This is a genomic window from Psychrobacter sp. 1Y4 (assembly GCF_051847555.1).
Genome location: NZ_JBPYDE010000006.1, coordinates 1 through 57,671, shown reverse-complemented (window position 1 = coordinate 57,671; position 57,671 = coordinate 1). Strand labels below are relative to the sequence as shown.

The 57,671-nt window shown below is 42.3% G+C and carries 50 protein-coding genes (1 of these 50 running past the window's edge); 28 read left to right on the top strand and 22 right to left on the bottom strand.

The genetic code is table 11. The features are described 5' to 3' along the window. Positions 1-1,161, top strand: the 3' portion of a protein-coding gene (locus ACS8FC_RS06685; RefSeq protein ID WP_439296245.1) for an iron-containing alcohol dehydrogenase. It extends 156 nt beyond the left edge of the window; 1,161 of the gene's 1,317 nt are visible here — the last part of the coding sequence; its start codon lies beyond the left edge, outside the window; the stop codon is at positions 1,159-1,161. Between the two features lie 177 nt (positions 1,162-1,338). Further along, the gene (gene msrB, locus ACS8FC_RS06680; protein WP_439296244.1) at positions 1,339-2,568 is read left to right on the top strand and encodes a peptide-methionine (R)-S-oxide reductase MsrB; all 1,230 of its coding nucleotides are present in this window, start codon (positions 1,339-1,341) and stop codon (positions 2,566-2,568) included. A gap of 238 nt (positions 2,569-2,806) precedes the next feature. Here msrB and folE read toward each other — a convergent pair whose 3' ends face one another. Further along, on the bottom strand, positions 2,807-3,403 hold the full coding sequence (gene folE / locus ACS8FC_RS06675; protein ID WP_439296243.1) for a GTP cyclohydrolase I FolE: 597 nt from the start codon (positions 3,401-3,403) through the stop codon (positions 2,807-2,809). A gap of 343 nt (positions 3,404-3,746) precedes the next feature. Here folE and ACS8FC_RS06670 point away from each other — a divergent pair, with 343 nt between their 5' ends. Both ACS8FC_RS06670 and ACS8FC_RS06665 read left to right on the top strand, forming a co-directional pair. Continuing rightward, complete coding sequence (locus ACS8FC_RS06670) at positions 3,747-4,556, top strand: enoyl-ACP reductase FabI (protein ID WP_299220323.1); 810 nt, start codon at positions 3,747-3,749, stop codon at positions 4,554-4,556. Positions 4,557-4,666: 110 nt separating this feature from the next. Beyond that, positions 4,667-5,368 carry a YoaK family protein gene (locus tag ACS8FC_RS06665; RefSeq protein ID WP_439296242.1) on the top strand — a complete coding sequence of 234 codons (702 nt, stop codon included), beginning with the start codon at positions 4,667-4,669 and terminating at the stop codon, positions 5,366-5,368. A gap of 60 nt (positions 5,369-5,428) precedes the next feature. Here ACS8FC_RS06665 and ACS8FC_RS06660 read toward each other — a convergent pair whose 3' ends face one another. Continuing rightward, a complete protein-coding gene (locus tag ACS8FC_RS06660) occupies positions 5,429-5,593 on the bottom strand; it encodes a hypothetical protein (RefSeq protein WP_299220329.1) in 165 nt (54 codons plus the stop codon). Between the two features lie 398 nt (positions 5,594-5,991). Between ACS8FC_RS06660 and ACS8FC_RS06655 the strand changes: the two genes are divergently transcribed. Then, a complete protein-coding gene (locus ACS8FC_RS06655; protein WP_439261488.1) occupies positions 5,992-7,413 on the top strand; it encodes an SLC13 family permease in 1,422 nt (473 codons plus the stop codon). Positions 7,414-7,519: 106 nt separating this feature from the next. Here the strand turns inward: ACS8FC_RS06655 and ACS8FC_RS06650 are convergent, their stop codons facing one another. Beyond that, a complete protein-coding gene (locus ACS8FC_RS06650; RefSeq protein ID WP_439296241.1) occupies positions 7,520-8,692 on the bottom strand; it encodes a JmjC domain-containing protein in 1,173 nt (390 codons plus the stop codon). Between the two features lie 182 nt (positions 8,693-8,874). On the opposite strand from ACS8FC_RS06650, the gene ACS8FC_RS06645 reads away from it, so the two are divergent. Next, positions 8,875-9,066 carry an NF038104 family lipoprotein gene (locus ACS8FC_RS06645; RefSeq protein WP_439261486.1) on the top strand — a complete coding sequence of 64 codons (192 nt, stop codon included), beginning with the start codon at positions 8,875-8,877 and terminating at the stop codon, positions 9,064-9,066. A gap of 165 nt (positions 9,067-9,231) precedes the next feature. Here the strand turns inward: ACS8FC_RS06645 and purB are convergent, their stop codons facing one another. The 3 genes from purB to mnmA all read right to left on the bottom strand — a co-directional run bounded on the left by purB (position 9,232) and on the right by mnmA (position 13,822). Continuing rightward, positions 9,232-10,623 carry an adenylosuccinate lyase gene (purB, locus tag ACS8FC_RS06640; protein ID WP_439261485.1) on the bottom strand — a complete coding sequence of 464 codons (1,392 nt, stop codon included), beginning with the start codon at positions 10,621-10,623 and terminating at the stop codon, positions 9,232-9,234. 144 nt (positions 10,624-10,767) lie between these two features. Then, the gene (locus ACS8FC_RS06635) at positions 10,768-12,642 is read right to left on the bottom strand and encodes a hypothetical protein (protein ID WP_439296240.1); all 1,875 of its coding nucleotides are present in this window, start codon (positions 12,640-12,642) and stop codon (positions 10,768-10,770) included. A 67-nt stretch (positions 12,643-12,709) separates the two neighbouring features. Continuing rightward, entirely contained in the window at positions 12,710-13,822 is a 1,113-nt protein-coding gene (gene mnmA, locus ACS8FC_RS06630; protein WP_439296334.1) for a tRNA 2-thiouridine(34) synthase MnmA, read from the bottom strand. Between the two features lie 332 nt (positions 13,823-14,154). On the opposite strand from mnmA, the gene ispF reads away from it, so the two are divergent. The 7 genes from ispF to ACS8FC_RS06595 all read left to right on the top strand — a co-directional run bounded on the left by ispF (position 14,155) and on the right by ACS8FC_RS06595 (position 20,777). Further along, the gene (ispF, locus tag ACS8FC_RS06625; RefSeq protein ID WP_439296239.1) at positions 14,155-14,658 is read left to right on the top strand and encodes a 2-C-methyl-D-erythritol 2,4-cyclodiphosphate synthase; all 504 of its coding nucleotides are present in this window, start codon (positions 14,155-14,157) and stop codon (positions 14,656-14,658) included. A 145-nt stretch (positions 14,659-14,803) separates the two neighbouring features. After that, complete coding sequence (grxD, locus tag ACS8FC_RS06620) at positions 14,804-15,154, top strand: Grx4 family monothiol glutaredoxin (RefSeq protein WP_299220350.1); 351 nt, start codon at positions 14,804-14,806, stop codon at positions 15,152-15,154. A gap of 201 nt (positions 15,155-15,355) precedes the next feature. Continuing rightward, on the top strand, positions 15,356-15,898 hold the full coding sequence (locus tag ACS8FC_RS06615; protein ID WP_439261482.1) for a hypothetical protein: 543 nt from the start codon (positions 15,356-15,358) through the stop codon (positions 15,896-15,898). A gap of 302 nt (positions 15,899-16,200) precedes the next feature. Continuing rightward, a complete protein-coding gene (mnmG, locus tag ACS8FC_RS06610; RefSeq protein WP_439296238.1) occupies positions 16,201-18,096 on the top strand; it encodes a tRNA uridine-5-carboxymethylaminomethyl(34) synthesis enzyme MnmG in 1,896 nt (631 codons plus the stop codon). A 199-nt stretch (positions 18,097-18,295) separates the two neighbouring features. After that, on the top strand, positions 18,296-18,505 hold the full coding sequence (locus tag ACS8FC_RS06605) for a ChaB family protein (RefSeq protein ID WP_345832169.1): 210 nt from the start codon (positions 18,296-18,298) through the stop codon (positions 18,503-18,505). Between the two features lie 117 nt (positions 18,506-18,622). Continuing rightward, complete coding sequence (locus ACS8FC_RS06600; RefSeq protein ID WP_299220361.1) at positions 18,623-19,582, top strand: AEC family transporter; 960 nt, start codon at positions 18,623-18,625, stop codon at positions 19,580-19,582. A gap of 166 nt (positions 19,583-19,748) precedes the next feature. After that, complete coding sequence (locus ACS8FC_RS06595; RefSeq protein ID WP_439296237.1) at positions 19,749-20,777, top strand: ornithine cyclodeaminase family protein; 1,029 nt, start codon at positions 19,749-19,751, stop codon at positions 20,775-20,777. Between the two features lie 285 nt (positions 20,778-21,062). Here ACS8FC_RS06595 and ACS8FC_RS06590 read toward each other — a convergent pair whose 3' ends face one another. The 3 genes from ACS8FC_RS06590 to ACS8FC_RS06580 all read right to left on the bottom strand — a co-directional run bounded on the left by ACS8FC_RS06590 (position 21,063) and on the right by ACS8FC_RS06580 (position 26,054). Beyond that, positions 21,063-22,082: an LLM class flavin-dependent oxidoreductase gene (locus ACS8FC_RS06590; RefSeq protein ID WP_439296236.1), complete on the bottom strand. Its 1,020-nt coding sequence runs from the start codon at positions 22,080-22,082 to the stop codon at positions 21,063-21,065. A gap of 326 nt (positions 22,083-22,408) precedes the next feature. Further along, positions 22,409-24,931, bottom strand: coding sequence for a membrane-bound PQQ-dependent dehydrogenase, glucose/quinate/shikimate family (locus ACS8FC_RS06585; RefSeq protein WP_439296235.1), 2,523 nt, complete (start codon positions 24,929-24,931; stop codon positions 22,409-22,411). A 193-nt stretch (positions 24,932-25,124) separates the two neighbouring features. Further along, positions 25,125-26,054, bottom strand: a complete 930-nt coding sequence (locus ACS8FC_RS06580; RefSeq protein WP_299220373.1) for a LysR substrate-binding domain-containing protein — start codon at positions 26,052-26,054, stop codon at positions 25,125-25,127. Between the two features lie 586 nt (positions 26,055-26,640). Here ACS8FC_RS06580 and ACS8FC_RS06575 point away from each other — a divergent pair. The 5 genes from ACS8FC_RS06575 (at position 26,641) to ACS8FC_RS06555 (ending at position 32,914) form a co-directional block, all read left to right on the top strand. Next, complete coding sequence (locus tag ACS8FC_RS06575; protein WP_439296234.1) at positions 26,641-28,299, top strand: AmpG family muropeptide MFS transporter; 1,659 nt, start codon at positions 26,641-26,643, stop codon at positions 28,297-28,299. 59 nt (positions 28,300-28,358) lie between these two features. Next, positions 28,359-29,252 (top strand): peptide chain release factor N(5)-glutamine methyltransferase, encoded by an 894-nt coding sequence (gene prmC / locus ACS8FC_RS06570; protein ID WP_439296233.1) that lies wholly within the window; start codon positions 28,359-28,361, stop codon positions 29,250-29,252. A 56-nt stretch (positions 29,253-29,308) separates the two neighbouring features. Beyond that, the gene (locus ACS8FC_RS06565) at positions 29,309-30,100 is read left to right on the top strand and encodes a HesA/MoeB/ThiF family protein (RefSeq protein ID WP_439296232.1); all 792 of its coding nucleotides are present in this window, start codon (positions 29,309-29,311) and stop codon (positions 30,098-30,100) included. An 87-nt stretch (positions 30,101-30,187) separates the two neighbouring features. Next, positions 30,188-31,540 (top strand): ABC1 kinase family protein, encoded by a 1,353-nt coding sequence (locus tag ACS8FC_RS06560; protein WP_439261473.1) that lies wholly within the window; start codon positions 30,188-30,190, stop codon positions 31,538-31,540. Between the two features lie 87 nt (positions 31,541-31,627). Then, a complete protein-coding gene (locus tag ACS8FC_RS06555; protein WP_439296231.1) occupies positions 31,628-32,914 on the top strand; it encodes a YbfB/YjiJ family MFS transporter in 1,287 nt (428 codons plus the stop codon). A gap of 15 nt (positions 32,915-32,929) precedes the next feature. Here ACS8FC_RS06555 and ACS8FC_RS06550 read toward each other — a convergent pair whose 3' ends face one another. Beyond that, on the bottom strand, positions 32,930-33,418 hold the full coding sequence (locus ACS8FC_RS06550; protein WP_439261471.1) for an Lrp/AsnC family transcriptional regulator: 489 nt from the start codon (positions 33,416-33,418) through the stop codon (positions 32,930-32,932). Positions 33,419-33,622: 204 nt separating this feature from the next. Between ACS8FC_RS06550 and leuA the strand changes: the two genes are divergently transcribed. Together leuA and ACS8FC_RS06540 are read left to right on the top strand one after the other, a co-directional pair. Further along, positions 33,623-35,407 carry a 2-isopropylmalate synthase gene (gene leuA / locus ACS8FC_RS06545; RefSeq protein ID WP_439261470.1) on the top strand — a complete coding sequence of 595 codons (1,785 nt, stop codon included), beginning with the start codon at positions 33,623-33,625 and terminating at the stop codon, positions 35,405-35,407. Between the two features lie 190 nt (positions 35,408-35,597). Next, positions 35,598-36,227, top strand: a complete 630-nt coding sequence (locus ACS8FC_RS06540; RefSeq protein WP_439261469.1) for a hypothetical protein — start codon at positions 35,598-35,600, stop codon at positions 36,225-36,227. A gap of 88 nt (positions 36,228-36,315) precedes the next feature. Here ACS8FC_RS06540 and accC read toward each other — a convergent pair whose 3' ends face one another. The 5 genes from accC to ACS8FC_RS06515 all read right to left on the bottom strand — a co-directional run bounded on the left by accC (position 36,316) and on the right by ACS8FC_RS06515 (position 41,756). Then, positions 36,316-37,677, bottom strand: coding sequence for an acetyl-CoA carboxylase biotin carboxylase subunit (gene accC / locus ACS8FC_RS06535; RefSeq protein ID WP_299220398.1), 1,362 nt, complete (start codon positions 37,675-37,677; stop codon positions 36,316-36,318). 112 nt (positions 37,678-37,789) lie between these two features. Further along, the gene (accB, locus tag ACS8FC_RS06530) at positions 37,790-38,221 is read right to left on the bottom strand and encodes an acetyl-CoA carboxylase biotin carboxyl carrier protein (protein ID WP_299220400.1); all 432 of its coding nucleotides are present in this window, start codon (positions 38,219-38,221) and stop codon (positions 37,790-37,792) included. A 202-nt stretch (positions 38,222-38,423) separates the two neighbouring features. After that, the gene (locus tag ACS8FC_RS06525) at positions 38,424-39,791 is read right to left on the bottom strand and encodes an MATE family efflux transporter (RefSeq protein ID WP_439296230.1); all 1,368 of its coding nucleotides are present in this window, start codon (positions 39,789-39,791) and stop codon (positions 38,424-38,426) included. Positions 39,792-40,126: 335 nt separating this feature from the next. Beyond that, positions 40,127-41,167: a hypothetical protein gene (locus ACS8FC_RS06520; protein WP_439296229.1), complete on the bottom strand. Its 1,041-nt coding sequence runs from the start codon at positions 41,165-41,167 to the stop codon at positions 40,127-40,129. A 115-nt stretch (positions 41,168-41,282) separates the two neighbouring features. Then, entirely contained in the window at positions 41,283-41,756 is a 474-nt protein-coding gene (locus ACS8FC_RS06515) for an EVE domain-containing protein (RefSeq protein ID WP_439296228.1), read from the bottom strand. A gap of 265 nt (positions 41,757-42,021) precedes the next feature. Here ACS8FC_RS06515 and hemW point away from each other — a divergent pair, with 265 nt between their 5' ends. Next, positions 42,022-43,254, top strand: a complete 1,233-nt coding sequence (gene hemW, locus ACS8FC_RS06510; RefSeq protein ID WP_439296333.1) for a radical SAM family heme chaperone HemW — start codon at positions 42,022-42,024, stop codon at positions 43,252-43,254. A gap of 129 nt (positions 43,255-43,383) precedes the next feature. Here the strand turns inward: hemW and ACS8FC_RS06505 are convergent, their stop codons facing one another. Continuing rightward, positions 43,384-43,524, bottom strand: coding sequence for an entericidin A/B family lipoprotein (locus ACS8FC_RS06505; RefSeq protein WP_290162464.1), 141 nt, complete (start codon positions 43,522-43,524; stop codon positions 43,384-43,386). Between the two features lie 351 nt (positions 43,525-43,875). Here ACS8FC_RS06505 and ACS8FC_RS06500 point away from each other — a divergent pair, with 351 nt between their 5' ends. Further along, on the top strand, positions 43,876-44,439 hold the full coding sequence (locus tag ACS8FC_RS06500) for a tRNA (cytidine(34)-2'-O)-methyltransferase (RefSeq protein WP_439261465.1): 564 nt from the start codon (positions 43,876-43,878) through the stop codon (positions 44,437-44,439). Positions 44,440-44,460: 21 nt separating this feature from the next. Here the strand turns inward: ACS8FC_RS06500 and ACS8FC_RS06495 are convergent, their stop codons facing one another. The 5 genes from ACS8FC_RS06495 to ACS8FC_RS06475 all read right to left on the bottom strand — a co-directional run bounded on the left by ACS8FC_RS06495 (position 44,461) and on the right by ACS8FC_RS06475 (position 47,598). After that, positions 44,461-44,799: a TusE/DsrC/DsvC family sulfur relay protein gene (locus ACS8FC_RS06495; protein WP_439261464.1), complete on the bottom strand. Its 339-nt coding sequence runs from the start codon at positions 44,797-44,799 to the stop codon at positions 44,461-44,463. Then, the gene (locus ACS8FC_RS06490; protein WP_439261463.1) at positions 44,796-45,125 is read right to left on the bottom strand and encodes a hypothetical protein; all 330 of its coding nucleotides are present in this window, start codon (positions 45,123-45,125) and stop codon (positions 44,796-44,798) included. The genes ACS8FC_RS06495 and ACS8FC_RS06490 overlap by 4 nt, the downstream gene beginning before the upstream one ends. Before the next feature lie 54 nt (positions 45,126-45,179). Next, on the bottom strand, positions 45,180-45,503 hold the full coding sequence (locus ACS8FC_RS06485; protein ID WP_299220417.1) for a hypothetical protein: 324 nt from the start codon (positions 45,501-45,503) through the stop codon (positions 45,180-45,182). Between the two features lie 47 nt (positions 45,504-45,550). Continuing rightward, positions 45,551-46,000 carry a sulfurtransferase complex subunit TusD gene (tusD, locus tag ACS8FC_RS06480; protein WP_439296227.1) on the bottom strand — a complete coding sequence of 150 codons (450 nt, stop codon included), beginning with the start codon at positions 45,998-46,000 and terminating at the stop codon, positions 45,551-45,553. Between the two features lie 314 nt (positions 46,001-46,314). Further along, a complete protein-coding gene (locus ACS8FC_RS06475) occupies positions 46,315-47,598 on the bottom strand; it encodes an amidohydrolase (RefSeq protein ID WP_439296226.1) in 1,284 nt (427 codons plus the stop codon). A gap of 283 nt (positions 47,599-47,881) precedes the next feature. Between ACS8FC_RS06475 and glnE the strand changes: the two genes are divergently transcribed. The 6 genes from glnE (at position 47,882) to murB (ending at position 56,283) form a co-directional block, all read left to right on the top strand. Further along, positions 47,882-50,749 (top strand): bifunctional [glutamate--ammonia ligase]-adenylyl-L-tyrosine phosphorylase/[glutamate--ammonia-ligase] adenylyltransferase, encoded by a 2,868-nt coding sequence (gene glnE / locus ACS8FC_RS06470; protein ID WP_439296225.1) that lies wholly within the window; start codon positions 47,882-47,884, stop codon positions 50,747-50,749. Positions 50,750-50,941: 192 nt separating this feature from the next. Beyond that, a complete protein-coding gene (locus tag ACS8FC_RS06465) occupies positions 50,942-51,871 on the top strand; it encodes a branched-chain amino acid transaminase (protein ID WP_439296224.1) in 930 nt (309 codons plus the stop codon). Positions 51,872-51,978: 107 nt separating this feature from the next. Further along, a complete protein-coding gene (locus ACS8FC_RS06460; protein ID WP_439296223.1) occupies positions 51,979-52,815 on the top strand; it encodes a glycosyl transferase in 837 nt (278 codons plus the stop codon). A gap of 58 nt (positions 52,816-52,873) precedes the next feature. Then, complete coding sequence (locus ACS8FC_RS06455) at positions 52,874-53,968, top strand: glycosyltransferase (protein WP_439296222.1); 1,095 nt, start codon at positions 52,874-52,876, stop codon at positions 53,966-53,968. Between the two features lie 104 nt (positions 53,969-54,072). Continuing rightward, the gene (locus ACS8FC_RS06450) at positions 54,073-55,335 is read left to right on the top strand and encodes a UDP-N-acetylglucosamine 1-carboxyvinyltransferase (RefSeq protein WP_439296221.1); all 1,263 of its coding nucleotides are present in this window, start codon (positions 54,073-54,075) and stop codon (positions 55,333-55,335) included. Between the two features lie 6 nt (positions 55,336-55,341). Next, positions 55,342-56,283: a UDP-N-acetylmuramate dehydrogenase gene (gene murB, locus ACS8FC_RS06445; RefSeq protein WP_439296220.1), complete on the top strand. Its 942-nt coding sequence runs from the start codon at positions 55,342-55,344 to the stop codon at positions 56,281-56,283. 73 nt (positions 56,284-56,356) lie between these two features. On the opposite strand, the gene ACS8FC_RS06440 is transcribed toward murB, so the two are convergent. Beyond that, positions 56,357-57,671: glycosyltransferase family protein (locus ACS8FC_RS06440; protein ID WP_439296219.1), on the bottom strand; the 1,315-nt coding region annotated here is incomplete at its 5' end.

Here is a 57,671-nt window from a genome sequence, read left to right as displayed (position 1 = left end):
ACCTCTTGTGAGGAGCTGTGCGACATGCTCATCAATGAAGGGAGTACTAACGTATTTATCGTTACTGATGCAGTGCTCAATGAGCTTAGTATCCCTGCCAAAGTCACTGACTACTTAGAAAGTAAGCATATCAGCTATCATGTCTACGATGGGATTACGCCAGATCCTACTTTTGAAGTCGTTGAAGAAGGATTGCAAAAGTCTATCGATACTAAATGCGATGCAATCATTGCTATCGGTGGGGGCTCAGTCATTGATGCGGCTAAAATGATTGCCATGTCACAAGGCAATAACTGCAAACCGCAGCAGCTTATCGGTCTTTTTAAAGCAAAAAAACCTTCTATGCCGCTGTACTGTGTGCCGACGACAGCTGGTACGGGTTCAGAAGCGACGTTGGGAGCAGTCGTATCCGATGATAAAACCCATCAAAAAGCCTTGTCTATCGACCCAAAGATGGTGCCATTAGCAGCGGCTATTGATCCAACTATTATGCAAGGTATGCCAGCACATATTACTGCCGATACCGGTATCGATGTGTTGACACATGCGCTAGAGTCTTGGATGAGTGCCAATGCCAGCGTCGAGACCGACTATTATGCCGCCTCTGCCGTTAAGTCTGTCATGCACAATCTACCAGTGGTGTATGAAGACGGTAGCAATCTAAAAGCCCGTGAACAGATGGGCGTAGCAGCGCATTATGGCGGTATCGCCTTTAATAAAGCAGGACTTGGCTATGTTCATGCCATCGCTCACCAGTTAGGAGCATATTATGGTATTCCTCATGGTCGTGCCAATGCCATCGTCCTACCTTATGTACTCGACGTCAATCGTAAGGCGTGCCAAAAAAGACTGGCAGAGCTGGCCAAAAAAACAGGCATGGTGAAGGACGGGCAAACTGCCAATAGCGATGCTAAAATTGCAGAACATCTTATTGCGGAAGTACGAAAATTGATTGCTACCTTAAACATCAATCCAATAGTTAAAGGCATGCAAAGTAGTGACTTTGAGAGTATTGCGAAAGCTGCGGCCAAAGAAGTCAGGGACACCTATGCAGTACCTATTTATCTATCAAAGTCTGAGATCAAAGACCTGTTAACAAAGATTAAGCAGGCAAGTGAGGATTGTACAAACAAGGATAAAAGTAATGATAAAGCTGCATAGTTAATTCGTTCTGAGTAGGACAAGGCATTGCCAGTTTTGTATATGGGATATTTTTAATTGGTTGAAAAATCATTAAAAGTTCTCCATATACAACGATAAGGAAATCTTTTGGTATTGCCTATTTTGGGTGTTTTTTAAAGGTTTTACTGTTTTATCACCTTACTACTAGGAATTCTTATGAATCGTAAATTAAAAGCCAGCGCTGCGATGATGGCTATTGCAGCAAGCAGTACTCTTTATGCCGGCTGTGCTTCTACCGAGAATCCTGCCACCGTAAAAAGTACGCCTGTTGATAACCCTTATGCACCTATTGATTCAAATTTGGCAGTGGCTACTGTAGCTGGCGGCTGTTTTTGGTGTGTGGAAGCAGGCTATGAAAAGATACCAGGTGTGGTCGAGGTGGTGTCTGGTTATGCAGGTGGTCAGTCTACTAATCCAACTTACAGTACAGTGTCAGCAGGCGGTACAGGCCATACCGAAGCGGCGCAAGTGTACTATGATCCAACGAAAATTACTTACAACGGTATCGTAAATGCCCTTTGGCGAATCGCTGATCCTACTGATAGTAAAGGTCAATTCGTCGATCGCGGTACTCAGTATCGTCCAGCTATTTTTTACCAAAATGAGCAAGAAAAACAGATAGCCGAGTCGGCTAAGCAGTCGCTACAAGCTTCAGGTGTCTATGACAAACCTGTCGTGATTGAAATCGTTCCTGCCAGCGAATTTTATCCAGCAGAAGAGTATCATCAAGATTACTATAAAAAGAATCCGTTACGTTACAAAGCCTATACTTTTAACTCAGGTCGCTATCAGTTTATCGAAAGTGTATATGGCAAAGACTATGAACTGGACTTTAGTCAGTTTAAGCCCACTTCTACTAGTGCAGAATCAGGAGTAGTAGCTCAAGAGTCGACAGCGAACGCTTTGGCAGAGACAACAAGCTTGGGTTTTAATCCGAATAATTTTGTTAAACCTGCACAAGATGAGCTAAAAAAATCGCTGAGTAACATTCAATATAAAGTCACGCAAAAAGATGATACAGAGCGCGCTTTTGATAATGCTTATTGGGACAATAAAGAGCCTGGATTGTATGTAGATGTGGTGTCTGGCGAGCCATTGTACTCTTCACGTGATAAATACAAATCTGGTACAGGCTGGCCAAGCTTTACTCGACCGCTTGATACAAGCCTTGTCGTAGAAAAAGCAGATCGAGGTATATTTGGCACTCGTACCGAAATTCGTAGTCGCTATGCTGACTCGCATGTGGGTCACGTCTTTGATGATGGCCCAGCACCTACTGGCAAACGCTATTGCATGAACTCAGCGGCGTTGCGTTTTATTCCATTAGCGCAAATGGAAAAAGAAGGCTATAGCCAATGGACTGATGACGTCAAACCTGTTAGTTAACCCTATTTTATTAGAATTTAAAATCGCTCACTACTGTTTAAATAACATAGTGGGCGATTTTTTTGTTTACTATAATTATATTAAGGATAGGAAAATATTAATCACCAAGCATGAAATGTCGCGGTGTTTGATTATATGAGTTATTAGGAAAGAAAAAGTACGCTATGTTAGAGCAGCTACAAATAAAAAAGACGCATAAGCGCCCTTTTTATTTATCTTAACCATAGTGATTAGAAAACTAGAATGCAGGTTGACGTTTAGGCACTGCCCCTAAGAACTCATTACGGGCTTGATTATCGTGTACATATTCACCAAGCATCGCTGTGCTACGGGTGGTGGAATGCTGCTTATTAACACCACGCATCATCATACACATGTGTGATGCATCCATCACTACTGCCACACCGCGACAACCAGTTACATCCATAATGGTTTGTGCCACTTGCTCACTTAAGTTTTCTTGGATTTGCAAGCGACGTGCAAACATATCGACAATACGGGCAAATTTTGACAATCCTAAAACATATCCATTGGGCAAATATCCAATGTGAGCGATACCATGAAAAGGCAACATATGATGCTCACATAGCGAATAAAATTCAATGTTTTGTACCAATACTAGCTCACGATTGGTCGATGGAAATACGGCATCATTGACGACTTCATCTAAGCTTTGATGATAGCCTTGGGTTAAATGAGCAAAAGCTTTTGCCGCACGTTCAGGAGTATCCTCAAGGCCAGGGCGAGACAAATCCTCGCCTGTTGAGCCAATCAACTGACGATAAGATTCGATACTTTCTTGATATTTTGAAGTTATTGTTGGGGTGTTACTCATAGGTTTGGCAGCCATCCAAAATGTAGGTGTAGCTTAACGCTAAATCCTTGGTCATAAACAACCGTTATAAAGGATTTTTATAAAAATGTGCAAGCTGGGAAGGGCTACGATTATACTTGAAATCGGTGCAACTTCATACCGCTATAGACGATGCTAAACCGCCTGATATATGAGAGTAAATATAAATCGATATTAGTTTACGACTGTTTACTTAATTTGAATCGTGTATAATAAGCTATCTTTTTATGATGACATTTGCTACTTTTCTTATTGTAGCGTCATTGATCAGTTGAATCACTTTACCTCAACTTTCATTACTTTAATGTATTCACAAGGAAATATTATGCTACTGCAAGGACAACGTTTCGTCGTAACTGGGATTGCAAGCAAGTTATCTATCGCATGGGCTATTGCAGAAGCGTTACATCGTGAGGGCGCATCATTGATCCTCACTTATCCAAACGATAAGATTAAAAAGCGTGTCGACATGGCAGCTGAGAAGTTTGAAGCTGACTTAGTGTTAGAGTGCGATGTGGCTTCAGATGACTCTATTGCAGCTTGTTTTGAACAAGTCAGTAATCATTGGGGTGATGGTATAAATGGCGTGGTCCATGCGATCGGTTTTGCACCAATGGACCAGCTAGATGGTGATTTTGTTAGCGCCACTACTCGTGAAGGCAGTCATATCGCTCATGATATCTCAAGCTATAGCTTTGTGGCATTGGCTAAAGCTGCTCGCGAATTACTGGCTATGCGTCATGGTTCTATGCTGACGTTGACTTACGAAGGTAGTATTTCAGTACTTCCAAATTACAATGTCATGGGCATGGCTAAGGCCAGCTTAGAGGCCAGTGTGCGTTATTTAGCGACTTCGATGGGCGGTGAGGGTATTCGTGTCAACGCCATCTCAGCAGGACCTATTCGTACTCTTGCAGCCAGTGGTATCAAATCTTTTCGTAAAATGCTTGATATTAGTGAAAAAATAGCACCACTACAGCGCAATATCAATCAGATGGAAGTCGGTAATGCGGCGTTATTTTTACTTTCGCCATGGGCATCTGGTATTACTGGTGAAATCATGTTTGTTGATGCAGGATTCAATACGGTCGCTATTAGTGAGCAATTGATGATGCTTGATGAAGAGCCAAAATAATAGTGTTTATGTATAGATTCTATCTTTTTTAATATATCAAAGGCAGCCAATTGGCTGTCTTTTTTGATTATACTATTACCTTTTTTATGACAAGCCTTTAAGCGATAGAGATGATAACCAAACTACCAAAGTGGATATTATGGGGCGGGGCAGTACTAGCGTTTAGCGCTGGTTGTGTCAATACTGCAGCACTTATGGGCTTTGCTAGATTATCTGTGTCACACGTCACAGGCAACGTGAGTTTGTTTGCAGCAGCAATCGCCTATCTAGACCTACGTAGTATCTTATATATCGGGGCTCTATTATTGTCTTTTTTAGCAGGCGCGATAATGAGCGGCTTTGTCATTGGACAAACCTCTTTAAAATTAGGGAGACGTTATGGGCGTGCGCTGTATATTGAAGCAGCTTTACTATTGCTTAGTTACTGGCTTTATCAACAGCACGATTATCTAGGACAGTTGACTGCGGCAATGGCCTGTGGATTACAGAATGCGATGGTAGCGACTTATAGCGGCGCGGTAATTCGTACCACACATTTGACAGGCTTGACATCAGATATGGGGGCAGCGATTGGTAATTGGCTGGCAGGACGACCAATCAGTAAGCCAACGCTTGGCTTTCAGGCCATTATTTGGTATTGCTTTTGTGGCGGCAGCGTTGTAGGAGCATTCTTATACGCTAGCGTCGGATATGGCGCACTCTTATTGCCAGTAAGTATTGTCTTGATAGCTGCAATTGTCTATAACCGTGCTTCGGATCGTTTGCCAGAAACGAGAGATCCGATACGACAAGGGCGTCTACCGAAACGATAGACGCTCTTATTTATATTGATAAATCAAACAAGACCTGTATGTAAGCTATAGATACAGCTTTTACTTTTCCTTGTCTTCTTCATGATCTTCATGCTCATGCAAACCTTGCATCATATCAAGCACGCAATCATCAGTACGCTGTTGATCTTCTTTATCAAGACCATCTTGATTAATATCTTTCGGTGCCATTTTAGTGGTTGCGTCGGCTTTTTCACGATTAGCCATGGGATACTCCTTTTTATCTTAATGTCTTATAGCACAGCTACAACATTCTATAAAAGTTACTCATATCACTGAATTAATATTATTCATATGAGTCATATTAATCTACTCAGTTAGTATGAGTAATCTTTGAGTGCTTGTATAGCGTTGGACTGAACCAATTTGGTGACGATGTGTAACGCTGAATAAGTAGAGAATACAAGGAGTATTAGTAGTCAAAAAATAATTAATGTATTTTAAAAACAACGCTTTTTGTAATTATAACAAAAATACTGTCAGACCAAACTCTGTTATTATAGCCACGTATTTTTAACAGTGCTACAAAAGTATAACTAGTTATCAAAGTACGTTTTCATTTTTATGACTTTCAATAATGTCTCTGGGCGCAATAAGGATACTTTATGTCAGAGCAAAAACTAGATAGCCATCTTCCTGATGATGGCAATGAGTATTTATTTACCGATACCTTTCCAAAAGGTACGGGTAAAGGGCTGATAGTGGTCGCCGTTGCTGCGATTATTAGTATGGTTATATACAACGTATTATCGTTTGATATAAATGCTAATAAAGGCCTCGCTATGCTGTTTTTTATCGGCGTATTATGGCTAACTGAAGCGGTACACGTAACGATTACTGCTCTTTTAGTAGTGGTGGTAGGCGCACTAATCGGTATACCTGAATTTGATGCAAAAATAGGGTTACAAAGCTTTGCAAGTCCGATTATCTATCTGTTTTTTGGTGGTTTTGCCTTGGCGGCAGCTCTACATGTCCAGCAGTTGGACAAAAAAATTGCCCTCAAGATACTATCGATGTCTGGTGGTAATCTTGGCACAGCGGTCTTTTTAATATTCGGCGTGACCGCATTTTTATCAATGTGGATATCGAATACAGCGACTGCTGCAATGATGTTGCCATTGGCCCTTGGTATTTTAACGCAGGTCGATCGTGAAAAAGATCGTGGTACCTTTGTGTTTGTATTATTAGGTATCGCTTATTCTGCCAGCCTGGGTGGTCTGGGTACTATCGTCGGCTCACCGCCTAACGCTATCGCTGCAAAAGCCTTGGACATTGCTTTTGTCGATTGGATGAAGTTTGGCGTGCCGATGATGTTGGTGCTATTGCCATTATTGTTAGGTGCTATGTACTTTGTGCTCAAACCCAATCTAAACCGTAAAGTTACGGTTGCACAAGAAGCACCTATCAAATGGAACAAACCACGTGTATTGACTATTATTGTCTTTATCATAACAGCACTTAGCTGGATATTTTCCAAAAAAATTGGTGCCGCACTCGATATTGCCGACACTGATGCTATTATTGCCTTGTCCGCAGCGGCAGCGGTGGTTAGCTTGGGCTTGGTATCTTGGAAACAAGTATCAGATAATACTGACTGGGGCGTACTCATGCTATTCGGTGGCGGTATTGCGTTATCGACAGTGTTAAAAGTCTCTGGTGCATCGTTAGTGCTTGGTGAAACAGTCGCTAACGCTTTATCCTCGGCGCCTATTATTTTGGTGATGATTGCAATTTCAGCATTTATTATCTTTTTAACAGAGTTTGCATCTAATACAGCATCCGCAGCGCTATTGGTGCCAGTATTCGCTGCTATCGCTGAACAGATGGGCTTGCCACATGAGGTGCTAGTGTTGGTCATCGGTATTGGTGCATCGTGCGCCTTTATGCTACCGGTAGCGACGCCGCCGAACGCAATTGTCTTCGGTACTGGTCTGATAAAACAGTCAGAGATGATTCGTACAGGTGTGGTATTGAATATTATTGCCACCTTTATAATCGGTCTTTGGGCGTACTTTTTTCTGATTTAACCATATGTTAGATAACAAAAAACCGATATCTGAAGGCTCAGTTATCGGTTTTTTTATATAATGCTGATTTCGTATCAGTCAGCTGTTTGTACAGCCTCATTAAAGGCTACTCAGAATAATCCAGCCACACCCAGCCATTCTCAAGCCATTCGCTTAACTCGTCTGGATCGACATCTGCAACATCTTGATAACGCAGATGCTCGCCATTTGCCAATCGTATTAGTATGGCCGCTGTTGCCTTATCGATACCATCAAGGCGTTGACCATTGGCATATAGCGTGATGTCATTGTCATTTTGGCTATAGAGTAGGCGATTACTATAATCTGCCTGCAGTGTTGCCCCATCAGATAACGCTTGCATCAGCTCGTCAGTCTCCAATGTCTCCTCTGGAACCAGCGCATCGTATTGACGTTTGCTCACCACTTCAGACACGGCTTGACGAATGATGTCGTCACCGCGCTCAGACTGCAGCATTTGTAATAGCTGTTTTTTAATCGCACCAATGCTATCTGCTTGTAGTTCACCTGATGCTTGTAGCGCTTGCGGCAGTAGCATTGGGACAAATAAATCGCTGTCGTTGGTCGCGATATCGGCCATGCTGTCGATGATTTGCATAAGGTTTGGACGACGACAGCCAAATGAAAACGTCAGGCAGTCGTCTTGTGCTACCCCAAAATGCGAGAGTTTTGGTGGTACATAAAGTACGTCACCCGCTTCTAATATCTCATCAAAGATAATCTCGCCCATATCATCAAAAAGTCGAATCGGCTCATCTGCGACAAACTCAGTGTCTTTGTCACAAAACTTACCGAGCTGCCAACGGCGCGGCCCAAACCCTTGTGCCAAAAACACATCATAATCATCATAGTGCTTGCCGACTGAGCCGCCTGCAGGCGCGTACGAGACCATAATATCGTCGCGTTGCCACTGCGGAATAAAGTCAAATGCTTGCCAAAGCTTTCCAAGCTCAGGAGACCACTGTTCCATATTCTGTACTAACACGGTCCACTGTTTTGGCAAATTAGCAAAATCTGTTTCGATTAGCGGACTCTTTTTGAGTTGCCATTGCGCTTCGCCTTCTTGCTTAGTCGTAGCTTGAGTCAATAGGCGCGCTGAAGCATCTTCTTCCAAAGCAAGATCGAGCATATCTTCTTGCTCAAACATATCGATCAGTTGCGGTAAACCTTGCTTAATAAGTAACGGTTTTTTTTGCCAATACTCGTTCAAGAACTGCTCGGGAGTAATAGAGTCGGGTAAACAAAGAGGAATTGTGGTCATTGGTAAATCCATATTTAAAAATGGGTATAAGATTAATAGTAAGGAGTGCTTTATAGGACGGTTTTAATAGTTTATGATTATCGCCTATCTGATACAGAGTATGACAGTCGCTAGTATTACAGTACTAGTGACTACTAACAAAACATCCCATATCAGAACATCCCATTAATCGTAGGACATTTATGAAAAAATTACAATTTATCGTCATTATCGCAAGCGTATTCTTCCTTCAAGCTTGTGTACATAAGATAGTAACGGTACCTGCTAAAGTTGCCTATAAAACCACCAAAGGCGTGGTCAAAGGTACGGTTGCGGTCGGCAAAGCCATCATACCAGGTGACAGTGACGACGATGATAAAAAGGATAAAAAGTAAAACCTTACTTATCGACTATGGAGTTTGAATTAAAATCAATCATAGTTTTCAAAGTAAGGTTATCACTTATTAAGATAAAAACTTAGTAAGACAGTACTATTATCGAAATAGGAGCGTGTAAATCATTTTGCACGCTCCTATTTTTTAGTATTAGCTTAACTGCTACTAAAGCTTGGCAATCCAGTCTTTAATAGCGCGTGCTTGCTCAGCGGCATTACCAGTATAGGTCGCTGGTGTGAGCTCACGTAGACGTGCTTTATCAGCATCGCTAACGGCTGCCAACTCGTCACTGTCAACGAACGTTAGCATCGCTTCGCGAGTCATGGCATTGCCACGAGTTAGGGCTTTGAGTTTCTCATAAGGGTTCTCAACGCGGTAGCGACGCATGACCGTTTGAATCGGCTCTGCCAATACTTCTTGTGCTTGGTCAAGGTCATCATTCAAACGCTGCGCATTTAATTCAAGTTTGCCTACGCCTTTTAGGCAAGCATCAAATGCAATCATGCTTTGCGCCAGACCAACACCGATATTACGTAGTACGGTCGAGTCTGATAGATCGCGCTGCATACGTGAGATCGGCAGTTTTTCGCCCAAATGTGCGAGCATGGCATTGGCCACGCCCAAGTTGCCTTCTGAATTTTCAAAATCAATGGGATTAACTTTATGCGGCATGGTAGATGAGCCAACTTCACCGTCCTTTAGACGCTGCTTAAAATAGCCTAAGCTAATATATTGCCAAATATCACGGTTAAAATCGATCAATACCGTATTAAAACGCTTTACAGCATCAAACAACTCGGCGATATAGTCATGTGGCTCGATTTGCGTCGTATAAGGGTTAAAGGTCAGCTCAAGGCGCTCATTAATAAATTGCTCTGCATGCATAGCCCAGTCTACATCAGGATAGGCTGATAAATGCGCGTTATAGTTACCGACTGCGCCATTGATTTTACCAAGTAGCTCAACCTGACCAATTTGCTTGATTTGGCGGGCGAGGCGATAAGCCACGTTTGCCATCTCTTTACCTAGTGTCGTTGGGCTGGCAGTTTGACCGTGAGTACGTGAGAGCATTGGCTGATCGGCGTGCGCAATGGCTAGGTCGGCGATACTGTCGGTCACTTGCTGCATTTTTGCAACCACAAGCTCGCGGCTATCTTTTAGCATCAATGCGTACGATAAGTTGTTAATGTCCTCACTAGTACAGGCAAAGTGAATGAACTCAAGTGAGTCAATTAAGGCATCCTGACCACGAAATTTGTCTTTGATAAAGTACTCAACCGCTTTTACATCGTGATTGGTCGTTGCTTCGATGTCTTTGATTGCTTGTGCATCCGCTTCACTAAAGTCATCAACAATGCTATTTAAAAAGGCATTGGTATCTGTATCAAATGCTGATAATTCACCGATTGCGCTATTATCCGCCAATGACTGTAACCAGCGAATCTCAACGGTGACGCGTGCTTTGATCAAGCCAAATTCAGACAAATAAGGACGTAAGCTGTCGGCTTTGGATGCGTAACGACCGTCGATTGGGGAGAGTGCGGTAAGTGGAGTCATAGTGATGCCTCGATAGTTATGAGATAAAAAATTGCAAAGGTGTAGCTACTAAAAATTGCTATATAAGCACGGGGTAAAAATAGTTGCGCGTAATATAGCAGAAATGTGAATGTAAAAAACCCGTCTATTCATATAACTTTATATTTAAGGTGTATTGACAGTATCTGATTGCGTTGTCCCATACTGAGTATTAAAGTAAAAACTACGATGAGTTTTGGCACTTAAGTTTAAAGGTACTGTTTTCACTGTTCCGTTTTCTCCGATTGGCACACTATCGTTCGCATAATCGCTTGCCTGATAACTAGGATCAGCGAGTTTCGACGTTACTGCGGCGTTGTTGTCGCCTTTTTTTTGCAGAATGTCGTGCATGATGAAATTGTTAATATCGATATTGGCACGGTTGGTCGCAGTAATCTTATAAGCAATGCAATTCCCAGGCTTAATATCTGCGCCTGCGCCAGTCTCTGAGCTAGAAAGGGGGTCTTTGCTATAAGTGAGACTGGTAATATCAGTCACTTTGCAGTCATTAGCAGCCTGTTCTTTTTCTAGCACTAAAGCTACGTTTTGATCAATAACTCTACCAAAGTTATTGTTTTGATACTCATATTTCGCATTCTCTAACGTAATAGCCTTTTTATTAGTCGTCGTACGAATAGGATAAATAGTGTCGCTTCTTTCTTCTAAAAGGCAAACATTACCTTGGCCATTTAAGTTAGTAATAGGTATTTTAATTTGATATTTGCCAATAGCGTTGCCGGACTTTTCTACAGATTGTGTGGCGTAAGTTATGGTTGGGTTATCACAGTTATTGACTATTTTGACTATGCTACCAGCAATACCAGATTCAGAAGCGCTGTTAAATAGACCATTGAAATAATTAGGTTTGTTGCTGTAGGCACCGCTTGTTATGTTTGCGTTACTAGCATCTGCCTCTGCAGCAGTAATACCGCCATTGTCACCAAATACTATACCAGAAAAAACATAGTAATATGGTTCGCTCTCTACTCCAAAGCTAATCCACTCATTATAACTTTCACCAACTACATCGGCCTCAATAGCACTATTGCCTTTCATGATACCTTCGTACGTTAAAGTTACAGACTCTGCATTCCTAACTGCGACTACATAATTGCTTTTTGAGTTTTCAATCCCATAGCTGACGTAGCTACCGTTATTAGGGATAACGGTGCTGGTATTGAGAGAAGCATACGTGTTTTGGTTATTGGGGTTGGTAGAGGTTTCTTTTAGAATATTGGTAAAGGTAGGCGTAGGGGGCAAGGTACCTCTTTTTTGACCAGATGCAAAAGATACTTGTCCATTAGCATTGGTAGTAGGCGTAAACGAGCTGCTATTGCCGCTACCGTTAAGTGCAGTGATTCCATAATAATACAAACCACTATCCCCACCATTTGAGCTATCAACACGCAATTGTGGTCGACTTATCGTATTATTGGAACTAAAACTATTTCCTGCCAGTTTTTTGCCCATAAAGTAATCACCCATGGCACCAAAAAAGTAGCCAACATCGGGATTTTCTCTAACCGTCGCTTGTACAGGCAGGTTGATCTGAGTGTTTTCAGTAAAACTTAGTGTTTGGCGGGCAATCTCAGAGTTACCACCTGTGGTATAGCTGGTTTGACCAATTTTTATGGTATGTAAAGAAGTGATGTCATCAGGCGTAATAGTTATCGTATAGGTAAATTTATCTCTGTCGCTACCAGCGTTGGACTCATTTTTAATTTCAACACCGTTGTCTCCAACTGTAACACTAGAGCCGTTATAACCGTTTGACGGTCCTGCAGTAACCTTAAACTTACCAGTAGCATTTGCTGCTGTTCTGTAAGTACCTGAAGCAATACTACCTGCGATCGTATTTGTGTCGCGAGTAAATTTTCCAAAACCTGTAGGGTTAGCTTGCGCCATTAAAGGTGTGGTAATAACGACAAAAGCAATGACATGTTTTTTCCATGTTGAATAAGGTTTTACAATGTTAAAAACAGGAATGAAACGGCCAGTCATGAAATATCCCACAAACATATCTAGAAAATATTAATTGATAACGAGCACTGATAAATAATGATTAGTCTTAAAACCCACAAGGCGCATCAATAGATGCAATCACGCCGCCACCTAAACAAACCTCGTCAATATAGAAGACTGCTGATTGACCTGGAGTGACTGCACGTTGCGGTTCATCAAACACGACGCGGACTTCAGTGCCGTCAGCATTTACTGCAAATACATGGCAGGCTTGATCTGGTTGACGATAGCGCGATTTTGCCATGCAACGTAAACCTTCAGCTCTAAATATATCCGTAGGTGGCAGACCATCAATCCAGTCGAGCTTATAAGCTTGCAGCTCATTACTCATGAGCATCGGATGCGCGTGGCCTTGACCAACGATCAAACGGTTTTTGTCCAAGTCTTTTGCTAGTACAAACCATGGTTCTTCTGGACGATCTTTAACACCGCCGATACCGATACCGCCACGCTGACCTAACGTGTAATACATCAACCCATCATGAGTGCCAATCACTTTATTATCGTCAGTGATAATATCGCCTTTTTGGGCAGGCAAGTACTGCTGCAAGAAGTCTTTAAAACGACGCTCACCAATAAAGCAAATGCCCGTCGAGTCTTTCTTTTTAGCGGTAGCTAGATCATGTTCTTCAGCAATTTGACGTACGACTGGTTTTTCAAGCTCACCAACTGGAAACAAGGTCTTGGCAATTTTGTCACCGCCAACCGCATGTAAAAAGTAGCTTTGGTCTTTATTGTTATCGAGTCCGCGCAGTAGCTGTGCAACGAGCGTACCATCGGCATTGGTATAATTGACACTACGGCGTGTATAGTGACCGGTGGCAATATAATCAGCACCAAGGGTTAGGGCATAATCTAAGAACGCCTTAAATTTGATCTCTTTATTACATAAGATGTCAGGATTAGGCGTGCGGCCAGCTTTGTATTCCGCTAAAAAATGCTCAAATACGCGATCCCAGTATTCCATGGCAAAGTTGGCTGTATGCAATTTAATACCGATTTTGTCACACACTGCTTGCGCGTCGGCTAAGTCGTCCATAGCTGTACAGTATTCGGTGCCATCATCCTCTTCCCAGTTTTTCATAAACAGCCCTTCCACCTTAAAGCCTGCTTGCTGGAGTAGGACGGCTGATACAGAAGAATCGACACCACCTGACATGCCAACGATCACATGCTTGGTGCTTGGATTGTCGATATCAGCGAGCGTCAGAGGGCGCTGGGCGCTGAAAGAAACAGAAACGGGTATGCTTGATGTATTTGGCATGACTGACATAGAACGGCTCAACTTTTTATACTTTATTCAACGTTTAAGATGACGCAACGTCATTTTATCTTTTGGATTCAGTTTATTTTTAGAGTAGATATGATGATAAAATAAGGGCTATATTATACCAGCTAATTGAAACTGATGGCGACCTATGGCATCTTACTGCTTGTAAAATTCAGATAGTAGTTTTAAATTATTTTAATCACGCTTATTTTGGAATAGTAATGATAAAAATTGGTCAGGGTATTGATGTCCACGCGTTTCATAACAATGGTCAGCAACAACAATATGTCATACTAGCGGGCGTGCCTATTGAGCACAGTCATAGCTTACTGGCACATTCAGATGGTGATGTGGTGCTACATGCACTTGCAGACGCGCTATTAGGTGCATTAGCGCTTGGCGATATTGGTCAGCACTTTCCAGATACGGATGCAGCCCATGCAGGTTTGGATTCAAGGGTGTTACTACGCTATGTCTATAGTAAAGTTCAAGAAGCAGGTTACATGTTAGGTAATGCCGATATTACGGTGATGTGTGAGCGCCCAAAACTTGCTCCTCATAGCCTGGCTATGCGCGAAAATATCGCCAGTGATTTGCAAACGGTCATTAGCAATGTCAGCATTAAAGCCACGACGACAGAAAAACTTGGCTTTACCGGTCGACAAGAAGGGATTATGGCCAGCGCCGTGGTATTATTGGTTCCCACTGTTGTCGAACCCAGTTAATTTTATTCGTACAAAAATTGGCCAAACTGAAAAGTACGTGACTTGCAATACTGTAATGGTTGCCCCATGTATGAAGCAACTCTTCATCCAATTATTTTGTATTGATGTCTATTTTAATGAACCGCTTTAATCAATAGGAGCTTTTATGAGTGAACAAACCCCGAATACCGCTGCAAACGATGTTGAACAATTGATTCGTGATCAAATTAAAGACAATAAAGTTATCTTATATATGAAAGGCACACCGCAATTTCCGCAGTGTGGTTTTTCAGCACGTTCTATTGAAGTGTTGACCCAAATTGGTCGTCCATTCGCGTTTGTTAACATTTTGGAAAATCCAGAAATCCGTGCGACGTTACCGAAAGTTGGTAACTGGCCAACGTTTCCACAGTTATGGATTGATGGTGAGTTGATGGGCGGATCAGATATCATTCTTGAGATGTATCAATCAGGTGAGCTTAAGCCGTTGGTTGAAGCAAACAGCCCTGCTGCTTAATGATCTACATTTTTTTGGACCACTTTGTTGTCCAAAACTACTTTATTGTTTAAATAAGTGATTTGTATTTTTTGGCATTGCAAACCCGAGTAACTGATATAGTTGCTCGGGTTTTTGTTGTCTATGTACTTTGTTGTTTTTATCGGTTTTAGCCCCATATAGTGGTTAAGATACATACAATTTAGATAATAAGAGATACTTATGAATGACCAATCAAAACAAGATGCCTCAGCTAAGCAGCAAGAAGCGACAGAACAAACTGCCATTGAGAAGCGCCGTGAACATCTAAAAGCTGAGTCTCTACGCCTTATTGAGATGGCAGGCAATGAGCCAAACTCTGCACTTAGATGTATTCATCAACTGAGTGTGGCAGGCGGTGCTACAGAAGCGACTTATGTTGCCATTGAGCAGCGAGTGGTAGCTGATCAAGACACAGCGGGCGCTTATCATTTGGCATTGCTGGCGCAAAATACGCCAGATTTACCCATTGATGCGCGCCAGCTTATTGAGCTGGTCGTCAATAAAGGCGACAACGATCAGCGTTTGGCCCTACTCAAAAACTTACCATTACCACCTGTTGATATGATAAAAGAGTATATTTTAGCCAGTAACGATGGTGATGCTATTGGCCAGATGAATGCTTATTTGCAGATCAATCCAGAAGGCTATGGCAGCCATCATATGCTAGCTAGCAATCAAGCAGATCGTATTGTACCGTTAAGTCCTGGCAACAATGCAAACTAAAATGATGAGGGTCACTAATCGTTAACTGGTTGGTAAGTAACTGGCTCTTATAGCCTAAATTTTACAACGATAAGTTAATTTTAATCGTTTTTGACGCAACGTTTTTTAAGTGCGCAAAAATTGTTATAATTAGCAGCTGTTTTTTAGTATCTTTATTTAGATAACTGTTTTTAAAGATACCAGTTTTTAACAATACTCCCATCTGTTCTTAAAATACGATTGACGACCATTCATTGCGCGATAAATAATTGTTGAAATCAGTTATTTATCGTCAAAAACTTTGTCATTCAAGCGAGGCTTACATGCAATACCCAAAACATTACGACGTGATAGTGATCGGTGGCGGTCATGCTGGTACAGAAGCTGCTTTAGCATCTGCACGTATGGGCGCGCAGACCCTGCTGTTGACGCATAATATTGAGACGTTGGGTCAAATGAGCTGTAATCCAGCGATTGGCGGTATCGGGAAGTCGCATTTGGTGCGTGAGATTGACGCGCTCGGCGGTGCTATGGCACTAGCGACAGACAAGGCAGGTATCCAGTTTCGCGTGTTAAATAGCCGCAAAGGCGCTGCCGTGCGCGCCACCCGTGCCCAAGCGGATCGTATTTTGTATAAAGCTGCCGTACGCGCGACGCTTGAAAATCAGCCCAATCTTGATTTATTTCAACAAGGTGCTGATGATATTTTGGTAGAAAACGGCCGTGCGACTGCGGTTGTCACCTCTACTGGTATTGTTTTTAAGACTGAAACCGTCGTTTTGACCTCGGGAACGTTTTTAGGCGGGGTTATTCATATAGGTCTTGAGAACTCTAAAGGCGGACGTGCAGGGGATCAGCCTTCTATTAAGTTGGCAGATCGTTTGCGTGAGCTAAAGCTGCCAGTAGGGCGCCTAAAGACAGGTACACCTGCACGTATTGATGCGCGTAGCGTAGACTTTAGTGTAATGACGGTGCAGCCAGGTGATACGCCACTACCAGTGATGAGCTATATGGGTGATGTCTCTATGCACCCTGAGCAAGTTAATTGTTATATTACGCATACTAATGCACGCACCCATGACATCATCCGTGAAAACCTCGAGCGCTCACCGATGTTCTCTGGCAAAATTGAAGGTGTAGGCCCGCGCTATTGTCCATCCATTGAAGATAAGATTCACCGCTTTGCTGACAAAGACAGTCATCAGATTTTTATTGAGCCCGAAGGTTTGACCACGCATGAGTTGTATCCAAATGGTATCTCAACCAGCTTGCCATTTGATGTGCAGCTTGAATTTATTCATAGTATGAAAGGGCTTGAGAATGCCCATATTACCCGTCCCGGTTATGCGATTGAGTATGATTATTTTGATCCACAAAATCTAAAACCAACCCTTGAGACCAAATCTATTGATCGCTTATATTTTGCAGGTCAAATCAATGGTACGACGGGTTATGAAGAAGCTGGCGTGCAAGGTTTGCTTGCAGGCACCAATGCGGCATTAGTTACTACTAATAATAGCGAGTTTGAGACATGGACACCGCGCCGTGATGAGGCCTACCTTGGCGTGCTAGTCGATGACTTGATTACGCACGGTACTACCGAGCCGTATCGCATGTTTACTAGCCGTGCTGAGTATCGTTTGCTACTGCGTGAAGACAATGCGGATCAGCGTCTGACGGAGACTGGTCGTAAACTTGGCTTGGTTGATGATGAGCGCTGGCAAGCGTATCAAGAAAAGATGGAAGCCATTGCGACAGAATCCTCACGCTTAAAGGATATGTGGGCAACCCCTGCTAATGCTTTGGGACAAAAAGTTACTGAGCAAACAGGCGAGGTACTTAGCAAAGAGGCGACCGCTTTTGACTTGATGAAACGTCCACAAATCCACTTTGCTGATATCGCTGCTATTACTGATTCACAAGTCGATGCGCAAGTAGGTGAGCAGATTGAGATTTCTGTCAAATACGCAGGCTACATTGATCGTCAGTCTGATGAGATTGAACAAATGAAGCGCTTAGAGAATACTAAATTGCCTGAGGATTTTGACTATAGTATTGTGTCAGGGTTATCAAATGAGATCGTGCAAAAGCTTACACAAGTGCGTCCTTCGACCTTAGCTCAAGCTGGGCGCGTAAGCGGTGTGACTCCTGCTGCCGTTCAACTGTTGGCGATGACTGTCAAAAAGCAGAAAAAAGCAAAAGCGGCATTAGGTTCTTAATAATAGTACATGACTGATAATAGTGCGTTAACACTTAGATAGCGCATCAACATTTGCAGTCTGTAGAAAAACCCACAATAATCTTTTATTGTGGGTTTTTTTCTGTTTATATGTTTAACAATTTAAAAACAGCTTGGTACTGTTATACTTTGGTTTAGTAAGAAATAATACTAGTCAAATATAAATAAGGAGTAACGTTATGCCTTATGATAATTTATCAGACTTACCAGATGCGGTAAAAGACAATTTACCCAAACATGCACAAGAAATTTTTCGTGCAGCCTTCAATAGTGCAAGTGAGCAGTACGATGATGAGTCTCGCTGGTTTGCGACGGCATGGGCAGCCGTCGAAAATGTCTACGAAAAAAATGCTGATGGTAAGTGGGTAAAAAAACCAGATCATAAATAAAGATGTAGTACACTCTATAATATTTTACTCCACTATTATTTAATCTGACCTATAATAAGTATGTGCTCATGCCTTCAATGACATCGCTTTGAGCACATGACTAATCTGAGCTTATCTATGATCGAAGCTATTGTTTTTGCGATTACTATTGTACTGCCCAACCTTGCCTTAATGTGGTTGGGTTTTTTTATGCAAAGACGCGGCGAGGCGAGTCAGGCTTTTATTGATCAATCCTCAAACTTTGTCTTTAATTACTGTTTGCCCTGTTTGCTATTTTTTAGCGTGGTCGATAGTGAGGTTGATTATGGCAAACAAATCACGCTGATAGTCGCGGGTATTTTGGTGACCTTTATCTTGTTTATTGGTGCAGAGGTTTATGCCAAGCGTTTTGTGAGTCGTCCAGCGGATCAAGGGGTGTTTGTACAAGGTATATTTCGTAGTAATATGGCGATTATCGGGTTGGCGACAGTTGCCAACGCCTACGGAGAGCGCGGTTTAAGTATTGGTGCGGTCTATATGGGCGTGGTGACGATATTGTTTAATATTTTAGCTGTCATCACCCTTAGCCGTGTGTCCAAAAGCGTCGATGATACATGGATCAGCCGCAGCACCATGATTGTCAAAAAACTATTTACCAATCCATTAATCATCGCTTTATTGGCCGCTTTTGCTTATAAGGCTCTTATGCTGCCGCCACTTACTGGCGTTATCCATACGACTGGCGATTTATTAGCAGCGGTGGCATTGCCATTGGCCTTAATTTGCGCTGGGGCCAGTATTGATTTAAAGTCGATGCTGCATCCTTCAGGATTATCCATGCAAGCCAGTATCGGTCGTATTGTTATTGCACCAATAGTCGCTATCGCGGTAGGATTAGGCTTTGGACTGACGGGTGTACATATGGGTGTGTTGTTTTTGATGGCTGCATCACCGACCGCCGCTGCCAGTTATGTAATGGCAAAGGCAATGGGAGGCAATGATGTGCTCGCCGCCAATATTCTTGCTTTTACCACGGTAGTAGGAATGCTTGGGATGGCGATTGGCGCGGCGATGTTACGGGCGTTAGGATTGATATAGCAGTCATGTTTTATGACAAGATAGAGAAAATACGTTCACTCAAGCAAGTAACTAAGTATTCAAGCAAGTAATTAAGTAACTGAGTAACTAAGTATCCAATAAATGAAAGTAGCAACAACGCCATAATAAATACGATTATAAATTTAACCAGCAAGGAGTGCTCATAGTGCAATTATTAAATCAAGCGGTAGTGACCGAACATCTCAATATGCAAGCAGCTATTGATGCCATCGAAGAGCTATTACATCAGCAAGCGGCGCATCCTAATTGGGTAAAGGCGCCTGAACGTTTAGTCATTGAGACTTTTGGCGAAGATAAAGAGCATAGCTCAGGCTCGCACTTATCAATGCCAGCAACTATCTATGATGGTGAAAAAGAGTATACCGCCGTAAAGCTTGTCACCATTTGCCCTGATAATCCTAGCCGTGATATGCCAACGACCACTGCCATTATTACTGTATCAAATAATGATACTGGTGAGATATTGGCCATTATGGATGGCATTTATATCACTCAAGTGCGCACCGCTGCATTATCAGGTATCGCTACTAAGTATATGACAAAGCCTGATTGTCAAAGTGTCGCTGTCGTCGGTTGTGGCGGTATGGCTTATGAACAACTAAATGCTGTGTTGACAGTACGCCCTGACATTAAAACAGTATATCTATGGAACAGAAACCATGAGGGTGCAGCGCAATTTAAAACCCGTTTTGCCCGTGATTATGCTCAATGGGATGTTGAAATCAGCGTCTGCGAAGAGGTAGGTGATGCGATCCGTGATGCTGATATTATTAATGTTGCCACCCGTGCGACGGAAGGTTTATTTAGTATTGATCAAATTAAAACAGATGCACATATCAATGCAGTAGGGGCTTATCAAGCGACAATGAAAGAGATCGGTAACGATGTCGTTGCAAATAGTAGCATGGTCGTCGTTGATGATTTGGCCGGTAGCCGTCACGAAGCAGGTGATTTGATTCAAGCACATGATAATTCTGATTGTACCTGGACATGGGATGATCTCAGTGGTGATCTACAAGCGTTGGTAACTGGAGCGCTAAAAAAAGAGGTGACTAAGTCTGCTGGGGTAACACTATTTAAGTCTGTGGGTGCAGCCAGTTTTGATGCAGCAGTTGCTTTATATGTTGCAAAGCAAGCAGAACAAAATAGTCTCGGATCGTCAATTGATTGGTAATACTGTGTTTGTTTTATAGTGGAACGACTATATGACAGCCATTAAAAAAGCCGTTTTCTCGTATAAGAGAAAACGGCTTTTTTGGTATAAAATTGGGCTACATCAATTTAAGTTGTCTCTATCTCGCTTGTCTTTACGATGCTGCTTTCTTTTTGCACTTGTATGATACGTCAGATAACCTCCAACGGCCATTACTGCAAGAAATGCAACGATATATAGAAATATTGATGAACCAATAAAAGCAGATGATTCCATGACCGTTATCTCATTAAAGTTCATCTTTGATTATGCAAGCGTCTCCTCTTGTTGTAAAGTAAACAAGTTTAGCTCAGGTGTAAGTTCAAGTGAACGCAGGCGTGTGGCCTGATCATAAACGTTTGCTGTCACGATTAATTCATCTGGCTGATACGTGGCTAAAAACGCAGTAAGTTTTGGCTTGACCGTCTCAACAGAGCCAATAAAGGATACCGATAAAGCGTTGTCTACCATCATTTTCTCGCTTGAGCTCCAGATGCTGTCCATATCGTGAGTGGGTTTTGGCATTTGGCCTGTTTCCCCGCGGCGCAAGCGTACAAAGCTTTGCTGTGCTGAGGTGAAGTGATAATGCGCGGTGGCGTCATCATCAGCGAGTAACAGGTTCGCCGCTATCATGACGTAAGGTTTGTCAAGATAGGCGGACGGCTTGAATTGCTCGCGATAGGTCGTGATGGCCTGCTCAAGCATCGCGGGGGCAAAGTGAGAGGCAAACACATAAGGCAAGCCCAGATGCGCCGCTAGGGTAGCCCCAAATAGTGATGAACCTAAGATCCAAATAGGCACGTTTGATTGGGCACCAGGAAACGCCTGTACAGGGCTGTTATCTGTACCATTACCCAAAAAATACATCAGCTCCTGCACATCTTGCGGAAAGCGCTCAGCATCTTTCATTTGCCGGCGTAGTGCCTGGAAGGTCGCACCATCCGTACCAGGAGCACGCCCCAAGCCCAAATCAATACGGTCACCATACAGTGCTTGTAATGTCCCGAACTGCTCAGCGATGACCAAGGGGGCGTGGTTTGGCAGCATGACACCGCCAGCACCGATACGAATACGCTTGGTTTGACTGCCGATATGTGACAGCAGCACAGAGGTGGCCGCGCTTGCGATACCCGGCATATTGTGGTGCTCTGCCATCCAGTAACGATTGAGGCCGACTTCTTCTGCGCGCTGAGCGGTCTCAACCGTCTGTGCAATGCCTTTAGCGATGGTGCTACCTTCAGGGACGGGCGCTAGGTCTAAAAAAGATAAAGGGATTTGTGTGCTCATAAATTATCCAGTCGTTTGTCAGTTATTTGCTATTGATATGCTTATAGTTGGGGCTGGTTTCAAGTGCCCCCAGTCACTGTTAATAAATCCTAACAAAGACGGTTAATGCTGTTTTTAAGCTCGCTTAACCGTTATCCAGACACGGTGATGATCACGGTGATAATGGTCGTTAGGTCTTATAACTAAGTCAGAAGTAGGGAGATAATGGCTTATTTTGGCATTATGTGAGGGCACTAAAAAAGCAGGCAACCTAAGTCACCTGCTTCTTCATAGGCTCATTATAAAAAGACAATAAATCGAATTATCAGTGTCCTAATGAGCAGATATTACTTATCTTGGCCACCAAGCTTATAGGCTAAGACATAGTCTCCAATGGTTGTACCCACTGAACCATGACCACCAGCGACCAAAAGTACCATCTGCTCGCCTTTAGAGTTTAAGTAAGTCATGGGTGTCGCTTGACCCCCTGCTGGAATACGAACATTCCACAGCACGTCGCCATTTTTTAGATCATACGCTCGAAAGTTGTTTTCTGTCGCGGCTGACAAAAACGCTACGCCGCCTTTAGTGATGATAGGTCCACCAATACCAGGCACGCCCAATTCCAACTTTATAGGAATAGGAGATAGGTCTTGTACCGTACCGTTTTTACGTTGATACGCGATATCACCTGTGGCCAAATCCGCACCAGCGACCGTGCCCCAAGGTGGCTGCTGGCAGGGTACACCTAGCGGTGATAAAAAGGGCCCCATTTCTACTGCATAATCTGCCCCTTTGTTTTCATTGACCCCTTGCTCGCCTTTATTGGTCTCTGCATCACCCAACGTGTCTCTAGGGATAAGCTTAGATGTAAATGCCAAATATGTGGGCATACCGAACATCACGCCATTTTCAGGATCGACTGCAATACCGCCCCAATTGAAGGTACCAAAGTTACCAGGATAGATCAGACTACCCTTGGTTGATGGTGGGGTATAACGGCCATCGTAATTAAGCTTGTTGAACTCAATACGGCACATCATTTGATCCACGAGGCTTGCACCCCACATGTCTTTTTCAGTGAGTGGTTCAGGCTCAAAGCTCAAGCCAGAATAAGGCTGAGTCGGTGCAGCGTGCTCGCCTGCCACAAGATAGCCTTGCGGTGCAGGGCGCTCTTTGATCGGTACAATAGGCTCGCCCGTCGCTCGGTTTAGCACATACACATCACCTTGTTTGGTTGGCACCACCAACGCAGGCTGTACGCCATCAGCGGTATCTAGATCAAGTAAGGTTGGCTGCGCAGGGGTATCCATATCCCAAAGATCATGATGGACAAATTGCTGAACCCAGCGTGCTTTACCCGTCTCGATATCTAGTGCGACCACAGACGTTGCGTATTTTTCTTCAGCAGCGTTGCGATAGCTACCAAGCTGGTCAGGCGTACGATTGCCCATTGGAAAATACGCCAATCCAAGCTCTTCATCAGCGCTAGCAATCGCCCATGAATTGGGCGAGCTGGTTTTGTAAGTTTGGGATGGGTCGTTGACATCAAAAGGCGCGGTGTTTTCAGGGTCACCTGAATCCCAGTTCCAAAGAAGCTCACCGGTATTGACGTCATAAGCACGTATCACACCAGAAGGCGAATTTACATCATAGTTGTCGTTGACCGCGCCCGCTACGATGATGGTATCACCCGCGACTACTGGTGGCGACGTCGAATAATAATACCCTGCTTGATTAAACGGCATGTTATGCATCAAATCTAGCGCGCCATCATCACCAAAGTCTTGGCAGCGCTGCCCAGTATTTGGGTCAAGGGCGTATAACTTTGCATCAGAGGTGGGGATAAATATCTTGGCATCGCACTGCTTGGAGGCGTTTTTAAAGGTGTTGCCAGCAATTTTTTGCACTTGCACAGTGCTGGTTGTCTCGTCACTAGCAAGGGCAGGCGCCGGATCAGAGCCCGCTTGACCCGCGTAATAGGACACGCCGCGACATGTCTGGTGCTGACGTTGTAGGTTTTTTCCTACTTTTGGATCAAACGTCCACAGCGTTTCACCAGAGTCAGCATCTAATGCCATGACCCAGTTGTGAGGCGTACATAGGTATAGTGCATTGCCAATTTTTAGGGGCGTTGCTTGATAAGTGGTCTCACCAACATCGTTAGGACCTTTAACGTCACCCGTTTGGATTTGCCATGCCAGCTCAAGGTCTTTGACGTTGCTGGTATTGATTTTATCTAAAGGTGAATAGCGTTGGCCGTAGTCGGTACGACCATAAGCGCTCCACTCGCCATCTGGTGTGTGTTCACCGTTTGATAACGGGTCACCAAGATTGGCTGACGTCTCATCTGAGCTGTCATTTTGCTTGCTTTTATCTGTAGCAGATAAATCAAGCTCGCCCAGTTTATCAGTAGCGTTATTTGCCAGACTACCAAAAGAGAGCAGGGCACCTACGCCCACGCTTGCAAGCAGACCCCAATAGTACACAGGGCTTTTTTTTGTGGAGTCTGTGGTTAGTGTGCTGTTTGTGGCGTTTGGCGTGACTTCAGGTTTGGGTCCTCGCATTTTGCTTGAGACCCATGGTAGGAGCATCAACAAACCAAATATGAGTGGAAAGCCAACGCGCGGGGCCAGCGCCCACCAATCAAAGCCAGACTCCCAAAGTGCCCATACCATGGTCGCTACTATAAAGATGGCGTAGAGCCCGTAAGCACTCCAATGTTTTTTGAACAATAAAAAAGCGGTCGTTAGTATGATAACGCCAGCGAAGAGATAGTAAGGACTACCGCCTAAAGATAGCAGATAAGCGCCGCCAATCAGTAAAGGGGTGGCAAAAAGTGCCATAATGAGCGCTACGAATTTTTCCATGAGCGGTATCACCTGATTATAGAAGAACAAATGGACATGCAATGATCGATACCCAGACATTATTAAATATCTAGGTATCCAGCAATGCATGCAGAGATAAAATGAATCAAACGTTGAGTAACGTTTTAGCCCTCATTTTATCATCCATAAGCAAATCTAGTAAGTTTGAGATACTTTATTTAACAACTGCTCATTAATTGGCAAACTGCTGTTGGCACAGTTCCATAAAGGCGCGACCATATTGGCGAATCTCAGCGTCATCGCGTACCGCCATCCAACTGGTAAAGCGGCCAAAATGATCGACAGGAATGGCCGTTAGGTTTTGATAGTGACTGGGCTCAAACGCCATCTCAGCGATGATGCCGATTCCTAAACCCAGACCGACATAGGTGCTTATCACATCAGCATCAAGCGCTGCCAGCACAATATCCGGCTCAAGGCCTGCCTCGCTAAAGGTTTTGTCAATGGCACCGCGTCCGGTAAAACCACCGTGATAGGTGACAACCGGATAGCTGGCGAGAGTAGGTAGGTCAATGGATTCTTGTCCAGCCAATTCATGGTCGCTTGGTACGATGACGCGATGTGTCCAGTCATAATAACGAAAGCAGCGTAGATAGTCGTTATGGAGTAACGATTCGGTGGCAATGCCGATATCAGCTTGCCCGCGAATTACCATCTGTGCGATGGTCTCAGGGTCAGCCTGTTGCAAAATTAGATTAACTTTGGGGAAGCGCTCTTTGAACTCTTTAACCACGTGCGGCAAAACATATCGCGCTTGTGTGTGCGTGGTAGCGATCGTCAATGTGCCAATATTGGGATTATTAAAATCGAGACTGAGGTTCTCAATCGTACGAATTTCAGCAAAGATAGACTCAATATGCGGCATAAGCGCTGTACCCATGGTCGTAAGACCCGTTAAGCGCTTGCCTTGTCGGACGAACACTTCGGTTTTGAGTTGGTTTTCAAGCGCTGCTATATGCTTTGATAAGCTTGATTGACTGGTATGTAATACTGTCGCTGCTTGACTTAGGTTGTAGCCATTGATTACCGTATGCCATACCGTCTCTAGCTGTTTGAGCTGGATTTGTAGATGCCGCTGATTGACCACTACGTCGATTGCCATTAGTTAATCCTATTGTATAAATACACAAACGCTGTCTGTATATAAAAATAAAAGTGTACAGATATGCAGTAGGTAACCAGTGTAAATCAAATCTATTATTCTTGTATATAAGAAATAGCTATCAGTTTATGATAATTAGGAATATAAAAAACTGCTAAGTCTGAAAGGTACGGCAGATATAGTCACTCTTAGTTTTTAGTAGCTTTCGTCTTATTTTTATTACCACACTTGAATGTGATAAAGATGATTCTAGGCAGTAAATACGTGAGTAATAAGTGTGTAAACGATACTATATAGACAACACATGTGTGTTAATAATTCTGTGAGCTGATAATACATAAGTTTACTGCAATAAGGTATTCAGGGTTATTAAGCTAAGTTATCAAACTTTAATGCAGAAATTTCGATAGAATGTCTAGTCAATATAAACGTTCTGAAGTACCATAATTCAATTTTGCTATAAGTATGGCTTTCTTTGTACAAATTTAATCAGCTTTTATCAATTTTTGATGCAAATAATTGATACTAACGACTGATAAGAATTGTACGTGGTTGTGTTTTTTGTTTTAATTTTTGGTGAATAGTTATGTCTGCTGTCCAACCTGTGCCTCCAAACCCCCCAGTTGCCAAAAAGTCATGGGGAGAGGCGGCAAAAGCCTATCTCGATCGACGCGCCATTATCATGTTGTTTTTGGGGTTTGTCGCTGGCATTCCCATCTTGCTTATTTTTTCAAGCCTGTCACTGTGGCTGCGTGAGGCTGGTATTGATCGCAGTGTGGTAACGATGTTTAGTTGGGCGGCGCTTGGGTATTCGTTCAAGTTTATTTGGGCGCCATTGGTTGATGCCGTGCCACTTCCTATATTGACTAGACTATTGGGCCGTCGTCGTAGCTGGATATTGATTGCTCAATTGATGATTATTGTGGCGATTTGTCTGATGGCAAGTGTCAATCCAACCAATGAAGGTAGCCTTATTTATATGGCAGTTGGGGCGGTTTTACTTGGTTTTTCTTCCGCTACTCAAGATATTGTCATCGATGCTTATCGCATTGAGCTTGCTCCCCCAAGTCTACAGTCGGTATTGTCTGCCATGTATACTGCAGGCTACCGTTTGGGTATGATTGTCGCTGGGGCAGGCGCGCTATATTTGGCGGATTATTTTGGTTCAACTGAAGCGTTTTATAGTTATGAAGCGTGGCGCAATACTTACTGGGTTATGGCAGGGGTCATGGGAATTGGGGTCGCGACCACTTTGATTATTCATGAGCCAGTCAGCAATCAGGTACGCGTTGAACGTAAAACATCAGACTATTCACGTCTAGTCTTGGTATTTGCGTTATCAGTCATAGGTTTTGTGTTCATATTCGCAAATTTAGGATCATTATTACCTGCGACAGAAAGTGCGCTTTTAGGGTTTTTGTATGAATTGGTGCGTATGGCATTGAGTCTGACAGTAGCTTTGGCTATCGGTTATGGGTTGGTAAAAGCGAACCTTGTAGAAGCAGAAGTTGCCAAGACAACATGGGTTGAGCCTATCGCTGATTTCTTTCGTCGTTATGGCAAAAAAGCATTGTTGCTTCTAGCACTTATTGGTTTATATCGTATTTCAGATATTGTGGCTGGGGTAATATCCAATGTTTTTTATCAAGATATGGGCTTTACCAAGACTGATATTGCCAATGCAGTAAAATTAGTCGGTGTCATTATGGTGATCGCTGGAGGGTTCTTAGGTGGGTTATTGGCGCAAAAGCTGCGTATGATGCAAGCCATGATGGTTGGGGCAATATTGGCTTGTGCGACTAACTTGCTGTTTGTATTGCTGACATATCATCCTGGTAGTTTGCCGTATATGTACCTGGCCGTCATTTTTGATAACCTTGCTGCAGGTCTTGCAAGTGCGGTATTTATTGCCTTTTTATCTGCTCTGACTTCTATTCGTTTTACCGCAGTACAATATGCGATATTCTCATCGCTTATGACGTTGCTACCCAAAGTATTGGGTGGTTATTCAGGTACTATTGTCGATAATACCAGTTATCCGTTCTTTTTCATTTTTACCTTTGCGATCGGTATACCCATTTTGGCACTGATTTATCTTGTCGATAAACATATTATTATCGGTGACAATGATGATATTTATAGTGACAACGATGATAATAGTAGCGGCGGTAATACTGCGACTGGTTTAACTAAGACCAACCCAAACCTAACCGATACTAAAGAGCCGCCACGCGCTACAGACTAGCGACAACGATTAGCTGTGTTTTGTCCTAAATTGTTAGACAGTATTTTTATGAGTAATCTATGACAGCGTTCACCATTTATCAAATAAAGCAGCAAATTCAGCAACTAACAAATGGTGATACAGGAGGGACGCTGCCATCATTCTGGCTAACGGATTGGTTGCTATATATCATCGATAAGCCAAGCTCATTTTTAATCACTGATGAGAACTACGAGCTATCTGATAGTGAGCTTGAGAGATATAATAATGGCATTGCCAAAATGCAGACTGGCACACCGCTCGCGTATTTAACGGGACAGCAAGAATTTTGGTCGCTTAATTTTACTGTCAATGAGCACACTTTAATCCCTCGACCTGATACTGAAGTGTTGGTTGAACAAGTATTAAAGTGGATACAGTCTCAGCCAAAGAGCTTAGATAATATTAATAAGCCAAAGCGGCTGTTAGACTTAGGAACAGGCTCAGGCTGTATCGCTATCAGTTTGGCGCATGAGTTAAAATATCAATTAAAAGATGATAGTTGGCAAACGGTAGCGGTTGATTTATCAGCAGAGGCATTGAAAGTTGCTAGACACAATGCCGCTGTTAATGATGTTACTGATATCGAGTTTGTACAAAGCAGCTGGTATGACGAGCTGTCTACTCAAGACGAGCACTTATTCGATGTGATTGTCTCCAACCCTCCTTATATTGACGAGTCTGACGAGCATTTAACACGCTTAATAGCTGAACCGATTAGTGCGTTAAGTGCACCTAATCATGGACTTGCCGATATAGAGCGTATTGTGCAGCGAGCGCCGCTATATTTACGTACAGGTGGGCTGTTAGCGCTTGAGCATGGTTTTGATCAGGGCGCAACTGTCCGGCAAATATTTGCAGGTAATGGCTTTACCACTGTACAAACGGTGCAGGACTTTGGTGGTAATGATCGGGTGACGCTCGGAGAGATTTAGTCGTTGGTTTATTCTTATCGACTATTGTTTATAGTAATAATTTGTTGGTGACAAATATGGTGCAGTCGTTAGAATCAAAACAGTTATCAGATGATGAGCTGATGCGTTATGCACGGCAGGTGTTGCTTGACGGTTGGGATGTCGATGCGCAGCTACGCTTGAAATCGTCTCGTGTGGTAATGATAGGCGCGGGCGGTTTAGGTTGTCCAGCTTCTGAGACTTTGGTACGTGCAGGACTTGGGCAAATTCATCTGATTGATGATGATGAGATTGAGGCAAGTAACTTACAGCGGCAAACGCTATTTTTACCTGAAGATATCGGTCGGCCTAAAGCGTTGACCGCTGCCGAAATGCTTGAAAAGATTAATCCCTTGATATCTGCTCGCGGTACGGTTGCACGCTTGAATGAAGACAATGCTTATGATTTGCTTGATATGACAGCAGGTAAGCCCAGTCTTTTACTAGATTGTACCGACAACTTTGCCACACGTGACATCATTAATCGCATTAGTGTGCGCTTTCAGATACCATTATTGACTGCATCAGCAATTGGCATGCAAGGTCAATTGGCATTGTTTGAGCCGCAGTTAAATACTGGTTGTTACTACTGCGTCTTTGGCTCAGTCACGCATAATGCAGAAATTGATGAACGTACCTGTGCCAATTCTGGAGTGCTTGCCAGTACCACGGCTATTATGGGTAACCTGCAAGCCAATGCTGCTTTACAGTATCTAGGATTAACCAAAAATCCACTGATTAATAAGCTGCTTTTGTGGGATGGTAGCCGGATGCAGCAGCGACTGATGGGCTATCGGCAAGACAAACATTGTCCTGTGTGCGCTGCTTAGTTATTTTACTATTTATTTAGTGTCACATATTAAATGACACAATATATTTTATTATCCAATTTTGTTTCTTAATTATAGTTGTCTTCTATGAAAATTCATCGTCCTCATTTACTCAAGCATTCGTTCAATGTGGTCAATCGTATGCGTCAGACGGTCAGTGTCGCGGGCTTATCTGCCTTTAGAGTTGCAAAAGGCGAGAAGCCTGATGCAAGACTATTAAAAGATACTTTTGAGCAGCTTGGCACGACTTATATCAAAATTGGTCAGTTTATAGCCAGTACACCTTCGTTGTTTCCGCGTGAATATGTAGAAGCCTTTCAAGACTGTTTGGATCAAACAACGCCATTATCTTATACCTACATCGAGCAGGTACTGACAGCTGAGCTGGCAGTCGATGGGCAAACACTGGCGGATAAGTTTGCGTTCATTAACGAAAAACCATTAGCATCCGCCTCTATCGCTCAAGTACATGCCGCGCGTTTGCATAATGGCGACGAAGTGGTATTAAAGGTACAAAAGCCTGAAGTCGAAACCATTATGCAAACGGATTTGGGCGTGTTGCACGGCGTGACTAAAATTGTTGAGCTGCTTATGCCATCAATGAGGTTTGCCAGTATTGCACCGATTATCGATGAGATTCGTCTGCGCATGTTGGCTGAAACTGACTTTATTAGCGAGGCACAAAATATTCGCGATTTTCAGCAGTTTTTGAGCGTATCGGGGAACACAAAAGTAGTAGCGCCAGAGGTCTATGATGATTTGACGACCAAACGCGTCCTGACTATGAGCCAATTACACGGCGTTTCTATGATTGATGAGACGGCTATGCGTCAGTATTGTGACGATCCAGCGCAAGTGATGGCAGATACGTTAAATACGTGGTTTGCAAGCCTTATGTTTTGTAATAGTTTCCACGCTGACTTGCATGCTGGCAACTTGATGCTGTTAACCGATGGTCGAATTGGGTTTTTGGATTTTGGCATTGTGGGTAAGTTAAAGGCTGAAAGCTGGCGTGCTTGTATGGGGATGATGCAGGCATTGCAAGATAATAACTATCAAGCGATGGCGCAGCATATGATCGATATGGAGATGACCCATGGCCGCAGTAATGTCGATGCCCAGAGCTTAGCAAATGATCTAGAGCGCATGATGAAAACCATCATGGCAGAAGACATTACGTTTACAAGTGGGGTGCCTTTTAATAGTAAAGAGCAGGCCGATGAGCTTAACCAGATGATGCTCGAAATTGTCGAAGTCGGCAAACGTCATGGTATTCATTTCCCCCGTGATTTTGCTTTATTGACTAAGCAGTTGTTGTATTTTGATCGGTTCATGCGTACGCTTGCCCCTGATATGGATATGTTTAGCGACCAACGAGTACAGATACTGGGGCAGACTGATACTAGCCAGCATTCAGCGCCTGCACTTAATATGTCATAGTTTTAAGCTTCATCGCTGCTTTTAAGCGCTATCTATAGGTTTTTAACACAAAGGATTGTGTGCTGATAACCACAAATTGGCTGCGTCATGATGACTACCTCCAAAAGCCGTATTGTCCCTATTATTACTCATGAAACCACTATCGCTTGGATTGGACTTTACTGTCTGGCGGTAGTGATGGGTTATGGGCGCTTTTTATTTACAGCGACCTTACCTGATATTATGGTTCAAATGTCGCTGTCGACCGCTACTGCTGGATGGCTCGCCTCAATTAACTATATTGGCTATTTTATTGGCGCGCTCATTGCCATATTTGTGACACAGCGACACACGTGGCAAATGCTGATGCTATGGACGATGGTTAGTGTTATTACGACGATGATGCTTGTCGTACCAAAAATGTCATTAAGTCTATGGTACTTTATCCGTTTACTAGCAGGTGTCGCAAGCGGAGTGGCGATGATTTTAAGCTCGTCATTAGTGATTCAAAGCTTCAGCGATGAGCGTCGCTCTATACTTTCTACGCTGCACTATGCTGGGATAGGAGTGGGTATTAGCCTGTCAGCCGTATTGACTTGGTGGTTGTTATTGCTCGGCTATCATTTTGATATTATTTGGCTGGTAGCGGGCGTGAGTAGTTTGCCGTTACTCTGGCTACTTTACGGTCTACGTCCGACAAATAGCGATGCTGCCGTATCTAGCGAGTCAACGATAGCAGATGCGCCGACCAGTCTTACTCATCGATCTATACGCCAAACCTATATTAATTTTAAACGCTCATTATATAACGCTGTTATCGGTCATACCAAAGCCATAGTGTTGTTATCAGCAAGCTATGTATTAGCAGGATTTGGTTATATTACTTCAGCGACTTTTTTACCAGTTATGGCAGCACAGCGGCTTACTATCCAGAGCTATGCTGGGCTACTTATCTGGTTGCTGGTTGGTATTTTTGCGATGCTGTCGAATCCTCTGTGGGGTGCGCTTGCGAAGCGTATTGGTGAGACCAAAACCTTAATGGGTTTAACTCTATTACAAGCGCTAGGGATGCTTTTACCTTTGTGGTTTAAAGGAGCGTTTGGCTTATATGCGAATGCCGTTATTTTAGGACTAACCTTTGTCGGTATGGTGTCAATGACCTTAAATATCATCAAAAATATCAATCCCGCTTACTCTAATTTGCTTATAGGATTGGCAACTTTAGCCTATGCGCTTGGGCAGTTTATCGGACCATTGGTAACGGTTGCTTTGGCTGGACAAAGCGATAATTTTAATGCAGGTCTATTGGTTGCAGCTATCGGTTTACTCGTTGGACTGGCTTTAATAGTGCTATTTTATCGGCTGCATAACAACCCACTCAAGCGAGTATTGTAAAGATGCCATAATGCCTTAAACGATGCTGCGGCTAAAGACCTCTCGTAACTCAAAGCTAGTATGGACTTGTGCAACGCCCTCGATACGATTTAGCCGATGTAATAAAAACTCTTCATAATGTGCCATATCGCGTACCCGTACTTTGATCAAGTAGTCCTCAGAGCGGCCTGTCACGATGCTACAACTGATCACTTCGTCGAAGCTTTGCACCTTTTTTTCAAACTGCTCAAAACGCTCAGCTGTGTGGCGATCCATACTAATGGCGATAAATATAGCAAGTGGGTAGCCAAGCTTTTCTGCATCTGTTTGAGTATGATAACCTGTGATAATACCTGTATCTTCTAGGCGCTTAACCCGGCGTGCGCAAGGAGTCGCTGACAAATTGACGTTTTCAGCCAACTCGGTAATACTCATACGGGCATCTGTCTGTAATAGACGTAAAATACGCTTATCAGTATCATCAAGAGAGTGTGTGGTTTGAGAGGCTGGTTGGCTATCAGTCATATCTTTTGTTCATCGTTAGTGATTTGTGCCGATAATATATATGATATTAGTGATAAACACTACTTACATGTGACAATTTATTTAATAAAGCTGTTTTTCACTTTAAAAACTTTGCTATTATAATGTTGTAACCACCATCTCTTGTGATAAAGCGATTTAGTTAGATACGTATTTAGCTCATTATATCGTCTAAAAGGATTCATTATGTCTAACCAAGACCCACGCAATGCGACCACACATACGGCAAAGATTACCCCTAAAAATGCCGCTTTTGATTTTCGTAAATATCGTCCATTTGCGTTTGCACCTTCACTACCGGATCGCACATGGCCAAGTAAAACTATTGAGGCATCGCCAATATGGGCGAGTGTCGATCTACGTGACGGTAATCAAGCTCTCATTGATCCAATGACTATCGAACAAAAAATGCGCTTTTTTAAAACTTTGGTGGATGTGGGTTTTAAAGACATTGAGATTGGGTTTCCATCGGCGGCGCAAGTTGAGTTTGATTTTGCTCGCAAACTTATCGAAGAAAACCATGTACCAGATGATGTGACCTTGCAAGTATTGGTGCAAGCACGTGAGCATCTGATTGCTCGAACCTTTGAATCTTTAAAGGGGGCCAAACGAGCCATTGTTCATGTTTACAACTCAACTTGCCGCGTACAGCGTGAAAAGGTTTATGGCAAAGATAAGTCTGAAATTAAAGAAATTGCAATCACTGGTGCCAAGCTATTGCAGCAGTATGCTGCCAAATATCCAGAGACAGAATGGGTATTCCAGTACTCACCTGAGAGCTTTAGCCAAACTGAAACTGAATACGCTGTGGAAGTCTGCAACGCCGTCTGCGACGTATGGCAACCGCAACAAGGACAAGAGGTTATTCTTAACTTACCAGCAACCGTTGAAGCCTCAATGCCTAATATTTTTGCCGATCAGGTTGAATATTTCTGCCGCAATCTTGCCCAGCGTGAGCATGTGATTATTAGTCTTCATACTCATAATGATAGAGGTTGTGCAGTTGCCGCGGCTGAGCTTGGTGTGCTTGCTGGTGCCGATCGTATCGAGGGTACGTTGCTTGGGAACGGAGAGCGTACTGGTAATATGGATATCATGGTGATGGCGATGAACTTATTCAGCCAAGGTATCGATCCTGAGCTTGATTTTAGTAATATGAGTGAAATCGTGCAAGTGGTGAGCGAGTGTAACAATCTACCGCTGCATCCACGTCATCCATATGTGGGCGAGCTCGTCTTTACTGCCTTTAGCGGCTCACACCAAGACGCCATCAAAAAGTCTCTTGATTATAATGAAAAGCATCAGGATGAGACTGACACTGTGTGGGACGTGGCTTATTTGCCGATCGATCCGGCGCATATCGGTCGTAGCTACCAAGACGTGGTTCGTATCAATAGTCAATCTGGAAAAGGCGGCGTTGCTTACATCTTGCAGCGCAACTATGGGTTTAATTTGCCACGCTGGATGCAAATTGACTTTAGCGGTGTGGTGCAAAAGCAGGCTGAGACAGCGGCACGCGAGCTACAAAATGATGAGATATTACAGACCTTTGAAGACACATATTTGCAAAAAGGCAATTTAGAGCTATTAGATTATAGTGTTAATAATAAGGGCGGAGCCGTTTATTTTAATGGTCAAGTACAAATGAATGACGATACTATTACGATTGACGGTACGGGTAATGGCCCATTATCATCATTTATTGATGGACTTGCACAGCACACTGGTAAATCCATCCATGTTATTAATTACGCTGAGCATGCTATCAATCCGCAGCACAATAGTGGTGATGGTATCGACGACGGCAACAACAGCGATAATAAGACCAATGCCAATGCGGCCGCTTATATTCAGCTTAACGTCGATGGCGAGGTTTATTCTGGTATTGGTACTTGTAGCAGTACGGTATCGGCGATGCTAAAAGGGGCACTCTCTGCATTTGCTCAAGCGCCAAGTACGGTAGCCGCTTAGTTTTAGTCACAGTTAAGCAGCATAAAACTAAAAACCGCCATATCTTTTATAGAGTATGGCGGTTTTTTTTATAGAATATAAGCTCTGCTAAATGCACATCTGTTCATCTATAGCATAAAGTTACTTGTGTGTTCGACAGCGAGGACTTACACTAAGACAGACAATCTATATTATAAGTATAAGGTTAATTATGGAACCAATCTCGTTTGCGTCATTTACGTTAGCTGCTGTTCTAGCTTCACTACCTGGTAATAGCGAACCTGTTAGTCAGTCAGTGATTACAACGCATATTAGTCCTGCTATTGCTGGGCAATGGGAAATAGATTTGGATAGTGGCATCACTATGACCAAAGAGGCTATAGCGAAGCAAATGGTAACAGGTAGTGCTCATGATATAGAGACCAATGAACCTGAGATAACTGTTAAAGCAGATGGTGTGTTGAATCAAAGCGAACGCCGTGTTTTTAAAGTCATACCCAATATAGCGCCTAGTACAATAACTGATGATAATATAAAGACGAAAAGTGCTACGCAGTGCCGAGAGTTATACAATTTTGGTGCAGATAACGAGATGTGGGCAGTAAGCGGCAAAGAATGGACTTATGGACGTTATTTGGTCACGCACCGTGAAGAAGGTTTGCCTATTATCGCCATCAAAACTATTTATGATAACAATGAAGTAGACTGTTCAGGCAATCAGATTGACCAGACTGACGAGGCGCTGATTGCTTATTTAAATCATGATGGCAATGAGATGCAGTGGTGTGCTGATCCTGAAGGCAAACAGTGCTTTATGAATTTTCATAGAGTCCTACCATAAGCAATAGGCTTTAGTGTCTTAATCATAACAATCAAAAAACCGCTCCTTTATAAGAGAGCGGTTTTTATTTAAAGCATCAATATTCTCATTATTTTGCAGTTTTAGTCTTTTGTGATTTAAGCATTTCTTCTTCAAGATAATGGATATTCTGAGCTTCATTAACGAAGTTTTCATCTGCCAAAATGACATCACGATGCATAGGAATGTTGGTTTTTATACCTTCGATAATAAGCTCATCAAGCGCATGTACTGTTTTTGCAATAGCTTGCTGGCGAGTCTGGCCATGACAAATGAGCTTACCAATCAATGAGTCATAATAGCTAGGGATCTCATAGCCGGGATATAAATGCGAATCAAAACGTACGCCAGCTCCACTAGGTGCGTATAGCTGTGTAATTTTGCCAGGCGAGGGCATAAAAGTTACTGGGTCTTCAGCATTAATACGACATTCAATTGCATGACCTTGAATTTCAATCTCATCTTGACGATAAGATAAGCCGTAACCTGCAGCGATTTTGAGTTGTTCAACCACCACGTCGATACCAGTGATCATTTCAGTCACAGGGTGCTCAACCTGTACCCGCGTATTCATCTCAATAAAGAAAAATTCGTTATTTTCAAACAAAAACTCAAACGTACCAGCGCCGCGATATTCAACCAGCTCACATGCTTTAACACAAGCTTGTAGTATTGGTTCACGGACATCATCCGGAATATCAGGAGCAGGTGCTTCTTCTAACACCTTTTGGTGACGACGTTGTAGTGAGCAGTCACGATCATAAAGATGAATGGCATTACCATTACCATCGCCCAGTACTTGGATCTCAACGTGGCGCGGGTTTTGTAAGTAACGCTCCATATAGACAGTATCATCGCCAAACCACAGCTCAGCTTCTTGTCTCGCCGCTTGTACTTGACCAACCAGCTCATCAAAGCGTTCAACGACACGCATACCACGACCACCACCACCAGAAGCGGCTTTAATGATCAACGGGAAGCCAATATTACGAGCTTGTTCTTCCGCATTGTGCATCGTTACAGCGCCGACTGAGCCAGGAACAGTTGGTACGCCAGCTTTTTTCATGGCATTAATGGCAGATACCTTATTACCCATAAGTCGAATATGATCAGCATTGGGGCCTACAAAAGTTAAACCAGCTTCTTCGATACGTTCAGCGAATTCAGCGTTTTCGGCCAAAAAACCATAACCAGGATGAATGGCATCAGCACCAGAGATCTCAGCAGCTGTTAAAATAGTACTGATATTCAAATAACTTTCACTGGCATTTGGTTTACCGATACAGATAGCTTCATCAACGAAGCGTAGATGCATGAGGTTTTCATCAGCAGTGGAGTAAATACCGACAGTCTCTATACCAAGTGCTTTACACGCACGTACGATACGTAGAGCAATCTCACCTCGGTTGGCGATGAGCAGTTTTTTTATCATAGGGTCATCCTCGTCAAAGCGGCGTTGATCAATCCAATCGTTACACATCACTCATATAATATGAGTATGAACGAGGTATTGAACGTAACAAAGTAAGGTGTAGCGAGTACAATTAGGCTTTATAACGTATAACAGGCTGGCCAAACTGTACAACCTCAGAGTTGTCCACTAAGATTTCGTCAATGACACCACTTTGAGTTGCTTCAAGTGGATTCATGATTTTCATCGCTTCAATAATACCAAGTGTGTCGCCAGCCTGTACGGTTTGACCAACTTTTACAAACGGTGGGTCATTAGGACTAGGAGCAGCATAGAACACACCAACCATCGGTGAGGTTTCAACGCTTCCAGCTTTGACAGATGCTTTGGCTTCAGTAGCAGCTATAGGTGCTGCACCCATAGCAGGCGCTGCCATCATGGTTGGAGCTGGTGCATCATAGTGACGAGTTAAACTGATATGCTCATCATCTGAACTCACTTCTAAATTGACCAGTTCATTTTCTTCCATGAGAGCGATTAGTGTGCGTATTTTTTCAATATCCATAGTTTTAATGACGCCTTTTTTTTAAATTGAAGAAAGAAATAGTGTAACAAAATATTGTTTGATTGACTGCTAATGATACCTATATTCAACGCAATGAGCAATCAATGTACAGTTGTTAACTGGAATTTTTTACATATTTTTGACGCTAAGGCGAATAATAGTAACATGCGTCCCATATTTGTTGAGTTTTTCTTAACATTGATTAAGTCCATATGGCCGTCAGGCGCCTTTGTTGGTAACGTAATCGTAAAGTCAAAAGGATTGAGGATAAAAACAAACCAGTAATGAGCGCCATCCAAAACCCCTGTGCACCAATGCCTGTAAAACGTACTAGATAGACACCAAGCGGCAAGGCGACCATCCAATAACAAAAAAGCGTCACCCACATCGGTATGGTGGTATCCTGCATCCCGCGTAATATCCCAGCAACATTGACCTGCCAGCCATCAAAGAGCTGATAAGCCAGCGCGAAGATTAACAGATGCATAGCCTGTGCTCGTAACTCAGGATTGTCGGTAAATGCTGCGGCAAGCTGTGGTCTAAATATCCAAATACCCAGCATGCAGACAAGGGCAATGAGCACTGTCCAAATAAGCCCAGTTGCTTGTACGTGTCGTAAGGCGAGCAGATTCTTTTCGCCAAAACGATTAGATACCATGATAGTCAGCGCCATCGCGACTGATATCGGAATCATAAACAACTGAGAAGTAACTGCTAGGGCGACTTGATGTGACGCCGTTGCGATCTCACCTAATGGGCTAATGACCAATGCGCCTAAGCTAAATAAGCTGGCTTCAAAAAAAATAGACAAACCAATGGGAATGCCAAGTTGAAGGAGCTTGGTTATTTGCTCTCGGTTAGGAGCAGTAAAGCTGTAGAAAAAACGAGTACTGGCAAATTGTTGACGCTTAGAGAGGGTGGTATAAGCGCCCAAAATCAATACGTTAATCCATAGCACTAGTGCTGTTGCCACACCGCAACCAGCACCGCCCATCTCGGGCATGCCAAATAATCCGTGGATAAAAATATAGTTGAGCGGTATATCTGCTAATAGACCAATAATACTAACGACTGTGACTGGCTCAGGTCGACTCAGTGCTTCACAATAACTACGTAATACCGCGTAAATGGCGAGTGCAGGGAAACCAAAAGAAACACCATGTAGGTACTGTGCAGCGATAGGCTGAATGTTCTCTGGCACACCCATTAAGCCAAGCACATTTGGCATCAAATTGACAATAATAAAACCGCAAATACCTATCACGCTGGCGGTCCATATAGACTGCTGAGTGATGTGTGGAACTTGGCTGTGTTTGTTTTGCCCTATTGCTTCCCCAATTAGGGGCGTGGTAGCGATTAAAATACCTGTTGCCAATAAAAACAGCGGTAGCCAAATACCAGAGCCAACAGCCACGGCAGCCAAGTCAAGTGCTGAGACACGTCCCGCCATAATGGAGTCAACAACTCCTAACGCTGCTTGGCAAAATTGGGTAATTAAAATAGGTAGCGCAAGCACGCCTAAACGTAAGCTGTAGCTTTTAAAGTCTGTAAAGGATAATGGCAAAACCATAGTTAGCAACTTTTCATTATTCACGTTGGTTATTGATGTTTAAACACTGCCATCAGCAAATCGTTGGTAAGGCAGTAACATAGAATCTGTGCTGACGATAATACTCCGATAAATAATATGAGCAAGTCCATATAGCCAAAGTTTGAAAATAAAAATGACGTCAATAAAACAAAAGCAACCCGCCAATTCAAATGATGAACTGACAGGTATCCTTGTATTAAATGGCTAAGAAGCCAGACTGTAATTTTAATGCTTAAAAAACGTTTAAAACTTTTTCAGAGTCGTCTGGAGTTAATCGTCATATGTATACTTATAAAAGCTCATATATTCAAAGATCATAATGATTCAGGCAAATCTTGTACGATTGCTTGATAGCCAATCAGTTTATTATTCGCATCAAATGCCTGCACGACAATAGCGTAGTTCGTCGAGACATTTGGAATAACAGGCGTGAATTGTGTTTCGCTATTAGCCAATACAGCATTCTGTACATAACCGTTGGCGCCAGACTCAGCTTTATTGACATCGATTTGGCTGACTAATACTTGTTTTGTGTTAATTGGATTCTTCCAAGTGACGGTTTTTTGGTTACCATTACCAGTGATGTCGAGCATCATGGCACCTAGTGTATAATCGAGTGCATAAGTGGTAAAGTTAGAACGATCACTCAGAGTATAGGTAACCTTACAATTGTCTTTGGCAGCTGAAAGGGTGGTGCCACCTAGACTGTCTTGATATTCAAAACTGCCTCTCCATGGTAAGCCTACTTGGTTTTCCTCAAAGCTACCTGCAAAGGTGGTCATCAAGTTTGGCGTTTCAAGATCTAGATCATTGATATATTTGATGTCTAAAAATTCTGCTGTATCAAGGCTACCTGTTACCTTGCCTGTAATATAATTATTTACTTTAAAGCCCGTATTGACATCGAGTGTGCGGTTTTCTTGACAAATCTGCTGTTGGTAACTGATACGCCCATCAACACTACCAGCGCCGTCATTACTTATATCAAAATATATCGCTCCGATATCAATGTCGCTATTATCACCATCATCAAGCTCGGTGAAGTGACCGACATAGAGACCACCGCGTCCACCCTCCGGCGTCAATTTGTCTAAGAAATTATCTAATGACTCTTCTGGTAAAAATACAGACTCCAAAATCTCAGCCATGCTTTTTTCGTTATCAGTCAGCTTATCTTCGACTTCTTTATACTTATCTTTGACTTTATCTTCTACACGATCATACTCGTCTTTCACTTGGTCTTCGATGCGATCGTATTCTTTTTTAACTTTATCACCATCGCTGCCGCAAGCGCTTAGTGTCAGTCCTAATACACTGACTGTTAATACAGATAGTACGATTTTGGGTGCGCTCATAAATGAGTCCTAGAATATGGAAATAGTGTAATAGTGTAGATAAAAATCAAGGCGTCAATATAGCAAACTTTGGTAAGGTAGTGCTACAAAAACCTTTGACCCATTACTTATGAGCTCATACTAGCTCCAGCATCTCTGCCATATCCATGATAGCCTGCCAATGCTTAGGCTCAAGTGGTATTACGGTCAGTTGCTGGCAGCCCTTTCTAAGTAGTAATGAATCCTCAAGTGCAGGGATAAATTTTAGCTCAGATAGGGGTAGGGTTTCTTTAAAAGCTCGCTCAAATGTTACATCGACCATATACCAGCGCGGAGTCTCAATAGTTGCAATGGGGTCGTAATGCCGATGTTCAGGATGAAACTGGGTTGGATCAGGGTAACCGGCTTGGCTTATTGTCATAATGCCAGCGACGCCAGAGGGTTTTGCACTCGAATGATAAAAAAACACTTTGTCATCTACTTGCATATCATCGCGCATAAAGTTACGCGCACGGTAGTTACGTACGCCGTCCCAACATTCTGTACCCAACCGTTGTAGGTCTTCAATACCAAAAAATTTTGGATTAGATTTCATTAGCCAATATGCCATAACTGTTATCCTCATATTTGTCGTATGATATTTGATATACGTTTTATCTAGCTTGCCTGTTAGATGGCATTGATGATAGTCGTGTTTGTTTAAGTATGGTTTTACAGCTGTTCGTTAAACGTCTCTTTAATAAATGCAATTGATGAATACAATGCTTTTCTTTCAGTGACGTAGCCGTTATCCTAGCCGTATTTTTTGCGGTTTGTCGCCGCTTTTTATTGAATAAGTTTATGTTATGTCGATATCTAAAAGTGAGAATATTACCATGCGAGCTGATATTAACGGTGCTTCTTGTATAGACGCGACCATTATACCGTTGGCGCTGTATATTCATGTTCCATGGTGCGTAAAAAAATGCCCTTATTGCGATTTTAACTCGCACGAGCTAGGCGCTGATGTGCAGCTATCAATGTATGATGAGTACGTAGATGCACTCTTGCTAGATGCGCAGATGCAAGAGCATCTGACTCAAGGACGCCAGATTGGCTCAATATTTATAGGCGGTGGTACGCCGTCATTATTACCGATTATTCAATACCAGCGTTTATTTAAAGGTTTACAAGACTGCTTTGAATTTGCCAATGATATTGAAATTACCATGGAAGCAAATCCTGGAACGTTAGAACATGCACCATTTGCTGAGTATTTAAAAGTGGGTATTAATCGCTTATCTATCGGGGTGCAGAGCTTCGCTGCTGATAAGTTGCAAACACTTGGGCGTATTCATAATCCTGATCAGGCAACAGCCGCCATTCAGGCGGCTCGCGCTGCTGGCTTTGAGCGGGTCAATGTAGACTTAATGCATGGGTTACCGCAGCAGTCGCTTAGCGAAGCGTTATACGATATTCAAACGGCACATGACGCTGGCGCAACGCACATCTCTTGGTATCAGCTGACGATTGAGCCCAACACCGTATTCTATCGCAGTCAGCCTATCTTACCTGATGAGGACAGCTTGGCTGATATTGAGGAAGCAGGGCAGGCTCTGCTACAGCGTCTAGGCTATGATAATTATGAAGTATCGGCATGGGCAGGCGCGTCAGATAAACCGTGTCGACATAATGTCAATTACTGGCAGTTTGGCGATTATTTGGCCATTGGGGCTGGCGCGCACGGTAAAGTGACCTTGAACAGTAATGACTTAATAAGTAAAGATTTGCAAAACGATGAACTACTATCAAAGACAGGTATCTACCGTTTTAGTAAGTCACGCTCTCCAAAAGACTATATGACTTATCAAGATGCACCAAAAATGGTCAATTGGCAGCCAATCGCTGATGATGAGTTGGTCAGTGAATTTATGCTCAATGCGCTGCGTTTGCACGAAGGGGTAGCATGGACATTGTTTGAGTCGCGAACAGGGTTAAAATATGAGCGTGTAGCGCCACAAGTGAATGAGCTAGTTGAGCAAGGTCTCTTGATAGATGATCCTAATCTGTTGCGACCAACTTTATTAGGTCATCGGTATTTAAACCAGATATTGCGTGCTTTTTTATGATGTTTGTAGGCTCAAGCTGTTATGCATTTGCATAGATGACCATTATCTATAAATTACCACTTTTAAAAACCAAAAAAAGGACTTACCAAAAGGTAAGCCCTTTAAATACAGAATCTAAAAATTTAGCAATTAGATTTTGTTTTGTACGTCTTGTGCACCACCACTTACTGCTTCGCCAGCACTTGATACGTCTTGGCCTAGGCCTTTAAAAGTGTTGCAACCAGTCAATACAAACATAGCAGTCAAAGATGCGATAATTACTTTTTTCATAATAATGTTCCCAAAATGGATAGGTTTATTCGAGTAATAATAAGCATGTTGCTTAGGTATTACCAACGATGTGCAGGATAAATGGCAATATCATGATATCAGTTAGGCATAAATAAATAGGCTGTTCTGATATCATCAAACTGTCTTGATATCCATTGAAGCCATGATAATCAAAGTTAAAATCTGTGCCCAGTATCAAAATGTAATTATTGACAATAAACTGTAACTTTTAATTACGGTTAGTAGTTAGCTGGTTTACATAGCTGTCAGTTGACGATAGTGCATAAGAACAACATTGGACCAGTATGTCGCAAATAACATCAATCTTTTTAATCCTATTATGGAAATTTTATGACCATTCATATCGTGCTAGTGGCACCCAAAATGCCTAGCAATACTGGCAATATTATTCGTTTATGTGCCAATAGTGGCGCGCAGCTACATTTGGTGCAGCCACTAGGCTTTGAGCTGGATGATAAAAAGTTACGCCGTGCTGGATTGGATTATCATGAATACGCACACTTGCAAGTGCATGCTGACTGGTCAGCAGCGAAGAAAGCATTATTTGAGGCAGATTGCCAGACAATCACAGCGCTGACGACCAAGCTTAGTAAACCGTTTTATGATTATGATTTTATGGTGCAATTAGATACTAGTACCGACAACATACCAGCGGTAGCGCCTAGCGTAGCACTGGTTTTTGGTTCTGAAACCGCAGGTCTAGCGGATGATATACGTGAAGATATTGGCGCTAATAATTGGTTAAGACTGCCAATGTTACCTGATTCTCGCAGTCTTAACTTATCTAATAGCGTGGCAATATGTCTCTATGAAGTATGGCGCCAGCAGGGATTTTACGGTGATACAGGTCGCAGCACCGGTTATGAGACTCTCACTGTTTATGACCCAAAATAGCAGCCTATAAAAAAGCGGTTTTTATAAGCAGTTAGGCGGCTTTGGGAGGCCTGACAAACGATTGACATGACGGGCAACTAAGCCAGTATTAAACAGTTGCTGCAACTTTTGGTTGCTGATATCGTATTCAGGCAAAGTCTGCTGTAGCCATTTAATCAATGGGCGAGTAGCTGGCGCGTGATTAAACCTAGCAAAAAAAGCCCGGACTTGATGCAGGATGGCTAGGTGCTCGTCATTTAGCTTGACATCTAATGTATCTGCCAGTTGTTGGGCGATAGCAGGTGTCCATATATTATGGTCACAAAGATGACCGTCTTGGTCTAAAGCAATGTTAGACATAGTGATATTAGATACAGTCATAAGGATATGGTCACTACTTTGTCAAACTGTGGGTCTTGGGTCATAGTAACCCATTCATCATCAGTTAAAACACCAGCCAGCTTGGCGTTTAGGTTTAATTTGGCAGTCGTATTATTACTGAGATTTGCGACATCATCCGCTAGAGCATAGATTGCTGTGATACCTTCTATATCACTATCACTCAAATAAGCATTTAGCCATTCAACAAAAGCGACAGTTGCGCCTAACAAAATAATACTGTCACCAGCCCGCCACGTTAGCGCCATCTCTTCTGTGCTTCGTCTGAGCTTATCCACTGTACTGTGTAATTGATATAAAGTTGCCATATTAAGTTTCCGAATGTTTACAAATAGCAAGGTAATATCTAAAAATATATACCATCAAAAAGCTAAGATCTGCTCAAAATCTTGTGAGTTAACGACTTCTGGTATTAGCGTAAGCTGCGCGGCTAAATCGCTTGGTACCATGCCTGTAAGCCATCCGCTAAATACATCCTCAGGTAGCCAAGCGGGCGGCATATCATATAGTTCAAGAGATTGAATCATACCGTGCAAACGCGACTTCGGCTGCATTAATAGTCCAAAAACAGGAGCGTCTAAATAAAGCTGCACCTCATGACCGAAAGTTGCAAGCGTCAAGGCGAGGGCACAACCTTCATAACTTGCCATCTCCGTTGGAGTGCGCAGCTGAATGAGTAATTTCATAGGTTATTTCTTATTATCCATGATGAATATTCGTACTTAATTGGCACTTAAAACTGTAGCAGACGGCAGTTGCCTTGCATCATTATAGCAAGCTCACTAAGTCCAACTAAATGAAAGCCATCGGCAATATTTTCACCATTTAGCTGATGGCGTGTGCTGTTATCACTATCACTGATACCGCGGCTAAGCGCAGTGCTGACGCATACAGGTAGCGAGAGCTGGTATTGCTTAGCAAGCGCTTGCCATTCTTGAGTTAAGTCAGTCTGATCCGCTGACTGCCAGCGTAGGCGATTGGCTGTATGCGCAGCGTCAGCGTAAAAAAAGACATTTAAAGGTTGCGTATCGTTTTCAATGATTCCTTGCTCATGCCTCTCATCAGCAAGTTGCGTCTGTTGCAACTTCATTTGTTTTAAAAAGGTACGAGCATAACGCAGCGCCAAATGCGCAAGCGGCTGGCTTGGGTCGGTCGTAATCAGGAGTAGCGGGGTAGCGTTCATAGTTATAAGCCATCATAAAAGTTCAGAATTCAAAGTATTATATTTTAGTTAGGTTTTAGTTTTGATCGTTATTGTACCACTCTGTAATCTGTTTTTTGAGATTATCAAACTCATTGGTCACGTCGACTGCGACGGACTTCTCTTTTTTTATCATTGCTTGCATATTGTCGATGTGCTTACAGTTAATACCTTTATATCTTCTAAGAGTTGAACGTTTTTTCCACGCAAAACATTTATGGATATTATCAGCGGCTCGTCATAACCTATATCCACAAAACCGTGCATTAAATGTTTGATAAAGGCATAGGTACTAGTTATTGAAAAATCACCTTACCTTTATAGTAAACCGCTTCGCGTCTTGGTAGGCGGGCTACTGCCTCCGCAGAACAAGAGGCATTGACCAGTATAAAGTCAGCGTCAGCGCCTATGAACGGCCAGACTTGCTTGCCTTGGTCGTCCAAAGGTAACGTATGATTGGTAATCATTTTTAACGCCCGATTCAAACGATATTCGTCAGTCCAGTCATACAATTGCGCGCATAAATTTGCTTTTTGTAGCATATCGCCCGTTCCGAATGGCGAAAAGTTATCCATAAGATTGTCAGTACCAGTTAGGACATTGACGTTGTGTTTTTTTAAGGTGGGAACAGGCATTACTTGGCTGACAATTGGGACGCTGGAAACGATGCCGATACCATATTCTGCAAATTGCTCAGCGATAAGTTCCAGCTCTTTTTGCGGCATCATAGCCAATGCGTAAGCATGGGTAATAAAGGTTTTACCTTGCAGTACCTTGTTTTCTTTAACCTTTTTTATCATATAATCCATCGCCGCTTTGCCAGAAGGCAGGTCTTCATGAAGATGAATATCGACACCTTTGTCATAATCTAACGCGATATCAAACATAATATCTAAAGATTTTTTCATATCGCCATCGACAACTGTAGGATCAAGCCCACCGATGAAATCAATATCCATTTGAGCCGCTTCTCTCAACAAGCCCTCGGACTGCGAATAAAGAATACCGTGTTGAGGAAAGGCGGCTATTTCCCAATCAAAGCTGTCTTGGTAATTATCCAACGCTAACAGCAGATGTTCTAAGCTTTTTAATCCACTAATGGGATCGATATTGCAGTGGCAACGAGCAAAAGTAGAGCCATAGCTTTGCATGAGCTGTATGCATTCTTCCGCTTTTCGCTGAGAGTCAGGAAGGAGTTTTGGAATTAATTTCTCTTCCAGACGAATCATATCTTTGATACTGCCCGTCCAAGGTGCTGCTTGCCAACCTGAACCGTAGTAAGTTTTATCGATATGAATATGCATGTCTTGAAAAGTTGGCAGCATTAAGAATTCATTAGCATCAACTGTTTTTACATCAAGGTTCGTTTGACTCTCATTTGTCAGTTCTTTTTTAGTGATTGATTCGATTTTGCCATTGGAGATAAAAAGATCAAAAAGCGACGTCTCTGTCGCAACGACTTCATTGTACTTATTGCGCACAAAACCGGTTTCTAATCGAACATTGCTAAGTAAAAATCCTTCATCGTCGGTCTTATTCTTAGGGCTGTCACTCTCTATATTTTGCTCAGTCAGCTTCATAGAGCTTCTCCACTATATTTGGATAGATAATCTGTAACTTTACGGACGATATTATCCAGCAGAATGTATGCATCGTCAGCTGCTGTAAGTTTGTGATTATTGATACTTCAGCTAACCATGCTACCATAAAGTTAACTTGGTCAAATACTGTATATATTGTAAGCAGCAGACTGGTAACACATAGACCACATTATTCAATATGACTCTCTCGTTAGAAAAAACTATGAACAAAACAGCTAGGTTCAGGTAGTCTTATTAATCCATGCTGTACGGAGCACTTATTATGTCATCGGCGATGCCATCTACTACAATCAATAACCAAAGCCATCAGCCCACAGCTGAACAGATCCAAGTTTTAAGTATTGCTAGTGCTTTTGCATATCAGATTTGGGAGAGCCGAACGACTTCTTGTCAGACGTTTTTGCGTAGCTATCCACTCGATCAAACATTAACTCGCCAGCAAATAGATGATCTTATTCAAGATTATACGTTAGATGATAACTACCAGTTGGGCGATGAGACGACAGTCATGAGAGGGCTGCGAAATTTGCGCAATCTATTGATGATGCGCTGGATTTGGCAAGATGCTTTAAGAATGATAGAGCTTGAACAATTGACAGATGAGCTCTCTGAATTTGCTGATGGCTGTATAGACTTTGCCAAAGACTATACTTATCGGCAACTGGTTACTCAATATGGCAAGCCAACTTTTATAGATGATAAAGGGGTGAAGCGTGTTGACGACATGGCAATTATGGCCATGGGTAAGCTTGGGGCACATGAGCTGAATTTGTCGAGTGATATCGATCTGATGTTTGTCCATCAAGCGCGCGGTGAGACTGATGGGGATAAGGCACAAGGCACGCGATGCATTGATAACAAGCGTTTTATGACGCGCCTTGGTCAAGGTATTATTAAATTATTGGATAATTGTACTGCGGACGGGTTTGTATTTCGGGTAGATATGCGCTTGCGACCATGGGGAGATGGTAGCGATTTGGCCATTCATCTGTCAGCATTACAAAAGTATTTTGCCAATCATGGACGAGCATGGGAACGTTTTGCTTGGTTAAAAGCACGCGTAGTCGGTCAGATTACACCGCCATTTTATGACGAGCTACAAGCGCTGATTAAGCCATTCGTTTTTCGGTATTACGTTGATTATAGTGCCTTTTCAGCATTGCGTGAGATGAAGTCACTCATTCAAAATCAAGTCGCACAGCGAGAGGACTTAGACAATATCAAGCTAGGTGCTGGCGGTATTCGTGATATTGAGTTTATTGTACAAGCTTTTCAGCTCATCTACGGTGGCCGTCATCCGCAGTTACAAGTCAAGTCGTGTCTACAAGCAATGATGGCTTTATGTGAACTTGAATATCTTGAATACTCAACCTATGAGCAATTACAAGCCGCTTACCGGTTTTTGCGTCGACTTGAGCACGGCATCCAAGCGATTAACGATCAGCAGACTCAGCGGTTGCCTAATGACGAACATTGGCAGTACAATTTGGCTCGCACTTTAGGCTTTGAGACTTGGGATGCGCTACTAACAATGCTCAATTTGCATCGCGAAAATGTCAATGTTCCATTTGAGCGTATGGTGACTGAACGACAAGTACCCGATCAAGAAGATACTGAGCTTGACCATGCCAACCTTGATGAGCAAATTGCGCAGCTTGACACCGTATTAACAGAACAAAACCGCGCCCAATTACAGACATTTTGGCAATCAAAAATGGTCGCCAACTTAAGCGAGGAAGCCAGAACCCGTTTAGATGATGCTTACCCAGTAATCGTGCATGCGTTGCTTGCGCATCAAGAACAGCAGCAGCTGGCCAATAGCGCATTGCCGCGTCTAATCAATTTACTTGAGGCAATTTGTCGGCGCTCAATCTACTTAGTCATGATCGCAGAAAACCCAAATGCAACGGTTGAGCTGATTCCGATGTTGTCTGCCAGTCCTTGGATTGCCAATGAGCTGGCACGGTATCCCGTGCTACTCGATACCTTTTTACAGCAGCGTTATCGTCATCTGCCAGATAAACTAGAGCTACACGACATTTTGCGTCAGCGTCTATTGCGTGTAGAGCCTGATGACGAAGAAGAGCTACTGAGTGTGCTGCGATTGTTTAAAAAGAACCAAGTACTGGCCGTTGCTGCTAGCGACGTCTTGGCTGAACGGCCCATTATGAAGGTATCAGATTCCTTGACCTATATTGCAGCTGTGGTGTTAGAGGCTGCACTGGAACGGGCTTTTGCAGAATTGGTCAAGCGCTATGGCTATCCTATCGCCCAAAATGGTGATCCAGTGACTGAAGCGGATTGTGGTTTTGCTATTATCGGTTATGGTAAGCTTGGTGGCCTTGAGCTGTCTTATTCCTCCGATTTAGATTTGGTGTTTTTACACAAAATAAAAGAGCAGGGCATGACGACTGGTGAGAAGTCAGTCAGTGGCATGAAGTTTGCGGCTCGTTTAGCTCAAAAGCTTATGACTTATCTCAATACGCAAACGCGTGATGGGCGAGCGTATGAAATCGATATGCGTCTGCGCCCATCGGGAAATGCAGGTATGATGGTGGTTTCTTGTCATGCTTTTGAGACTTATCAGCGCGAAAAAGCGTGGGCTTGGGAGCATCAGGCACTGGTTCGGGCACGGGCAGTATGCGGCGACAAACGCGTAACAGCGCTATTTTGCGATATTCGCCGTACGATATTGGCCCTGCCACGTACACTTGATGAAGTGCGTACAGAGGTGACAAGCATGCGCATAAAAATGCAAAAACATCTCGGTACCAGTCAGTGGCAACAACAAGCGGGCAAGTTTCATCTCAAGCAAGACGCTGGCGGTATCATTGATATTGAGTTTCTGGCACAATTTGTCGTGTTGGCCTATTCGCATAAGTACCCAAGCCTCACTAAGTGGAGCGACAACGTACGCATCTTTGAAGAAGTGGCGTTGCTTGGCATTTGGGAGGAGCAAGTCTGTCAAGATTTAACTGATGCTTACTTACGTATTCGTGCCGCCACTCATCAGTTAGCATTGGCTGAGCAATCACTACTGGTAGATGAGCTGCTATGGACAGAGACACGCGCACTGGTACAGGCTCAGTGGCAACATCTTATGGGTGTGTCCTCGAGAGAAGAAGAATAAGCGTTTATACGGCAAAGGCTATAAATAAAAGCCATGTTAGGATAAACTAAAATGTTTCATTTGTTTGGCTTGCCGATGATATAATCATTTACGCACTAATACGGACTCGGTGTAAGCATACAATTTTAATTAAAACACTTACTTAAAACTCAATAAAAAGTTAGTCGATAGTACTAACATAAGGATTCTTACATGAATATGGCAACACAGGAAGGCAAGCTTTGGATGAACGGCACAATGGTTGAACAACCTGATGCCAAAGTTCATGTACTTACCCATAGTTTGCATTATGGTATGGCTGTGTTTGAAGGGGTACGTGCTTATCAAACTGATGATAATCGTACAGCAATCTTCCGTTTAAAAGAGCATACTGAGCGTCTGTTAGGGTCTGCAAAAATCTTTCAAATGGATGTGTCTTTTGATGCGGCTACCCTTGAGCAAGCACATAAAGATGTGGTTAAACAAAATGAGTTAGCAGAAGCTTATATTCGTCCACTTATTTGGGTTGGCGCAGAAAAGCTAGGCCTATCCTCACATGGCAACAGTATCAACGCGATGGTTGCGGCTTGGCATTGGGGCGCATATCTTGGTGACGAGGGCATCCAAAACGGTATCCGCGTCAAAACATCTTCTTATACACACCACATGCCAAACGTCACTATGTGTAAAGCCAAGGCTTCAAGTAACTATCCAGTATCTATTATGGCTAACCAAGAAGTTACCCGTAACGGGTATGACGAAGCCATCTTGATGGACCCACAAGGCTTTGTGTGTCAAGGTGCAGGTGAGAATTTATTCTTAGTTAAGAACGGTGAACTACATACCCCAGATTTATCTGGCGGCGCACTAGATGGTATTACTCGTCGTACTATCTTGCAGTTCGCAGCTGACTTAGGTATAAACGTCATTGAACGCCGTATCACGCGTGATGAGTTTTACTTAGCAGACGAGATTTTTATGACTGGTACTGCTGCTGAGGTCACACCGATTCGTGAATATGATGACCGTACTATCGGTAATGGTGGTCGCGGTCCATTGACCGAAAAGCTACAAACCTTGTATTTTGATGTGGTACACGGGCGTAATGAGAAGTACATGGACTGGTTAAGCTTTATTGATTAACATTATCTAGAAGAATTAAAAAGGCTGAACATAATTGTTCAGTCTTTTTTTTATGTTAATATACGGAGCATATTATTTATTCATACTATCTAAAGTGAGTAGTTTCGATGCCAATAGGTACAAAAGCAGCACATAACAATGATATCAAGCAAATCATCTGTATTAAATGGGGCACTAAATACGGCGCTGACTATGCCAATAAGCTCTACGGTATGGTATCACGTAACATCACGCCACCATTTCGCTTCATCTGCTTTACTGACGATACTACAAACGTTCGTTCAGAGATTGAGTGTCAAGAACTGCCTCCTTTAGATGTAACTATGCCAACCAATACCTTAGGTAAATGGCCAAAGTCACGACTTTGGGGTGAAAAGCTAGGTGATTTATCAGGAACTGTTCTATTTGTAGATTTGGATGTCATTATCGTCGATAGCCTTGATCCTTTTTTTGAGTATGGTAAACCTGATGATGTTATCTTGTCTTATAATCCAAGTAATCCCTTAGAGCGACTGGGCCAAACGTCTTGCTTTCGTTTTCAAGTTGGTTCATTGGTATCTCTTCAAGAAAAATTTAAAGCCGATCCGCAAGGCATCGCTGATAAATACCGCTTTGAGCAACGCTTTGTAACTCGTAATGCGCCAAATGGTGTTAAATTATTTCCGAAAAAATGGGTGGCCCACTTTAGACGTAAGTGTCGTCAACCGTTCCCGCTAAATTATATCAAAGAACCAAAAATCCCTAAAGGGGCACGCATCGTTATCTTCCCAGGTGATCTGTATCCTACTCATGCAATTGAGGGAAGATATAACAAAAACGCTGCTAATAATGCAGTAGACCATTTGAAAAGATTGAAAGAACCTAAAAACCTTAAAAAACCACTACGCCATCTGCGCCATTTTATCTTGCCAGTAGGATGGATTGAAAAATACTGGAGAGAGTAGTTAATCATCGATCTCAAAACTATCGAGTTAACTATTAATCCAAAATAAGCCATAAGAGATGAATCAACATTCTAAAATAGTACTACTAGTCATTAATTGTCTACAAGGTGGAGGCGCAGAACGCTCTGTACTTACTTTAGGACAAGGCTTTCATGAGCTAGGTTATGAGGTACATATATTAAGATTCAAACCCCTCGTAGAGTATGACCTCAATCCAAACCTAATATATCATGTGTTACGGTTTAAACCTTATAAACTGATACCGAATCCTCAGCTTCGTTATCAGTTGTTTGCTAAAACAGTTGATAAATATGTTTTAAGCAAAATCGGTCAGCCAGATATTATCTTATCTAATCTTATTGCTGCAGACCGAATCATGTTTCATAGCAAGCTGCCAAATCTTATGTATGTTATTAGAAACACAATGTCTAACAAGTTTAATCTAATTGATAGTCCAATAGCAGCCAATAAGATTGAAGAACTCAAGCAAATCTATAAGAGTAGTCCCTGTGTTTGTGTTTCAAAAGGTGTGGAGAGTGATTTACAAGCGAGTTTAGGTTCAGATATCACTAGTACCACTATTTATAATGCTTTTGATAAAGTGTCAATTGAGCAGTTAGCCGATAGTTCACTAGAGCTACCCCATGATGTACTTAAATCAAATCAATATTTATTGCATGTAGGTAGTTTTAAGCCTGAAAAGGCTCATGATGTGTTGCTAAAAGCTTATGCTAAATCGTCTATGGCCTATCCTTTAGTGTTGTTAGGTAAAGGTAAAATGCTTGATCAAACAAAAGAGTTGGCTAAAAAACTAGGAATATCTGATAAAGTCATATTTTTAGGGTTTAATAAAAATCCCTATCCTTTTATGAAAGATGCCAAAGGATTTGTCTTGTCTTCACGTTCTGAAGGTTTTGTTAGGGTAATACAAGAAGCGCTGGCATTAAACGCACCAGTCATCAGTACTAATTGTCAGTCCGGACCAAGTGAGATGCTGCCTGAAAGTAGCCTTGTACCTGTAGACGATATAGACGCTCTAGCAATTAAAATGACAGAACTAATGGCAAAGCCACAAATTTTTAAAGTTGACTTTGATGATAAGTTCTTACCTAAAAATATTGCTCAGCAATATGTTGACTACTTATCATGTTAATAAAGACAAGTTTGTTGTCTACTAAGAGCGATTTTTCGTGCAGCCAACTATAAACTAATTACCTGACAAAACTATATAACTGTTGAAATAGTATGAGTTCTTTTATGTTTAAAAATGTGTTGAGAGTTGCAAAAAGTAAGTTAGAAGGTGAGGTAGAACTGGCAGGTGCTAAGAACTCAGCTTTAAAATTGTTGGCTGCCAGTATCCTAACTGAAGAAGACGTTATATTAGAAAATTACCCTTCGCAGCTTTTGGATGCTCAAGTACATGTAGATATGCTTCAGGCTTTGGGCAAAGAAACAAAATATCTAACTCCTAATAAAATTATAATAAAAGAAAATAATAATTTGGAAACGAGTCTGACTTGGGAAGGACGTTCGATTAGAAATACGCTACTCATACTAGGTGTTCTGACAGCACGTTTTGGACAAGCAAAAGTACCTTTACCAGGAGGTTGTAAGCTAGGAGAGCGTAAATACGACTTACATATCATGTTGCTTGAAAAGCTAGGAGCTAAGATATGGGAGGAAGGTGACTATTTATGTTCAGAGGTAAAAGGTAGGTTAGTAGGTGCTGATATACATCTATCAATGCGTTCAACTGGTGCGACAGAAAATGCGATTTTAGCAGGAACGTTTGCGACAGGAGTTACACGTATTTGGAACCCTCATATCCGTCCAGAGCTACTAGACTTAGTGTCAATGCTTAATAATATGGGAGCTCAAATCAAAGTTTTTGGACAAGAGCATATTGAAATCATTGGTGTCGATCAACTAAAGGGTGTAAGGCATAGAGTAATATCCGACAATATGGAAGCCATTACGTGGTTAGCTGCCGCGGTTATCACTAAAGGTGATATAGAAATTTACGATTTTCCGTATCAAGATTTAGAAGTGGTACTCACTCATTTAAGAGCGGCAGGCGCAAAGCTATATAGGGGAGAAAACTCGCTTATTGTACGCGGCGGCTGTTGTTTTCCACTTGAAATAAGTACTGGTCCGCATCCAGGTATAAACTCAGATGTACAACCTATCTTAGCAGCTTGGGCTGTACAAGCTCAAGGTGAGTCGCGGATTATAGATCTACGTTTTCCTGGTCGTTATGGATATATAAAAGAGATGGCTCGTATGGGAGCTCACTATGAAATATCAGGAGATATACTCAAAATAATGGGCAATGGCGGCGGATTGATAGGTACTGAAGTCAAAGCTCTAGACCTACGTGCTGGTATTGCTTTAACCCTATGTGGTTTAGCTGCTGAAGAAGAAACTGTTATCACTGATGCTTGGCAAATTGGACGTGGATATGTTGATCTCATACCCAAATTGAAATCTCTTGGTGCAAACTGTAGTGGTATGATTGGGTAAGTATACATGGACAACTGGTATAAGAAAAAGATTAAAGAGACTTTTCCTGAAATTGTAGAGCTTGACGCATCTTTGTCAAAGCTTAGTCAGTGGAAGGTAGGTGGAAAGGCAGATCTTATCATCCGTCCAAGAAATAAAGAAGAACTGATTGAGATAAGGCAATGGTTATATCTAAACGAACTAGAGTCAGTTTTTATAGGCAATACAACAAACTTGTTATTCTCTGATGAAGGCTTACACGTTGTCGTTATACAAATAGGCTCTAGTTTCTCAAAAGTAAAAATAGATGATGTCAACATTACTGCCGAGCCTGGTGTATGGGTGCCAAACTTGGCTAAAATAGTTATGCAAGAAGGCTTGTCAGGTATTGAACATACTTGTGGTATACCTGGTACTCTTGGCGGTCTTATTGTTATGAATGGCGGTAGTCAAAGACAAGGTATTGGTAGTGTGGTTGAATATGTGGAAACCGTTGACAATAAAGGATACGTAAAGTATTACACCAATCAAGAAAGTAAATTTTTCTATCGAAACTCTACCTTTCAAAATAAAGACGAAATTATCGTAAAAGTTGGGTTAAAACTTAATAAACATAATAAGAATGACATACGTCAAGAAATGTTAGAAATACTTCATTCGCGTCGCAAGAAGTTTCCAAGAAAACAACCAAACTGTGGCTCTGTATTTATGAGTCACCCTGATATATATGAAGATTATGGACCACCAGGAAAAATTATTGAATCATTAGGATTCAAAGGTATGAGTAAAGGAGATGCACAAATATCGAAATTGCATGCCAATTTTATTGTAAACAATGGAAGCGCTCAATCCAAAGACATACTATATTTGATTAATACGGTGAAAGAGACCATATATCAGAAAACAGGGCATCAAATGACTGTTGAAGCAAAGTACGTAACTGCTAATGGAAAGATATTAAGTATTTAGTTTTAAATAAGCTTAAAATAATAACATTTATAATGTATGACGTTGTAGCGCTTGAATATTAAAAGATTACTATTTATAAACGTATCAATCTTTTTAATCGATACCTAAAAGACTTAGTCCTATATTTGAAAGACAGTTTAATATAATGAAGGCGCAATCTAAGCAAGTGCCATCCGGAGACTGGTCGTATGTTTCGTTCGTTATCATATATAGCCATTACTTTTTTAGCACCCACATCTACGTTGAAACTTGTATGAAATGTATTGTATCCGAACGTTTTAAGACTTTGCCTATAAGCTTTATCGGACAACAAGCTTTTAATATAATTAGGGTCACAGTATTTAAGTAGCTCGTTAGGCAGTTTAACTCTTTCAGAAAAATTGTCATGCATGGCATAGAAGGCGGTTTTATCATTAAATAAGCACGGATAATCAAAGTTAGTGACAGGGAATAGTAATATTTTTCCTGCTGATAAAGCTTCCATAGCTCCTCTACCAGTGCCAACTGCTATATCGCAAGCCCAAATTAATTCAGATGCGTTCGATGTATAATTACTATCAGAGTGAATAGTCAGTTTTACATTTAATTCTTGAGCGAATATGTTTAGTTGTTTAGTAATGTCTTCGGACTCTTCGTAACCAATAAAGGTTAGTTTTACGGGATAGTCATGACTTTGAATCTCAGCGCAGAACCTAATTGCAGCAATTAATGTTTTGTAGTAATAACTGCCTATCCTACCTATTTTTGTGACATGGAAGGCGTCGTCTTCTCTCAGACTTTCTATTTGGTTCTGTCTTTCTTCGAGATAAAGAGCTGGTTTGACTCTATTTGGAATCAGATAAAGGTTCTGGTAATTATTTTTGTAATTATAAAAGTGATTATAGTCTTCTTCATGAAAGACAACTAAAGTGTTTACTTTAGGATAGAATTTCTTCGGAACTTTTCCTCCGCATTTAGTAAGCAAAAAAGACGCTTTTATATTTTTTGCAATATGAGCGCCTATGTACACAGATTTTGCATCATAAGCATGGACAGTAGTCAATTTGTATAAAAAGTTAAGTGTCTTTAGTTTATTTATGGCGTCATTCAATCCTTTTCTTTGTAAATGTAATTCTGTAGAAATATGATAAGTATCTTTCATTCCTACTAATGCTAATGGCATTTCTTCACCAAGTACAATAGTAACGACTTTTCTACTTTCGGCTATAGATTCAGCCATTTGTCTTAAAGAATAATAATGACCACCGCGGCCTGTGTTAAAACCTGCATAGTTTGATATTAAAAACAAAACCATACACTGTTCCTTGGTAGTTGGTAGTTGGTAGTTGGTAGTTGGTAGTTGGTAGTTGGTAGTTGGTAGTTGGTAGTTGGTAGTTGGTAGTTGGTAG

Excerpts from the sequence above, each read along its gene's own strand:
- mnmA (WP_439296334.1), bottom strand. The coding sequence starts at position 13,822 with ATGTCAGGTGGTGTCGATTCTTCTGTATCAGCCGTCCTACTCCAGCAA.
- ACS8FC_RS06655 (WP_439261488.1), top strand. The coding sequence starts at position 5,992 with ATGTCAGAGCAAAAACTAGATAGCCATCTTCCTGATGATGGCAATGAG.
- ACS8FC_RS06660 (WP_299220329.1), bottom strand. The coding sequence starts at position 5,593 with ATGGCTAATCGTGAAAAAGCCGACGCAACCACTAAAATGGCACCGAAA.
- ACS8FC_RS06475 (WP_439296226.1), bottom strand. The coding sequence starts at position 47,598 with ATGAAGCTGACTGAGCAAAATATAGAGAGTGACAGCCCTAAGAATAAG.
- ACS8FC_RS06560 (WP_439261473.1), top strand. The coding sequence starts at position 30,188 with ATGAAAATTCATCGTCCTCATTTACTCAAGCATTCGTTCAATGTGGTC.
- glnE (WP_439296225.1), top strand. The coding sequence starts at position 47,882 with ATGTCATCGGCGATGCCATCTACTACAATCAATAACCAAAGCCATCAG.
- ACS8FC_RS06650 (WP_439296241.1), bottom strand. The coding sequence starts at position 8,692 with ATGACCACAATTCCTCTTTGTTTACCCGACTCTATTACTCCCGAGCAG.
- ACS8FC_RS06605 (WP_345832169.1), top strand. The coding sequence starts at position 18,296 with ATGCCTTATGATAATTTATCAGACTTACCAGATGCGGTAAAAGACAAT.
- hemW (WP_439296333.1), top strand. The coding sequence starts at position 42,022 with ATGCGAGCTGATATTAACGGTGCTTCTTGTATAGACGCGACCATTATA.
- ACS8FC_RS06550 (WP_439261471.1), bottom strand. The coding sequence starts at position 33,418 with ATGACTGATAGCCAACCAGCCTCTCAAACCACACACTCTCTTGATGAT.
- msrB (WP_439296244.1), top strand. The coding sequence starts at position 1,339 with ATGAATCGTAAATTAAAAGCCAGCGCTGCGATGATGGCTATTGCAGCA.
- ACS8FC_RS06490 (WP_439261463.1), bottom strand. The coding sequence starts at position 45,125 with ATGGCAACTTTATATCAATTACACAGTACAGTGGATAAGCTCAGACGA.
- ACS8FC_RS06585 (WP_439296235.1), bottom strand. The coding sequence starts at position 24,931 with ATGGAAAAATTCGTAGCGCTCATTATGGCACTTTTTGCCACCCCTTTA.
- folE (WP_439296243.1), bottom strand. The coding sequence starts at position 3,403 with ATGAGTAACACCCCAACAATAACTTCAAAATATCAAGAAAGTATCGAA.
- ACS8FC_RS06665 (WP_439296242.1), top strand. The coding sequence starts at position 4,667 with ATGATAACCAAACTACCAAAGTGGATATTATGGGGCGGGGCAGTACTA.
- mnmG (WP_439296238.1), top strand. The coding sequence starts at position 16,201 with ATGCAATACCCAAAACATTACGACGTGATAGTGATCGGTGGCGGTCAT.
- ACS8FC_RS06455 (WP_439296222.1), top strand. The coding sequence starts at position 52,874 with ATGAATCAACATTCTAAAATAGTACTACTAGTCATTAATTGTCTACAA.
- ACS8FC_RS06540 (WP_439261469.1), top strand. The coding sequence starts at position 35,598 with ATGGAACCAATCTCGTTTGCGTCATTTACGTTAGCTGCTGTTCTAGCT.
- tusD (WP_439296227.1), bottom strand. The coding sequence starts at position 46,000 with ATGAACGCTACCCCGCTACTCCTGATTACGACCGACCCAAGCCAGCCG.
- ACS8FC_RS06520 (WP_439296229.1), bottom strand. The coding sequence starts at position 41,167 with ATGAGCGCACCCAAAATCGTACTATCTGTATTAACAGTCAGTGTATTA.
- ACS8FC_RS06515 (WP_439296228.1), bottom strand. The coding sequence starts at position 41,756 with ATGGCATATTGGCTAATGAAATCTAATCCAAAATTTTTTGGTATTGAA.
- ACS8FC_RS06670 (WP_299220323.1), top strand. The coding sequence starts at position 3,747 with ATGCTACTGCAAGGACAACGTTTCGTCGTAACTGGGATTGCAAGCAAG.
- ACS8FC_RS06580 (WP_299220373.1), bottom strand. The coding sequence starts at position 26,054 with ATGGCAATCGACGTAGTGGTCAATCAGCGGCATCTACAAATCCAGCTC.
- grxD (WP_299220350.1), top strand. The coding sequence starts at position 14,804 with ATGAGTGAACAAACCCCGAATACCGCTGCAAACGATGTTGAACAATTG.
- ACS8FC_RS06635 (WP_439296240.1), bottom strand. The coding sequence starts at position 12,642 with ATGACTGGCCGTTTCATTCCTGTTTTTAACATTGTAAAACCTTATTCA.
- ACS8FC_RS06460 (WP_439296223.1), top strand. The coding sequence starts at position 51,979 with ATGCCAATAGGTACAAAAGCAGCACATAACAATGATATCAAGCAAATC.
- ACS8FC_RS06590 (WP_439296236.1), bottom strand. The coding sequence starts at position 22,082 with ATGAGCACACAAATCCCTTTATCTTTTTTAGACCTAGCGCCCGTCCCT.
- ACS8FC_RS06500 (WP_439261465.1), top strand. The coding sequence starts at position 43,876 with ATGACCATTCATATCGTGCTAGTGGCACCCAAAATGCCTAGCAATACT.
- ACS8FC_RS06465 (WP_439296224.1), top strand. The coding sequence starts at position 50,942 with ATGAATATGGCAACACAGGAAGGCAAGCTTTGGATGAACGGCACAATG.
- ACS8FC_RS06485 (WP_299220417.1), bottom strand. The coding sequence starts at position 45,503 with ATGAAATTACTCATTCAGCTGCGCACTCCAACGGAGATGGCAAGTTAT.
- ACS8FC_RS06555 (WP_439296231.1), top strand. The coding sequence starts at position 31,628 with ATGATGACTACCTCCAAAAGCCGTATTGTCCCTATTATTACTCATGAA.
- ACS8FC_RS06565 (WP_439296232.1), top strand. The coding sequence starts at position 29,309 with ATGGTGCAGTCGTTAGAATCAAAACAGTTATCAGATGATGAGCTGATG.
- prmC (WP_439296233.1), top strand. The coding sequence starts at position 28,359 with ATGACAGCGTTCACCATTTATCAAATAAAGCAGCAAATTCAGCAACTA.
- ACS8FC_RS06645 (WP_439261486.1), top strand. The coding sequence starts at position 8,875 with ATGAAAAAATTACAATTTATCGTCATTATCGCAAGCGTATTCTTCCTT.
- ACS8FC_RS06505 (WP_290162464.1), bottom strand. The coding sequence starts at position 43,524 with ATGAAAAAAGTAATTATCGCATCTTTGACTGCTATGTTTGTATTGACT.
- accC (WP_299220398.1), bottom strand. The coding sequence starts at position 37,677 with ATGATAAAAAAACTGCTCATCGCCAACCGAGGTGAGATTGCTCTACGT.
- ACS8FC_RS06575 (WP_439296234.1), top strand. The coding sequence starts at position 26,641 with ATGTCTGCTGTCCAACCTGTGCCTCCAAACCCCCCAGTTGCCAAAAAG.
- ACS8FC_RS06600 (WP_299220361.1), top strand. The coding sequence starts at position 18,623 with ATGATCGAAGCTATTGTTTTTGCGATTACTATTGTACTGCCCAACCTT.
- ACS8FC_RS06615 (WP_439261482.1), top strand. The coding sequence starts at position 15,356 with ATGAATGACCAATCAAAACAAGATGCCTCAGCTAAGCAGCAAGAAGCG.
- murB (WP_439296220.1), top strand. The coding sequence starts at position 55,342 with ATGGACAACTGGTATAAGAAAAAGATTAAAGAGACTTTTCCTGAAATT.
- purB (WP_439261485.1), bottom strand. The coding sequence starts at position 10,623 with ATGACTCCACTTACCGCACTCTCCCCAATCGACGGTCGTTACGCATCC.
- ispF (WP_439296239.1), top strand. The coding sequence starts at position 14,155 with ATGATAAAAATTGGTCAGGGTATTGATGTCCACGCGTTTCATAACAAT.
- leuA (WP_439261470.1), top strand. The coding sequence starts at position 33,623 with ATGTCTAACCAAGACCCACGCAATGCGACCACACATACGGCAAAGATT.
- ACS8FC_RS06525 (WP_439296230.1), bottom strand. The coding sequence starts at position 39,791 with ATGGTTTTGCCATTATCCTTTACAGACTTTAAAAGCTACAGCTTACGT.
- accB (WP_299220400.1), bottom strand. The coding sequence starts at position 38,221 with ATGGATATTGAAAAAATACGCACACTAATCGCTCTCATGGAAGAAAAT.
- ACS8FC_RS06495 (WP_439261464.1), bottom strand. The coding sequence starts at position 44,799 with ATGACTGTATCTAATATCACTATGTCTAACATTGCTTTAGACCAAGAC.
- ACS8FC_RS06450 (WP_439296221.1), top strand. The coding sequence starts at position 54,073 with ATGTTTAAAAATGTGTTGAGAGTTGCAAAAAGTAAGTTAGAAGGTGAG.